We start from the raw sequence: 55,288 nt of genomic DNA on the forward strand, positions 1-55,288 counted from the left end.
ATCCCACCTTGCAGATGCTCGACGCCTTTTATCGCGCCGGGGCCCTGGTGATCGGCGGCGGGCACGTGCTGCTGCCCCTGCTGGAGGGCGAGGTGGTGGCGCGCGGTTTCATCGATCGCGACACCTTTCTGGCCGGCTATGGCGCGGCCCAGGCCCTGCCCGGTCCCCTGTTCGCCTTTGCGGCCTATGTCGGTGCCCTGTCGCAGGTCGGGCCGGGAGGCGTCCTTGGCGGACTGCTGGCCCTGGGGGCGGTGTTCCTGCCCGGAGCGCTGCTGATGTCCGCCGCCGCGCCCTTTCTCGATCACGCCATGGCCGCGCCGAGGCTGGCGCGGGCGGTGAGGGCGGGCAGCGCAGCCGCCGTGGGGCTGGTGATCGCGGTGATCGTGGGCACGCTGATGCCCGCACTGGGGGGCTCTGTCGGGGCCTGGCTGATCGCGGGCGCTACCCTGGCGGGCCTGATGAGCGGGCGCGTGCCGGTGCTGGTGCTGCTGGCCCTGGCGGTGGGTGCAGGTCTGGTCGCACTCTAGTCGGGACCGCGTGCAATCGGGGGGTTCACAGATGGGACAGGTCCGCTAAACCGCATCCATGAGCACTGCCCCCGAAGCCCAGTCCGTGTCAGCCGCCGCCGTCGATCCGGTCGCCGAGGTGCTCGCGCTCGGCCAGCAGACCATCAGCCTCGATGCCGCCCTCCTGATGCGTCTGACCCAGATGCTGACGGATCTGTCGGTCAATCTTGCCATCGCATCGCTGATCCTGCTGGCGACGATCTTCATCTCGCGCTGGGCGGCGGCCGCGACGCGCCGCGCGCTGGGGCGGATCAAGGCCACGCGCGAGGACAGCACCGTGCAGGGCTTCCTCGTTCAGGTGGTGCGCATCGCCATCATCGTCATCGGCGGCATTGCCATACTGCGCAGGCTGGGTGTCGAGACGACCTCGATCATCGCCATTCTGGGCGCGGCGTCCCTGGCCATCGGCCTGGCATTGCAGGGCGCGCTGTCGAACGTGGCGGCGGGCGTTCTGCTGCTGATGCTGCGGCCCTATCGCGTGGGCGATGTGATCGAGGTCGGCGGCATCGCGGGCGTGGTGCAGAAGCTCGACCTGTTCACCACCCAGCTCTCCAACGCCAACAACGTCAAGATCGTGGTGCCCAATGCCAAGGTGCTGGGCGATGTGATCCAGAACATCTCGGGCCAGAAGACCCGCCGCATCGAGATGGATTTCACCGTCAGCTACTCGGCGGACCTGAACGAGGCGCGCGGCGTCATCGCCGGTGTTGCCGCCTCCCACGACAAGGTGCTGGGCGATCCCGTGCCGTGGACCGGCGTGACCGGCCTGCTCGACAGCGCGGTCCAGATCACCCTGCACGCCTGGGTCAAGGCGCCGGACTGGTGGCAAACGCGCGCGGACCTGTTCCAGGGCGTCAAGGAGGCGCTGGACGACGCCGGGATCGAGATTCCCTTCCCTCAGGCGGTGGAATATTTCGGCGGCAATGTGGGACAGGCGGCCCTTGCTCCGCCCGAGCCGGACGCACCCGATGCCATGCCGGCGCACAAGGCCTCGAGGCGCGCGGGCGGCAAGGGCGATCAGCCCGGCGGCGCGGCGAAAGAGGAAGGCTGAGCCGTGCGCTACGATTTCGCATCCGACAATGTGGCGGGCATGGCGCCCGAGGCGCTTCAGGCTCTCAACGACGCCAATGCAGGGCTGATGCGCGCCTATGGCGGTGACGAGATCACCGCGCGCGCGGCCGATGCCGTGCGGGCCCTGCTCGATGCGGACGCCGAGGTGCGCTTCGTCTTTTCGGGCACGGCGGCCAATGCCATCGCCTGCTCGATGCTGGCCTGGCCCCACGAGGCGGTGATCGCGCACCATGCGGCGCACGTCTGCACCGACGAGACCGGCGCGCCGGGCTTTTTCGGTCAGGGCGTGGGCCTGATCGGCCTGCCGGGCTTTTCGGGCAAGATCGACCCTGCGGCGCTGGAGGCGGCCCTGGCGGAGCCCGAGGTCGGCCATCGCCAGCCGCCCGCTGCCCTGTCGGTGACGCAGGCCACCGAATATGGCGCGGTCTATGACGAGGAGGAGCTGTCGGCCCTGATCGCGCCTGCGCGCACGCGCGGCCTTGGCGTGCACATGGACGGCGCGCGCCTGGCCAATGCGGTGGCCTCGGGCTTTGATCCCACCGCCATCGCGCGCCTTGGCGTGGACGTGCTGGTGCTGGGCGGGGCCAAGGCCGGAGCCCTGTGCACCGAGGCGCTGGTGATGTTCGACCGCTCGCTGGCCCGGCGCATCGACAACCGCCTGAAACAGGCCGGTCAGATGGCGTCCAAGTCGCGCTTTCTGGCCGCGCCGCTGCTGGGCCTGCTGGAGAGCGGTGCCTGGGTGCGTCACGGCGTGCACGCCAATGCCATGGCTGCGCGCCTTGGCGAGGGTATCGCCTCGAGCACACCCTATGCGCTGGCTCACCCGCCCGAGGCCAATGCGGTGTTCGTGCGTATGCCTGCCGAGGCCCAGGCGGCCCTGAGCGCGCGGGGCTGGGCCTGCTATCGCTTCGATGACGGCTCGGTGCGCTTCGTGTGCTCGTGGGCCACCACGCCCGAGGCGGTGGATGCCCTGGTGGCCGACATCGCGGCGCTGGCGCGGGTGCACGGCTGAAGGCGCTACAGCCCGCGTGCTGGCGCGCGGAGCCTCGCGTGCCTAGATAGGCGCCATGGCTGCACGCGGGGAACGCTCAGGCCGGGGGCGCGGCGGCATGGAAACCCGCGCCGCCGAGGCCGACCATCTGAAAACCACGGGGGCGATGCCGCGCACCTTGCCGGCGCTGCGTGATCTGGTGCGCCTGGTGCTGCGCTCGGACGCGCCCCAGCTGAAATCCCGCCTGACGGCGGCGCTGATCCTGACGGTGCTGGGCAAGGCGCTGGGCGTGCTGGCCCCGCTGGCCCTTGGCGCGGCGGTCAACCGCATCGCCGCAGAACAGTCCGAGGCCGCAGGCTGGGCGCTGGGCTTTGCCGCCTTCGCCGTGGGCTGGGCCCTGATCCGCTTCGCCTCGACGGCCGCGCCCCAGGTGCGCGATGCCCTTTTCACCGCCGTGTCCCAGGCCGCCCAGCGCCGGGCGGCGACCGAAACCTTTGCCCACGCCCTGTCCCTGTCGCTGGACTTTCACCAGACCAAGCGATCAGGCGCCCTGTCGCGCACCGTGGAGCGCGGCTCGCGGGCGACGGACTTCCTGCTGCGCATCCTCGCCTTCAATCTGGTGCCCACGGCGCTGGAACTGCTGTTCGCGGCCGCCGTGCTGGCGACGGTCTATGACTGGCGCTATGCGGCCATCGCGGTGGTGACCATCATCATCTATGCCGCGATCACCTTTGCGGTGTCGGACTGGCGTATCGAGCACCGCAGGGCCATGGTCGCCGCCGACTCCGAGGCCGCGGGCCGGGCGGTGGACGCCCTGCTCAACTACGAGACCGTCAAGGCCTTCGGGGCCGAGGCGCGCGCGGTCGAGGGCTATGACCGCGCCCTGGCCGACTATGGCATGGCGGCGCGGCGGGCCAACACCTCGCTGGCACTGCTCAACATCTTCCAGTCCCTGATCATGAATGCGGGGCTGGCGGCCATGGCCCTGCTGGCAGGGATGGAGGCCATGGCCGGGCGCATGGGGCCGGGCGATGTCACGGCCACAGTGCTGATCCTGATCTCGCTCTATGCGCCGCTCAACATCCTGGGGTTCGCCTATCGCGAGATCCGCCAGTCCTTCGTGGACATGGAGGCCATGCTGGCCCTTCAGCGTCAGAGCCCGGAGGTGGCGGACCGCCCCGGTGCCGCCCCGCTGGCGCCCTCGCCCGACCCGCGCGGGGCCGAGCTTTGTTTCGAGGCCGTCGGCTATCGGCACAGCGCGCGTGCCAGCGGGCTGGAGGGCATCGACTTTCGCGCGGAGCCCGGCACGACCACGGCCATCGTCGGGGCCTCGGGGGCGGGCAAGTCCACCATCGTCAAGCTGGCCCTGCGCCTGATCGATCCCCAGCAGGGGCGGGTTCTGATTGACGGCACGGACCTGCGGGACGTGGCGCAGGGCTCGATCCGCGCACGCGTGGCGCTGGTGCCCCAGGACGTGGCCCTGTTCAACGACAGCCTGCGCGTCAACATCGGCTTTGGCCGCCCCGATGCCGACGAGGCCGCGATTCTCGAGGCCGCCAGGGCCGCCGAACTGGGTGACTTCATCGCCCAGCTTCCCGAGGGTCTGGACACGCGCGTGGGCGAGCGCGGGCTCAAGCTGTCGGGCGGCGAGCGCCAGCGGGTGGGCATCGCGCGCGCCCTGCTGGCCGGGCCGCGCCTGCTGATCCTCGACGAGGCCACCAGCGCGCTGGACAGCCGCACCGAGGCCGCCATTCAACAGACCCTGAAGCGCGCCATGGCCGGGCGCACGACCCTGATCGTGGCGCACAGGCTCTCGACCATCGCGGGCGCGGACCAGATCATCGTGCTGAAGGCCGGGCGCGTCATGGAGCGCGGCACCCATGCGGACCTGCTGGCGCAGGGGGGCGAATACGCCCAGCTCTGGGCCCGTCAGACCCGTCAGGGCGAAGGCTAGGGCTGCATCCGCCCGATGGCGTAGAACCTCTCGGCGCGCTGTGCACGCAGGGCGTCGGCATCGAGGCCCTCCAGCGCGCGCAGTTCCTCTTCGAGGACATCGCCCACCGCAGCCATGGCGGCGGCGGGATCGGCATGGGCGCCGCCCACCGGTTCCTCGATCAGGCGGTCGACGATGCGCAGCTCGATCAGGTCGCGCCCGGTGATCTTCATGGCGGCGGCCGCATCCCTGGCCCGCGCGCCATCGCGCCACAGGATCGAGGCGGCCCCCTCGGGCGAGATCACCGAATAGATGGAGTGCTCCAGCATCAGCACACGGTTGGCCGCAGCCAGGGCAATGGCGCCGCCCGATCCGCCCTCACCGGTGATGGTGGCGATCATGGGCACGCCCAGCGTCAGGCCCTTTTCGGTCGAGCGCGCGATGGCCTCGGCCTGACCGCGCTCCTCGGCGCCGAGGCCGGGATAGGCACCGGCGGTGTCCACGAAGGTCAGGACCGGCAGGTTGAAGCGCTCGGCCAGGTCCATCAGGCGCACCGCCTTGCGATAGCCTTCTGGCCGGGCCATGCCGAAATTGTGGGTCAGGCGCGTGGCGGTATCGAAACCCTTCTCGTGGCCCATGACCACCACGGCGCGGCCGCGAAAGCGTCCCAGACCGCCCAGAATCGCCTGATCGTCGCCGAACTGGCGGTCGCCGCGCAGCTCGACGAAGTCCGAGATCAGGCTGGCCACATAGTCCACGAAGTGCGGGCGGGCGGGATGGCGGGCCACCTGGGTCTTCTTCCACGGATCGAGGCGCGCATAGGTCTGGCGGCGCAGATCCTCGGCCCGGTCCTTGAGGGCGGCGATCTCGGCCTCGAAAGGCCCCGCGGTCTCGGCGAGCGCCTTCAGCTCCTCGATCTTGGCCTCGAGGTCGGCAATGGGCTTTTCAAAATCGAGATAGTGACGCAGCGGCGATGCCATCAACTCATCCGGTGGCTTTTACAACGGCGGCGGAAACTAGGGCGTCTTGTGCGGGCGCACAAGCATGGCGTTCCCCCCTCAGCAGGGCTCAGGTGTCAGGCTTGGACGCGCGGCGCGTGCGCGCGAGGGGGTGGCGGCTCTGCACCAGGGCCTCGAGCTGGCTGGTGGCGACGTGGGTATAGATCTGGGTGGTGGCGATGTCGGCATGGCCGAGCAGGGTCTGCACCACGCGCAGGTCCGCGCCTCCGTTCAACAGGGCGGTGGCAAAGGCATGGCGCAGCACATGGGGGCTGACGCGGGCCGGATCGATGCCTGCGCGCACGGCGGCGGCGTCCAGAAGCTGCGAGAAGCGCCGCGCGCTCAGGGCCCGCTGGGGCCTCGTGGAGGGAAACAGCCACGGCGAGGGCGCTTTCAGCCCCTCGGCCCGCACGGCCAGCCAGGCGCGGATGGCGGCGCGGGCGCTGTCCCCCAGCGGTGCGAGGCGCTCGCGCCCGCCCTTGCCGCGCACGATCACGAAGGCCGGATCGCGCGCCACGGCATCCAGTTTCAGCGACAAAAGCTCGGAGACGCGCAGGCCCGAGGCAAAGGCGATCTCGATCAGGCACCGCAGCCGAAGCCCCGCGCGCTCGCCTTTTGATGCGCCCCCGGACGCACCGAGGGCGTCACTGGCGGCGATCAGAGCCTCGACCTCCTCGGGCGAGAGCACGCGCGGCAGCGGGCGTCCGGCCCGGGGGGCATCGAGCTTTCGCGACGGATCGCTGCGCACCCAGCCTTCGGCCAGGGCAAAGCGGTAGAACTGGCGGATGCTGGCGCGCTTGCGCGACTGGGTGGCAGGCGACAGCCCCTCGCGCGCCAGGGATTCGAACCACTGCGACAGGGCCGCCTCGTCGGCACCGGTCAGCCCGCCATGGGGCGCGAGCGCGCGCGCGGCGGCCTCGAGGTCGCGGCCATAGGCGCGCAGGGTGTGGGCAGAGGCGTCACGCTCGACCGCCATCATCTCGATGAAGGCCTCGATACGCGCGCCATCCTCGCGGATCATGGGCGCGCGGCGCCCCGCTGGATGGCGATCAGTCCCTCGATGGCCACGTCGCGGGCGTGATCGGTCAGTCCCGCTTCGGCCAGGGTCCGCACGATGAGGGCACGCTCGGAGATGCCCGGCGGCCCCTCCAGCGCCAGATCGAGGGCGATCAGGGCCGCCTCGCCCGCGCGATCTTCACCGGCGGCGCGGCTCAGCCCCAGCAGTTGCCCTGCCCCCGCACGCGGCGCAGGGAACTCGAAGCCGAGCAGGCGTGCGCGCGCATCGGGCGTGGCCTCGGCCCCGAGCGCAAACAGCAGCAGGGCCGCCTGACGCGCACGCGGGCGCGCAGCCGGATCGCCTGCCTCGCCGCGCTCGATCAGACGGTCGAGCGAGGCGGCGATGGAGCCCACGCCGCTGGCCGTCACGAGGGCGTCGGCCATGGCCAGATCGAAGGGCGAGCCCTCCAGAGTGGTGGCCAGCAGGGCCTGGGCGGCGGCGGGTTCTCCGGCCAGTACCAGAGCCGTGACGATGCGCAGCGGCTGCTGAAAGGGCGTGCCGCGCGAGATCAGCTCGCCCATCCCCTGACGGTTGGCGCGCGCGGTGCGGCGCAGAAGGTCGGTGTCGCCCGAGGCTGCCTCCAGCGCCGTCTCGATGGCCGCTGCCCACTGGCGGTGCTGTTCGTCGCGGCGCGCATTGTCGTCAAGCGGTGTGGGCAGGTCATCGGGGCTGGGGGCGGCGGCACCGCTGGCGGGCGCGGGCGCAGGCGCAGGCGCAGGAAGGGGCGGGCGCGGCACGGCGGCAATGGCGGCGGCACGGGCGCGCAGGGGGTGGCCTTCGGGCAGGTCGGACGGCACCTCCAGCCCCAGATGGCGCGACAGGGCATGGTTGAGGGCGCTGTCGGCGGCACCCGCCCCGCGCCCCTCGGTGGTGCCTGCGAGCACCTGACCCATCAGGCGCACATAGTTCGCATCGCTCTCGCCGCTGGCCTGCCACAGCCCGTAGGTCACCTCGGCCTGCATGGTCTCGCCCGCAATGGCATGACAGAAGGCGCGCAGGCGAAGCTGGAAGGGGGCCTCGCGGTCACGGGTGAGCGCGCGCGCGCTCTGGCAGGCACGTTCGGTGTCGCCCTGCCACAGCCACGCCTCGGCCCGCGCCCGGCTCAGGGTCTCGCTGGCCTCGACGCCCGGCGTGCGCGCCAGCAGTGACAGGGCCGCCTCGCTCTCGCCCAGACGGATCAGGGCCGCGATGCGCTCGGCCGCGAGGCTCTCGTCGTTGCCGCCGCCGTCAGGTGCGCGCGCGCCCGTTGCCAGCAGGTCGGCGGCCAGACGGTGCATGGCGGGCGAGAGGGGGCGGGTGCCGATGCGTGCCAGCATGGCCCGCGCCTGCCGCGCCGAGGTGCCCTGCCACAGATCGGCAGGCAGGGCCGTGGCGCGGCCCGGTGCCGACCACAGGTCCAGCGCGCCGATGGCCCCGCTCTCGATGGGCGTGCGCGCCACCGTGGGCAGGTCACTGGTTTCCTCGGCAGGGGGACTCTCCTGAGCCATGGCAGGGCCACAGGCGAGGGCCGCCGCCAGCGCCAGCCGTCCCAGGTTTCGCCGAACCGTGATCGCGGCTGTGGCAGAGCGGGCCCGGTTTCGTGTAAACACCTGATCGAACATGCGCGCCCTAGCCCTTTTTCAATCCCAGTTGGCTCCATGAGCCGTGCCAAAAACAGGGGCACCGGCACCCGTGCGGGCACCCGTGCATCGCCAAGCGTGCGAACAGACCCTCTGCTCGCCGCTCATACCATAGCCCTTATCGGATTGATGGGGGTGGGAAAGTCAACCGTGGGCCGTCGTCTCGCGCGCAGGATCGGCCTGCCGTTCTTCGATGCCGACAGCGAGATCGAGGCGGCGGCGGGCCTGTCGGTCGCCGACATCTTCGCGGCCTATGGCGAGGCCGAGTTCCGCGCGGGCGAGGCGCGGGTGATCCGGCGGCTGGTGGAGGGCCCGCCCCATGTGCTGGCCACGGGCGGCGGGGCGGTGCTCAATCCCGAGACCCTGGCCCTGCTGCGGGAGCGCACCATCATGGTCTGGCTGAAGGCCGATCTGGAGGTGGTCAGCGGGCGCGTGGCGCGCCGCGACACCCGCCCCCTGCTGCGCGGGCGCGATCCTCTGGAGACGCTGCGCCAGATGGCGCAGGCGCGCTATCCCATCTATGAGCAGGCCCATGTGACGGTCGAGACCGGCCAAGGCACCCATCAGGAGGCGGTCGAGGCCATCATCGAGGCCGTGCTCGCCCACCTGAACGACAGGACCGATAAGGACAGGCCCGAGAAGAACAGGCCAACACGCCCATGAGCCAGGTTCACGCCTCCATCCGCGTCGAGGGCGCAGGCTTTGCGCCCTATGATGTCGTCATCGGCACGGGGCTCGCGCGCGAGCCCGGGCCATGGCTCGGGCCCCTGCTGGGGGCAGGGCGCACCCTCATCATCACCGACGACACGGTCAGGGCCCTGCATGGCGGGCACCTGGCCGGGGCGCTGGGTGAGGGGGGCATCGCGGCGCATATCGTCAGCGTGCCGCCGGGCGAGGGCTCAAAGTCCTTCGGTCAGCTCGAGCGCGTGCTGGGCGAGATGGCCGGGGCCGGGCTGGACCGGCACGACACGGTGATTGCGCTGGGCGGTGGGGTCGTCGGCGATCTGGCGGGGCTGGCGGCGGCGCTCTACATGCGCGGGATCGCCTTTGTCCAGGTGCCGAGCACCCTGCTGGCCCAGGTGGATTCGTCGGTCGGCGGCAAGACGGCCATCGATCTTGGCGGGCTGAAGAACATGGTCGGCGCCTTTCACCAGCCTGCGCTGGTGCTGGCGGACGTGGACCTGCTGCAAAGCCTGCCGCCGCGCGAGCGCCGGGCGGGCTGGGCCGAGGTCATCAAGCACGGCCTGATCGAGGGCGGCGAGCATCTGGACTTCATCGAGAGCGTGGGCGCGCGCGGCATCGAGGGCGATGGTGACGTGCTGGCCGAGGCGGTCGCCCGCTCGGTACGGCTCAAGGCGCAGATCGTCTCGCAGGATGCCCGCGAGGGCTCGGTGCGCGCCCTGCTGAACCTTGGGCATACCTTCGGGCACGCGCTGGAGAGCCTGGCACTGGAGAGTCTGGCGCTGGAGGGCGGCATGCTCAACCACGGCGAGGCGGTGGCGCTGGGCTGTGCCATGGCCGCGCGCTTCTCGGCGGCGCAGGGCCTGTGCGACGACGAGTTGCCTGCGCGTCTTGAAGCCCTGCTCAGGGTCTGTGCCCTGCCCGCACGCCTGTCCGATGCGGGTCAGGATTTCGGTGCCGACGACCTGCTGGCGCTGATGCAGGCCGACAAGAAGAATGCGTCCGGTCACCTGACCCTGATCCTGCTGGAAGGGCCGGGCCGCGCGGTGATCCGCAGGCAGATCGATCAGGCGGCCCTGAAGGCGTTTCTCGTCAGCGAGGGCGCGCGGGCCTGAGTCTCGGGCCTAATCGACCGCCCGGCAGGTGGTGCGCTCGCGCCCGTCTGTGCTCCATTCGGCCACAACGCCCTCGCCGCGAAGCTCCTGGCTGGAGCTGCGATACCACAGGCCCGAGGTGGAGCGCTCCTCGCGCAGGTCATAGGCAAGGCCGTTGGAGGTGCGCACCGTCGCCATGCGGCGCGGATTGTCGAAATCCACGGTCAGGCGCTCGCCGTTGACGCACACATAGACCGCACGGATCACGCGGTTGAGCGCGCGGTCCTGCACCTCGGCCCCGGTGCGCTGGCGCGTGGTGCGGGCCTCGACGGCGCGGGCCTGAACGGCTTCGGCATCGGTGGGGCCGTCCGGCTCCTGCCCGCAGGCACCCAGGGCTGTCAGGGCGCAGGCCATGGCGAAGGTGGCGGGCGCAGGGCTGGTCTTGAAGCGGGGCAAGGGACGTTTCCTTACGCTGTGACCGGGGCTTAACGCCGCGCGTGAGTGTGCGTTCCTCTAGCGGCTAGCTGCGCCGGGCGCGGAAGAAGTCGCGCAGCATATGTCCGCAGGCGTCGGCCATCAGCCCGTGCTCGACCTCGGGCCGCCAGTGGCAGGTGGGCTGTTCGAAGAAGCGCGGACCGCTGATGACCGCCCCGCCCTTGGGATCGCCGGCCCCGAACACGAGGCGGCGGATGCGCGCATGGCTGATGGCGCCTGCGCACATGGCGCACGGCTCGAGCGTGACATAGAGCGTCAGGTCGTGAAGGCGGTAGTTGCCGCGCGCCAGGGCGGCGGCGCGCAGGGCCACGATCTCGGCGTGGGCGGTGGGATCGTGGCTGCCGATGGGTCCGTTGCGGCCCTCGGCGATGACCTCGAGGCGCGCCTCGTCGACGATCACGGCACCGATGGGAACCTCGCCCGCATCGGCCGCCGCTTGCGCTTGGGCCACAGCCATGCGCATGAACCGCTCATCATGGATCGCCATAACTCCGACAGACCCGCGCCCAAGCGCCCGCGTCAAGAAAAATCAGGCCGGAAGCCTTCCGCAAAGCCCGCTTCCGGCACCCGCAAGGCCGACAAGCCCGCCGAGCCGGTGCGTCAGGAGCGTATCGCCAAGGCTCTGGCGCGCGCAGGCATCGCGTCTCGCCGCGAGGTCGAGCGCCTGATCGGTCTGGGCAAGGTCGCGGTCAATGGACGCATCATCGACACGCCCGCCACCCTGGTCGGACGCGACGACGTGCTCACCGTCGACGGCAAGCCTGCCGGGCGGGTCGAGGCCACGCGGGTGTGGCGCTATCACAAGCCGGTCGGCCTGATGACCACGCACAAGGATCCTCTGGGCCGTCCCACGGTCTTCGATGCCCTGCCGCCGGGCCTGCCGCGGGTGATCTCGGTCGGGCGGCTCGATCTCAACTCCGAGGGCCTTCTGCTGCTCACCAACGATGGCGAGCTGGCCCGCGCGCTGGAACTGCCCCAGAGCGGGCTGATGCGCCACTATCGGGCCCGGGCACGCGGTCGCACCAGCCAGGACGCGCTCGACCGGCTGAAGGACGGCATCACGGTCGAGGGCGTGCGCTATGGCCCCATCGAGGCGCGGCTCGACAAGGCCGACGAGGGCAAGGCCAATGTCTGGATCAGCGTCAGCCTGTCCGAGGGCAAGAACCGCGAGGTGCGCAAGGTGCTCGAGGCGCTGGGCCTCAAGGTCAACCGCCTGATCCGCCTGTCCTATGGCCCGCTGCAGCTGGGGACGCTGGCGCGCGGCGACGTCGAGGAGGTCGGCCCGCGCGTGATCCGCGAGATGCTGGGCGAATACATCCGCCCCGAGAACCTGCCCCAGGGCTCGGCCGTGGCCACGCCCGCGCCTGAGCCGGGCCGTCGCGGGACGAAAGAGGCGGCGAACCCCGCGCTCAAGGCCCTCAGCGATCCGTCGCGCAAGCCATCGCGCGTGCGCAGGGCCGCCGCCGCCGTCGAGGCGGCCGAGGCGGCGCCGCGGCCGTCGGATCGCCCCTCCGGTCGCCCCTCCGGTCGCCCCTCTGGCCGTTCTGCACCGCCCTCGCGCGGGCCGCGCCGCGATGGCTCCGCATACGGTTCTGGCCGCAGTTCAGATCGCGGTTCTGACCGCAGTTCTGATCGCGGTTCCGGGCGCACGGATGGAGACAGGCCCGCGCGCACCTATGGCCCCAGAGCGGATGCGGATGGCGAGCGTTCCGGTCCCCGCTCTGGCCCGCGTTCTGGTCCCCGCTCAGATGGGCCGCGTTCTGGCCCCCGTTCCGGGCCTCGCAGCGATGGCCCACGTTCTGGCCCCCGCTCAGGTGGCCCGCGTTCCGGGCCTCGCAGCGAAGGCCCCGGCGGGGGCGCGCGCCGGACCCCGGACGCTCAGGAGCGCAAGTCCCGGGAGGCGCGCCCCTCCGATGGCAAACCGGCCGGTCGCGGGGGCGGGAGAACATCGGACAGGCCATCTGGCAAGCCGGAAGGAAAACCCGGTGGCAAGTCCTATGCGGGCAAGCCCTCTGGTGCACGCCCTGCGGGCTCATCGTCCCGTTCTGGGCCCCGCTCTGGGCCCCGCTCAGGCCCCCGCCCTTCTGGCCCCCGTTCTGGTCCCCGCCCGCCGGGCCGCAAGGGCTAGGGCTTCATGAGGATCGTCGGCGGAGAGTTTCGCGGGCGCGCCCTGATCGCGCCGGGCGGGCGTGACACGCGCCCGACATCGGATCGGGCCCGCGAGGCCATCTTCAATGTGATCGCGCACGCAAGCTTCGGAACGCAGATCGAGGGCGCGCGGGTGATCGACCTGTTCGCGGGCTCGGGCGCACTGGGCTTCGAGGCCCTGTCGCGCGGCGCAGGCCAGGCCCTGTTCGTCGAGACCGACGAGCAGGCACGCGGCGCGATCCGCGACAATGCCGAGGCTCTGGGCCTGTTCGGGCGGGCGCGCGTGCACCGTCGCAGCGCCACGGACCTCGGCCCCCGGCCCGGCCCCATCGGTGATGCCTTCGATCTGGCCTTTCTCGACCCGCCCTATGGCCGCAGCCTCGGCGCGCCTGCGCTGGTGGCCCTTCGTGACGGCCTGTGGCTGAAGCCCGGTGCCCTTGTGGTTCTGGAGGAGGGGCGCGATGATCCGCTCACCGAGGTGCCCGGCTTCGAGCCTCTCGATGTGCGAAGCTGGGGCGCGGCGCGCGTCAGCTTCATGAGCCGCACCGGGGACGACAGCGCGCCCTGATCACGAGGAGATGCGACCATGACCGAGCGAGCACCGATGCCCCGGCGGCGATCTGTCGTCGGCGGCCTGCTGGCGGGCTTCGCCACAGTCGTGGGCGCAGCGCCCGCCCTCGCCAGCGGCCGGGGCCTTGCAGAGCACATCGGCGGCGAGGTCGAACCGGAGTGGTCCGCACGCAGCCCCCTGCCGTGGGCGGTGCAGGAGATCTATGCCACCGTGGCCCGAGGGCTGCTCTATACCGCCGGGGGCCTGCGCGCCGGGCCCCGCGGCTTCGAGATCGAGGACCGCACGGGCATCTATGACCCCGCAGCCGACCTGTGGCGCGAGGGCCCGCGCCTGCCCGTGGCCCTGCACCATCCGATGCTGGTCAGCGATGGGCAGGGGCGGGTGCACCTGTTCGGCGGCTTTGAGCGCAGCGCGCGCGGCGACTGGACCAGCACGGCCACGCACCTGATCCTTGACGAGGCGCGCGGCTGGCTGGAGGCGCCCTCCGGCCCCATGCCCCAGGCCCTGGCCGAGACGGTGGGGGTGCGGCTGGGCGAGCACATCCATCTGGTCAGCGGGCGGCGCGCCGATGGCGGCAACGGCCAGTGGAATGATCATGCCGATGTCGATACCCATCTTGTCTTCGATGCGCGTGAGGGGCGCTGGCGCGAGGGCGCGCCGTGCCCCATGGCCCGCAACAGCGCCTGCGGGGCGCAGATCGACGGGCAGCTCTATCTGGCTGGCGGGCGCACGGTCAGCGGCGGCGGTACGGGGCGGCTCGACCGCTATGACCCGGCGTCAGAGCGCTGGGAGACCCTGGCGCCCATTCCGTTTTCGGCGCGATCAGGCCAGCAGGTCGGTGGCGGCCTCGCCTGCGGCGTGCTGGACGGGCGTCTGGTGGTGTTCGGCGGCGAATGGTTCGGGCCAAACCGCACGGGCGGGGTGTTCGCCGAGACCTTCATCTATGATCCCGCCAGCGATCGCTGGGAGCCCGGCCCCGACATGATGACGCCCCGTCACGGGCTGGCGGCAGGCACCGTGGATGGCGTGATCCTGGCCGTGGCGGGCGCGGCCAGCGTTGGTGCCGGTCTGGTGACGGGTGCCGTGGAGGCGTTTGCGCTCTAGCGGCGGCCGAACAGGCGCTCCAGATCCTCGCGCTTCAGCTCGACATAGGTGGGCCGCCCGTGGTTGCACTGACCCGAGTGGGGCGTGGCCTCCATCTCGCGCAGCAGGGCGTTCATCTCGGCCAGGTTCAGCTGGCGACCGGCGCGCACGCTGCCGTGGCAGGCCATGGTCGAGCAGACATGGGAAAGGCGCTCCTCGAGGCTGAGGGGGCTGTCGCTCTCGGCCAGATCGTCGGCCAGATCGCGCACCAGGGCCTCGGCATCCACGGTGCCGAGCAGGGCGGGCGTCTCGCGCACCAGCACCGAGGACGGGCCAAAGCGCTCCACCACCAGCCCCAGCGCCTCAAGCTCGGCCGCACGCGCGCTGACGCGCTCGGCCTCGCTCTCGGAAAGATCGACCACCACGGGCGAGAGCAGGCCCTGACGGCGGATGCCGCCCTCGCGCATCTGGACCTTCATGCGCTCATAGACGAGGCGCTCATGGGCCGCGTGCTGATCGACCAGCACCATGCCAGCCTTGGTCTGGGCCACGATATAGGTGCCGTGCAGCTGGGCGCGCGCGCTGCCCAGCGGATAGTCGCCCCCCGCTTCGCTCGCCGCATCGGCCACGGCGGCACGCACGCTGGGCTCTGACAGGCCGGGCAGGTGAGGGGCGAGGGCCGCAGCCGCCTGCGGCCCGGCATCGCGCGCGCCATGCAGCGGCGTACCGGACAGGGCCGGTTCTGCCTCGCGCCAGCCGTTCCATCCGCTGTGGCCCGCCGCAGCGCCAGGCAGGGGTTCGGAGCCGGGGCGAAAGCGGGACAGGGCCTCGCTCGCCACGGTGGTCGAGGCGCGGTGGGCGGCGCCTTCCAGGCTGTGGCGCAGGCCGCCCACGATTAGTCCGCGCACCAGGGCCGGATCGCGAAAGCGCACCTCGGTCTTGGCCGGATGCACGTTCACATCGACGCCGAGCGGGTCGATGTCGATGAACAGGACCGCGACAGGGTGGCGGTCGCGGGCCAGATAGTCGCTGTACGCCCCGCGCAGGGCGCCCTGCAGCAGGCGGTCGCGCACCGGCCGGCCGTTCACGAACAGGAACTGGTGCGCCCCGTTGCCGCGCGAAAAGGTGGGCAGGCCCGCATAGCCCGACAGCCGCACGCCATCGCGCTCATGATCGATCAGCAAGGCATTGGCGCGAAAGTCCGGTCCCAGAATCTGGCCGAGGCGCGCGAGCCGCCCTTCCGGTCCCGGCGGCTGGGCGGGCAGGGAGAAGATACGCCGGCCGTCTGCCTCCAGGGTGAAGCCCACACCCTCGTGCGCCATGGCGTGACGGCGCAGCTCCTCGGTGATGGCCATGGTCTCGGCGCGCTCGGACTTCATGAACTTGAGCCTTGCAGGCGTGGCATGGAACAGGTCGCGCACCTCGACGCGCGTGCCGTGAGGGCCGGAAAAGGCCGCCGGGCGCACGTCTGCGACGCGACCGGCCTCGACCGACAGGGCCCAGGCCTCGCCCGCGCCCGTGCGGCGCGATGAAAGGGTCAGGCGCGAGACCGAGCCGATCGAAGGCAGGGCCTCGCCGCGAAAGCCGAGGGTGTGGATGCGCAGAAGATCGACATCGCCCGCGTCGTCCGGTTCCAGCTTGGAGGTGGCGTGGCGCTCCACCGCCAGGGCCAGCTCGTCCGGGCTCATGCCATGGCCGTCGTCGGTGATGACCAGCCGCGCGAGCCCGCCGCCCTCGATCTGGACGCCGATGTGGCGCGCGCCCGCATCGATGGCGTTCTCGACCAGCTCCTTCATGGCGCTGGCGGGGCGCTCCACCACCTCGCCCGCGGCGATGCGGTTGACGATCTCGGGCGAGAGGCGGCGGATGGGCATACGTTCAATCTAGGGCGGACGCTGCCGAATGGTAAGCGCCCAGCGATCAGGCCGGGGCTGCGGCTGTGGACGGCGCGGGGGCGCCGCGCTAGAGGCGGGGATCTGTCACATTCGCGGATGAGAGCCTTCGAGGAGCCCGTCATGGCCGAGACCTATGAGACCCTGCTGATCGAGCGGCACGAAGATGGCTATGCCCTCGTCACCCTGAACCGGCCCAAGGCGCTCAATGCCCTGAACAGCCAGGTGTTCGACGAACTGGTGGATTTTCTCGATGCGGTCGAGGGCGATGATCAGGTGCGCTGCCTGATCCTGACCGGTTCGGAAAAGGCGTTTGCCGCCGGGGCCGACATCAAGGAGATGTCCGATCGCTCCTACGCCCAGATGTTCACCGGAAACTTCTTCGCCAAGGGCCATGACCGCATCGTGCGCTTTCGCAAGCCGATCATCGCGGCGGTGTCGGGCTATGCCCTGGGTGGGGGCTGCGAGCTGGCCATGCTGTGCGACTTCATCATCGCGTCCGAGACCGCCAGGTTCGGCCAGCCCGAGATCAACCTGGGCGTGGCGCCGGGCATCGGCGGCTCCCAGCGCCTGACGCGGCTGGTGGGCAAGTCCAGGGCCATGGACATGATCCTGACCGGGCGGATGATGGATGCGGCCGAGGCCGAGCGCGCCGGTCTGGTCAGCCGCGTGCTGGCACCCGAGGCCCTGCTGGACGAGGCGCGCCAGATCGCCGCCAAGATCGCCGCCCAGTCGCCTCTGGCGGTCATGGCCAACAAGGAGATGGTCAATGTGGCCCTTGAGGTCGGACTTGCCGAGGGGGTGCGCTTCGAGCGCCGCCTGTTCCACTCGCTGTTCGCCTTCGAGGACCAGAAGGAAGGCATGAGCGCCTTCGTCGACAAGCGCAAACCCGACTTCAAGGGGCGCTAGGTCTTGGGACGAGCCGGGGCCATGGGACGGGGCGGGGCCATGGGCACGCTTGTCTCGCGCCGCGCGGCGCTGCTGGGCGCGGCAGCGCTGGGCGGATGCGCGACGACCTCGCCTGCCGGGGGGCCGCTGTCGGCACCGTTGCAGCGCGAAGGCCCGCTGCGGCTCGCGCCCGTCATCGTGCAGCGCGAGCGGGTGATCCGCACCATTGCGGGCCTGCGCCCCTATCGTCCCGCGGGCTTCGTGGTCCGCACCGAGAGCTTCGGCGACAAGTCCATCACGCACAACTATGGCCATGGCGGCGGGGGCATCACCCTGTCGTGGGGATCGTCCGCCCTGGCGGTGAGGGAGGGCTTCGACAGCGCCGTGCGCGACTATGCCGTGCTGGGGGCCGGGGTCATGGGCCTGTCGTGCGCGCGGCTGTTGCAGCAGCGCGGCGCGCGCGTGACTATCTATGCCCGCGACCTGCCTCCCGATACCACCTCGAACGTGGCCGGTGCCCAGTGGTGGCCTACCTCGGTCTATAGTCGCGCCGAGGCCTCGGCAGAGTTCCTGGCCCAGTTCGCCGAGGCTGCCCGCCTGTCCTATCACCGCTTTCAGCTGATGGTCGGCTCTCGCTACGGCGTGCGGTGGACGCGCAACTATATCGTCTCGGACGATCCCATCTCGCCCGATGATCCCATACGCCGGGGCGGGCCGCTGGAGGGACTGGCCCCCGAGGTCGAGACGCTGGCGCCGGGGGAGCACCCCTTCGGCCACGCCCACGTCAAGCGCTACACCACCATGATGATCGAGCCGTCGATCTATCTGGACGCCCTGCTGGCGGACTTCCTGCACGCGGGCGGGCGCATACAGGTGGCCGAGCTGCGGGACCGTGCCGATGTCCTGGCCCTGCCCGAGGCGCGCATCTTCAACTGCACCGGCCTTGGCGCGCGGGCCCTGTTCGGGGACGAGGCGCTCATCCCGGCCAAGGGCCAGCTCGTGTTCCTGCTGCCCCAGCCCGAAGTGACCTATAATGTGCTGGGGCCGGGCACGACCTATATGTTCCCGCGCCGCGACGGCATCCTGCTGGGCGGCAGCTTCGAGCGCAACAACTGGGATCTTGCGCCCGACCCGGCGGTGACGGAGGCCATACTGGCGCGCCATCAGGCCCTGTTCGCGCGGATGCGTTCGCCTGATCGCTAGGGGCGGGGACAGAGGCGGACGCAGACTCGCGTTGACCCGCCATTGCCTTTCCGCTATAGCCGCGCGCTCTTGAGATTTGAACGCCCCCGCCGTCAGCGGACCGCGCGGGGCCATACCGTTTGAGGTTTGACGACACATGGCCAACAACCCCGGCGCCAAGAAAGCGATCCGCAAGATCGAGGCCCGCACCCAGGTGAACAAGGCGCGCCGCACGCGCGTGCGCACCTATCTGCGCCGCTTCCAGGAAGCGGTCGCCTCGGGCGACGTGAAGGCCGCCACGGCCGCTTTCGGCGAGGCGCAGTCCGAGCTGATGCGCGCGGTGTCCAAGGGCGTGGTTCACAAGAATACCGGCTCGCGCAAGGTGTCGCGTCTGGCCGCCCAGCTGCGCAAGCTGGCCGCAGCCTGAGGGCTGATGCGGACGGCCCTGTCACAGGGCTGACACACGAAAACTGAAGCATTTCAACGACGAGGCAGGATCACCTGTCTCGTCGTTTTGCCGTGCGCGGATAAATGCGCGCGCGATTTTCTGTCGCCCCGGCTGATGCCGAACACCGGTTTCCCGTGCCACGCGAAGGCCTTATGGGAGTCAACGAAAATATCCGCATCAGGCGAAACGAATCAGCGTTGACGGTGCCTCCCGTCGCGCTAGTTTCGAGGTCCGAACGCACTTCCATCCCAATACGGATGAAGACGGCGCGGAAGCCATTTCCGCGTTGGCGGGAGGAGTCTGTCTGGTGAAGCGAAGCGCGCTGCGGGGTGTCAGTCCCGCGGCACAGGAAAATGCGCCTCACGCAGACGGGCTGGAGGACGGTGACAGTATCACGGCTTGGCCGAGATGCCGCTGCCGGTGGCCGGGAGAAGGGACCAACCTTTCCGAGGGGCGCCAGGGCGGTGCGCATTAAGGTTATCAGGGTCGGGGGCGTTTCGAGGCGAGCGTATCGCCGGGCGTGAAGGGGCGGGACCGGTGCGGGCCAGAAGGCTCGGGGCCGGACTCGGGGCCGGAAGGCTTCCTCATCGCACAACCCCCTTCGAGGCGTGGCCCGCACAGGCGGGCGCGCCGCGAGCACGACCCGGGCCGAGAGCTGCATCCGATGCCGATCAAGAGCGACAAAACAAGAAGACGGCGGGTTTGCGGTGATGAACAAGGTGGCTGAAGTGGCGATGATGACGGACCCGGACCGGATCTGGACCGAGGTGACGCGCATGGTGCGTGCCGAGCTGGGCGAAGGCCCCTTCTCGTCCTATCTGGCGCCGTCCGCGGTGCGCGTGGATGCCCACGGCCGCCTGTTCATCGTGACGCCTACGGCCTATGCGCGCGACTGGATCCGCAAGAATGCGCTGCGCCGCCTGAACGACCTGTGGGCCGGGCTGGATGGCCAGTCGCGGATGCTGGAGGTGCGCTGCCGCGCCGAGTTCGTCTCGACCCCGCCGCAGGTGACGCCGCTCAGCCGCAGCGAGCATCCCCAGACCGCCGCCACGCGCGGGCTGGAGCCGTCCGAGCCGCGCCGCGCCACGGTCGCGCCCGTCACCGATGGCCCCCGCGCTGTGCGTGCCGCGGGCCTTCAGGAGCGCCTGACCTTCGACACCCTGGTGGAGGGCAAGGGCAACGCCTTTGCCATCGCCATCGCGCGCCAGACGGCGAGCTGGGCCGACGGGCACTTCAACCCGATCTTCTTCTGCGGTCCCTATGGCCACGGCAAGACCCACATGCTCAACGCCATCGCCTGGGAGGCCCAGCGCCTGCGCCCCGAGGCCAAGGTGGTTTACCTGAGCGCCGAGCGCTTCGTGTCGGCCTTCGTGAACGCGGTGCGCGACCGCACCACGGCGGCCTTCAAGGACCAGCTTCGCACTGCCGATATCCTTCTGATCGACGATGTGCAGTTCCTGGCCAACAAGGCCAGCACTCAGGAGGAGCTGCTCTCGACCCTGACCGCCCTGATGGAGGACGGGCGCCGCATCGTGCTGGCCGCCGACCGTCCGCCCGCCGCCCTGACCGACATCGAGCCGCGCCTGCGCTCGCACCTGGCTGCCGGCCTGACCTGCCCGGTCGAGCCTGCCGACCGCGAGCTGAAGCTGAAGGTGGTGGCGCGCAAGCTGGCCAGCCTGGCTGCCATCGGCCTGGTCGAGGGCGAGGCCCGCCCCGAGGTCGTGGCCCATCTGGTCGACAGCACCCAGGGTTCGATCCGCGAGCTTGAGGGCGCCATCAACACCCTGGCCGCCGTGGCCGGAAAGCGCCTCTCCCAGCTTGGCGTCGAAGAGGCGCGCGCCGTGATCGGCTCGGCCATGCGCGGCGGACCGGAGCGGCGCATCACGGTGGACGAGATCCAGAAGCTGACCGCCGATCACTTCGGCCTCAAGCAGGCGGATCTTCTGTCGGGGCGGCGCACGCGCTCGGTGGCCCGCCCGCGCCAGATCGCCATGTATCTGTGCAAGAACTACACCTCGCGCAGCTACCCGGACATCGGGCGGCGCTTTGGCGGGCGCGACCACACCACCGTGCTGCACGGGGTGCGCCGCATCGAGGAGCTGGCCGCCAAGGACGAGCAGATCGCGCGCGATCTGGAGGCCCTGACGCGCAAGCTGCGCCCCTGATCTCTCGCCTTGGGCGGGCCGGGCGGGCTGGGCGGGCTGGGCGCTGACGCCCGCAGGCGCGCGCAGCCGAAGGATATCCCCCGCGAAGTTGAAAGCGGCCCGTCCGGCGCGCGGGCCAGGCGCTTCCCTGTGGCGCATTCACGCTCTAGTGTCTCAAGTCATTTCATTGGGGTCCGGGTGATTCCCTCAAGCGGGCGGCCCCGCCCTGGCGGACGAGTGACATGAAGCTGACCATCGAGCGCGCGGCGCTTCTCAAGGCCCTTGGCCACGTCCAGAGCGTCGTCGAGCGGCGCAACACCATCCCGATCCTGTCCAATGTGCTGCTGAGCGCGGGGCGCGACCGGCTGTCGCTGGCGGCGACCGATCTCGACATGGAAATGGTCGACGAGGCCGAGGCCCAGGTCGATGTGGAAGGCCAGATCACCGCGCCGGCCCATACGCTGTACGAGATCGCGCGCAAGCTGCCCGAGGGCTCGGAGGTCTCGCTCAGCTATTCGGGCGATGATCCGCGCCTGATCGTTCAGGCGGGCCGCTCGCGCTTCAACCTGCCGGTCCTGCCCGCAGGCGATTTCCCGGTCATGTCCAACGAGAGCGCGGGGGTGCGCTTCACCCTGCTCAAGGAGGATCTGGCGCGCCTGATCGACAAGACGCGCTTTGCCATCTCCACCGAGGAGACGCGCTATTATCTGAACGGGCTTTATCTGCACACGGTCTCGGAGGCCGGTCAGATGCTGCTGCGGGCCGTGGCCACCGACGGCCATCGCCTTGCCCTCGCCGAGACGCCCGCGCCCGAGGGCGCTGCGGGCGGGCCGGGCGTGATCGTGCCGCGCAAGACCGTCGATCAGGTGCGCCGCCTGCTCGACGACGGCTCCGGCCCCGTCGAGGTGCAGGTCTCGGCCCAGAAGGTGCGCTTCGAGTTCGCCCAGGCCTCCCTGACCTCCAAGGTGATCGACGGCGCCTTCCCCGACTATGTGCGCGTCATTCCCCGCAACAACGAGCGGCGCGCCGACATCGACAACAGTGTCTTTGCCCAGGCGGTGGACCGCGTCTCGACCATCTCGGCCGAGAAGTCGCGCTCGGTGAAGCTGGCCTTCGACACCGACCGCGTGACCCTGACGGTGCGCAACATGGAAGCTGGCCAGGGCGTCGAGGAGGTCGAGATCGGCTATTCCGATGAGCCCTTCGAGATCGGCTTCAATGCGCGCTACATCCTCGATGTGGCCGGGCAGATATCGGGCGATACGGCCGCTTTCCTGTTCGCCGATCCGGCCAGCCCGACCCTGGTGCTCGATCCGGCCGATCCCGGTGTGCAGTACGTGCTGATGCCGCTGCGGGTATAGCCGTGGCGCTGCTCGCCCCCGCGCTGATTCTGGCAGGCCTTGTGTCCGGGGCTCTCGCTGTCCTGTCCGGGCAGGACGCGGCGAGGGGCGGGGATGCCCCTGCCGCCGATGCCATGATGGCCGATGTCATGATGATCGACGGCCAGTGCCTGACCATGCGGGTGCAGGGCGATGACCTGACCGCGACGTGCCGGCCGGTCATGGACATCACCACCCACGCGGACGGGACCACCGAGGTGGGTTTCGAGGCGCAGGGTGTGCGCATGGTCTTCATCGGCGGCGGTCGCACCGCCAATCTCGATGCGGTCAGCTATCTGGTCATCGACAGCCTGCGTATCGAGCGCGAGGGCAGCGAGGTTCAGGTCGTGGCCCAGGACGGTCATTGCGCGCGTGCGCCAAACGGCGGCGGGCGGGCCGGCCTTCACGTGCGCTGCACGGCGGCGCAGGGCGCAGTGGCGGAGTTCTCGACCCAGGGCACGCCCGTGCGCCGTCCGGCCCCTTGAGCGGGGCGCCGGGGCCACAGATGTGCGATGTTCGCCGGGCGTGATCACCTCTCTGACCCTGACCGATTTCCGCTCCTACGAGCGCGCCGGCCTCGATCCGGGGGCCGGTCCCGTGGTGCTGTACGGAGCCAATGGCGCGGGCAAGACGAACTTGCTGGAGGCCGTCAGCCTGCTGAGCCCCGGCCGCGGCCTGCGCGCCGCTGCCTTTGCCGAACTGGGCCGCCGCCATGCCGGTGAGGCGGAGGGGCGCAGCTGGGCGGTCTCGGCCCTGGTCGAGACGGGCGACGGGCTGTTGCGTCTCGGCACCGGAGCCAGCGGGCCGTCGCGGCGCATCGTGCGTATCGACGGACAGAGCGCCACGCCGGGGCAGCTGCTTGAGCATCTGCGCCCGGTCTGGGCCACGCCCGAGCACGACCGGCTGTTCTCTGACGCGCGCGCGGCGAGGCTGAGGTTCCTCGACCGGCTGGTGTTCGCTTCCAGCCCCGAGCACGCCGCCCATGTGAGCGCCTATGAAAAGGCCCTGCGCGAGCGCATCCGCGTGCTGGGCGCGGACGAGATGCCCGATCCCCTGTGGCTGGATGCCATCGAGGCCCAGATGGCCGTGAGCGGGGCGCGGGCGGCCCTGCTGCGGCGCGCGGCCCTGGCGGCCCTGCAAGGCGAGATCGACGCGCGCTCCGATCGCCCGTTTCCCCAGGCGGACCTGCGCCTCGATGGCGCGTTCGAGACCGAGAGCGCGGGCCTGCAAGACGCCGGCGAGATCGCAGGCCGGCTCGCGGCGGGCCTGAAGGCTTCGCGCGGGCGCGACCGTGCATCGGGGCGCTCGCTTTTCGGTCCGCACCGTGCGGATTTGCGGGCCGTCCATCGCGCCAAGCGCCGCGACGCCGCAGAAGGCTCGACCGGCGAGCAGAAGGCCTTGATGCTGAACCTCATTCTGGCGCAGGCCGCCCGGCTGTCGCGGGGCGTGCCGGGCGCAGAAAACCCCTCCAATTGGCTGGCCAAATCAGGGGCAAAACCTGTAGTGTTGCTGGACGAAGCGCCCGCCCATCTCGATGGTCACAGGCGCGCCGCCCTGTTCGAGGAAATCGTCGCGCTCGGCCTTCAGGCCTTTCTGACCGGCACCGACGATACGCTGTTCTCGAGCCTGAAGGGCCGCGCCGCCTTTGTCCGGGTCGAGCCGGGCGCGCTGATCGCCCCTTAAGTCCGTAGGGCCATGACCTGCGCCGAATGTCAGACACACGCATGACCGAAGACAACGCGACCGGCCCGGCCGAATACGGCGCCGATTCCATCAAGGTGCTCAAGGGCCTCGACGCGGTGCGCAAGCGGCCGGGCATGTACATCGGCGACACCGATGACGGCTCGGGCCTGCATCACATGGTCTATGAGGTGGTGGACAACGCCATCGACGAGGCCCTGGCCGGGCACGCCGACCTGGTCGAGGTGATCCTGAACGCCGACGGCTCGGCCACCGTCACCGACAACGGCCGCGGCATTCCGACCGACATCCACGAGGGCGAGGGCGTCTCGGCGGCCGAGGTCATCATGACCCAGCTGCACGCGGGCGGAAAGTTCGACCAGAACAGCTACAAGGTCTCGGGCGGGCTGCACGGCGTGGGCGTCTCGGTGGTGAACGCCCTGTCGGACTGGCTGGTGCTGACCATCCATCGCGGCGGCATGACCCACGAGATGCGCTTCGAGCGCGGCGACGCGGTCACGCCTCTGGCCATCACGGGCACGGCGCCCAAGGTGATGCGACGGGGCAGCGAGGACTTCGCCACGGGCACGAAGGTGACCTTCATGCCCTCGGCCTCGACCTTTTCCAGCATCGAGTTCGACCGGCGCACCCTGGAGCATCGCCTGCGCGAGCTGGCGTTCCTGAACTCGGGCGTGACGATCCGCTTTGCCGACCTGCGCGGGGCCGAACCCTATGAGGAGGTCATGCACTATGACGGCGGGGTCGAGGCCTTCGTGCGCCATCTCGACAAGTCCAAGCACCCGCTGCTGAAGGACGTGATCGTGATCCGGGGGCGGCGCGACAATGTCGAGGTGGACCTCGCCCTGTGGTGGAACGACAGCTACCACGAGACCATGCTGTGTTTCACCAACAACATCCCCCAGCGCGACGGGGGCACGCACCTCAGCGCTTTCCGGGCAGCGCTGACGCGGGTGATGGGCAGCTATATCGAACAGGCCGGGGCGGCCAAGAAGGAGAAGGTCTCGGTCTCGGGCGAGGACGCGCGCGAGGGCCTGACCTGCGTGCTGTCGGTCAAGGTGCCCGATCCCAAATTCAGCTCCCAGACCAAGGACAAGCTGGTCTCGTCCGAGGTGCGCCCCGCCGTCGAGGGCCTGTGCGCCGAGGGGCTCTCGCAGTGGTTCGAGGAGCATCCCGCCGAGGCCAAGCTGATCGTCGGCAAGATCATCGAGGCGGCCGCAGCGCGCGAGGCGGCCCGCAAGGCGCGCGAGCTGACAAGGCGCAAGTCCGCGCTCGACATCACCTCCCTGCCGGGCAAGCTGGCCGACTGTCAGGAGCGCGATCCGGCCAAGGCCGAGCTGTTCATCGTCGAGGGGGACTCGGCCGGCGGCTCTGCCAAGCAGGGGCGCAACCGCGAGAACCAGGCCGTGCTGCCGCTGCGGGGCAAGGTGCTGAACGTCGAGCGCGCGCGCTTCGACAAGATGCTGTCGTCCGACCAGATCGGCACCCTGATCACGGCGCTGGGCGCAGGCATCGGGCGCGACGAGTTCAACATCGAGAAGCTGCGCTACCACAAGATCGTCATCATGACCGACGCCGATGTGGACGGGGCGCACATCCGCACCCTGCTGCTGACCTTCTTCTATCGCCAGATGCCCGAGCTGATCGAGCGCGGCTATCTCTATATCGCCCAGCCGCCGCTCTATAAGGTCTCCAAGGGGCGCCAGTCGCGCTATCTCAAGGACGATGCCGAGATGAACGCCTTTCTCATCGAAGAGGGCGTCGACGGGGCCGAGCTGGACACCCATCAGGGCGAGCGGCGCACGGGCCGCGATCTGGAGGCTCTGGTGCGCACCGGCATGAACGCGCGCGCCCTGATCGAGCGCCTCGCCCTTCGCGCCCCTGCCTTCGCCATCGAGCAGGCGGCCCTGGCGGGCCTGTTCGCGCCCGATGCCGACATCGCTGAGGCCGGTGCGCGCGCCGCATCCCTGATGGATCGCTATGGCGAGGAGGGCGACGGGCCGTGGGCGGCAGCGCCCAGCGCCACGGGGGGCGTGGCCTTCACCCGCGTGCGCCGCAGCGTCAGCGAGACCATCGTGCTGGAAGACAGCCTGATCCAGTCGCTCGATGCGCGCCGCCTGCACGCGCGCCTGGCCGAGATGGAAGGCGTGTTCGATCACACCGCAACCTTCCGCCGCAAGGAGCGCAGCGGGCAGGTGCGCGGGCCGCTGGACCTGACCGGCCATGTGCTCGATGCCGGTCGCAAGGGCCTGAGCGTGCAGCGCTACAAGGGTCTGGGCGAGATGAATCCCGATCAGCTGTGGGAGACCACTCTGGATGCCAATGCACGCATGCTGCTGCGCGTGCAGGTCGATCACGCCGACGATGCCGACGACCTGTTCTCCAAGCTGATGGGCGATGTGGTCGAGCCGCGCCGCGAGTTCATCCAGGAGAACGCGCTTGATGCCGAGGTGGACGTCTGAGCGCCCATCTCGTCTACGGTCAGCTTCCTCCCGCGCTCGGCCCGTTCGCGCCGGGCCGGCAGGTCTCGCCGCTGGTGCCCGGCTCGGATGCCTTCGAGGATCACGCCGACGCCACGCTTGAGCGCGTGAGCGTGCTGGCCCCGCCCGGCGCGCTGGAGCGGCTTCATGTGCTGGCCCATGCCTTGCGCGTGCTGAAGCCGGGAGGGGTGCTCGATGTCATGGCACCCAAGGCGCGCGGCGGCGCGCGGCTGGCCAAGGAACTGGCGGGCTTCGGCGTCGGCGGCGAGAGCGAGGCACGCGCCCATCACCGGCGCATGATCGCTGTGCGCCCCGCCGAGGTTCAGGGCCTTGCCGGGACCATCGCCCGCACCGGTCCGCAGCGCGTGCCGGTCCTCGGCCTGATCAGCCAGCCGGGCGTGTTCAGCTGGGACCGGATCGATCCGGGATCGCTGATGCTGGCGCGGCATCTGGCCGGGCCGGGCGGGCAGGACGCCTTGGCGGGGCGGGGCGCGGACCTTGGCTGCGGCATCGGCCATCTGGCGATCGAGGCGCTGAGATCGCCGCAGATCGCCGCGCTGCGGCTGATCGACATTGACCGGCGCGCCATCGCCTGTGCCCGCGCCAACATCAAGGATGCGCGCGCGCTGATCGAGTGGGCCGATGTGCGAGCCCTGCCCGAAGCGGACCTCGATTTCGTGATCTCCAATCCGCCCTTTCACGCTGCGGGCGAACAGAGCCACGGGCTGGGCCAGATGTTTCTGGAGAAGGCGGCCCTGATGCTGCGGCGGGGCGGGCGCGCCCTGATCGTGGCCAACCGTCATCTGCCCTATGAGCGCACCTTAAGCGCGCATTTCTCGCGCGTGTCGACCCTGGAAGAAGGCGCGGGCTACAAGGTGATCGAGGCGGTGAAGTGAGCGGCACGGTGCGCCTCGACAAGCTTTTGTCCAACCTCGGCTATGGCACGCGCGCCGAGGTGGCGGCGCTGGCCCGCGCCGGAGAGGTGACCCTGGACGGATCGCCCGTGTGGGATGCGCGCGGGCGCATCGCGCTCGATCCCGATCTGCCCGCGCGGCTCAGCGTGATGGGCCAGCGGCTCGATCCCCTGCCCGGCCTGGTCATCGTGATGAACAAGCCCTGCGGCGTGACCTGCTCGCGCAAGGAGGACGGGCGGCTGGTCTATGATCTGCTGCCGCTGCGTTACCTGCGCCGCGATCCGGCGCTCTCGACGGTGGGGCGGCTCGACAAGGACACCTCGGGCCTGTTGCTGCTGACCGATGATGGCGCGCTGCTGCACCGGCTCATCAGCCCGAAGCATCATGTGGTGAAGGTCTATCGCGCCCGTCTGGCGCGCCCGCTTGAGGGACACGAAAGCGCGGCACTGGCCTCTGGCGCCATGATGCTGGAGGGCGATGACAAGCCGCTGCTGCCTGCGAGGCTCGAGGTGCTGGGCGAGCGCGAGGCCCGCATCCATGTGCATGAGGGGCGCTATCACATGGTGCGACGGATGTTCGCGGCGCTGGGCAATCACGTCGAGGCCCTGCACCGCGAGGCCATGGGCGGCTTTGCCCTGCCCGATGATCTGGCACCGGGCCGCTGGCGCGCCATGACACGCGCCGAGATCGACTCCCTGTTTGCCGCTGAAAGTCCTTGATCGCGGAGGGCTTCAGCGCCACCTGTCAGCGCGCGGGCGAGCACTGTTGCCGCCAGGAGGGTTGCGGGCCGTGAAGGTCAAGATCTGCGGGCTGACCAGACCAGAGCTGCTCACGGCGGCGGCCGAGGCCGGTGTCGATTTCATCGGTGTCGTGGCCTATCCGCGCAGTCACCGGCACGTAGCACCCATGCGCGCGGCGGCCCTGCTGGAGGAGGCGGGCATGATCACCCGGCGTCCGGTGCCCGTGGTGGCCGTGACGGTCGATGCCAGCGACGCCCTGCTGGACGCCATCATGACCGAATATGCCCCGCAGTTCATCCAGCTTCATGGCCAGGAGAGTCCCGGGCGCGCCGAGGCCGTGCGCCGCCTGACCGGGGCCGGAGTGATCAAGTGTGTGCCGGTCTCGACACGCGCGGACATCGAGGGCGCACACGATTTCGAGGGCGTGGCCGACTATCTTCTGTTCGATGCGCGCACGCCCGAAGGCTCGAGCCTGCCCGGCGGCATGGGGGTCAGCTTCGACTGGACCATGATGGCAGGGCGCAGCTTCTCCGTGCCGTGGTTCCTTGCCGGAGGGCTCGATGCGGCCAATGTGGCTGCGGCCGTGGCGGCATCGGGCGCGCGCATGGTCGATGTGTCCTCTGGCGTTGAAAGCGCCCCCGGTGTTAAGGACGCCGACCTGATCCGCGCCTTCATCGGCGCAGCCCGGGCCGCAGACCCGCAGGGGACTGGGCCTCAGAGAACGGACGGCGATCCTTCGTGAGTGCACCCAAGAGCAACCGATACGCCTGGCCCGACGACGAGGGGCGCTTTGGCCCCTTCGGTGGCCGCTTCGTGCCCGAGACGCTCATGCCGCTGGTGCTGGAACTGGGGCAGGCCTACAGCGCCGCGCGCGCCGATCCGGCCTTTCAGCAGGAGCTGTCGCACTTTCTGACCCATTATGTCGGGCGCCCGAGCCCGCTCTATTTCGCCGAGCGGCTGACGCAGCACTTTGCCGACCTGCACGGCGGGGCTGCCAACATCTGGTTCAAGCGCGACGAGCTGAATCACACCGGCGCGCACAAGATCAACAACTGCATGGGCCAGATCCTGCTGGCCCGGCGCATGGGCAAGACCCGCATCATCGCCGAGACCGGGGCCGGCCAGCATGGCGTGGCCACGGCGACGGTGTGCGCGCGCTTCGGCCTGCCGTGCACGGTCTATATGGGCGCCACCGATGTCGAGCGGCAGCAGCCCAACGTCTTTCGCATGAAGCTGCTCGGTGCCGAGGTCGTGCCCGTGACCAACGGCCGCGCCACGCTCAAGGACGCCATGAACGAGGCCATGCGCGACTGGGTGAGCAATGTGGCGGACACCTATTACATCATCGGCACGGCGGCGGGGCCTCATCCGTACCCCGAGATGGTGCGCGACTTTCAGGCCGTGATCGGACACGAGACGCGCGAGCAGATGCAGGCCGCGCGCGGCAAGCTGCCCGATGCTCTGGTCGCGGCCATCGGGGGCGGGTCCAATGCCATCGGCCTGTTTCATCCGTTCATCGATGACGAGGGCGTGGCGCTGTACGGGGTCGAGGCCGCCGGGCGCGGACTGGACGGCCCCGATCACGCGGCCAGCCTGAAGGGCGGCCGCCCCGGCGTGCTGCACGGCAACCGCACCTATCTGCTTCAGGACGACAACGGCCAGATCCTCGAGGGGCACTCCATCTCGGCGGGCCTCGACTATCCGGGCATCGGGCCCGAGCACGCATGGCTGCACGACAGCGGGCGGGCGCAATATCTGTCGGCCACCGACGACGAGGCATTGCAGGCGTTCCAGCTGTGCGCGCGGCTGGAGGGCATCATTCCGGCGCTGGAGCCCAGCCATGCCCTGGCGCGCGTGGGCGAGATCGCCCGTGATCTCGGTCCCGGTGCGGACGTCGTGATGAATCTGTGCGGGCGCGGCGACAAGGACATCTTTGCCGTGGCCGGGCATCTGGGAGTAATGCTGTGAGCCGGCTGGACAGACGCTTTGCCGCCCTGAAGGCCGAGGGCCGCGCGGGCTTCATTGCCTATGTCATGGGCGGCGATCCCGACTTCGAGACCAGTGCGGCGATACTGGACGCCCTGCCCGGCGCGGGTGCGGACATCATCGAGCTGGGCTTTGCCTTCTCCGATCCCATGGCCGAGGGGCCGAGCATCCAGCGCGCCGCCGAGCGGGCCCTGCGCGCAGGCATGAGCCTGTCGCGCACGCTGGAGCTGGCCGCAGGCTTTCGCAAGGGCGATGACGAGACGCCGCTGGTGCTGATGGGCTATCTCAATCCGGTCGAGAGCATGGGCTATGAGGCCTTTGCCGCGCGCGCGGCCCAAAGCGGCATCGACGGGCTGATCGTGGTGGACTGTCCGCCCGAGGAGGCCGGTGCCCTGCACGCGGCGCTTGAAGCCGAGGGCATCAGCCTGATCCGGCTGGCCACGCCGACCTCCGATGCGGGGCGTCTGAGGGTGGTGGTCAAGGGCACGTCCGGCTTTGTCTATTATGTTTCCGTGGCCGGTGTGACCGGCGTGAAGAGCGCCGATCCCGCCGCCATTGCCGCAGCGGTGCAGCAGGTGCGTGACGCCTCCGGCCTGCCGGTGGCGGTGGGCTTTGGCGTGCGCACGCCCGAGCAGGCCGCTGGCGTGGCCCGCATTGCTGATGCGGTGGTGGTGGGCTCTGCCCTGGTGGACGAAGTGGCCCGCGCCATCGCCGATCAGCACGCGGTGAAACCGGCCGTAGTGGATGCGGTGCGCGCACTGGGCGCTGCGGTGCGTGCTGCCTGAGGGCTCGCGCTTGCGCAAAAATCCTTCTAGGGAAACGCCATGATCGACAGGCAAGACGACAAGAAGCCCGCTCCGAAGGCCCAGCCCGAAAAACGCGGCGGCTGGTTCGCCCGCATCGCGCCGGGCGTGCGCAAGATCGTGGGGCGGCGCGACACGCCCGAGAATCTGTGGGTCAAGGATCCCGACACCGGCGAGATGATCTATCGCCCCGATCTGGAGAGCGCCCTGTGGGTGACGCCCTCGGGCCGGCACATGCGCATCAATGCGACCACGCGCCTGAAGTTCACCTTCGATGACGGCGAGTTCGAGAGCATCGAGACGCCCGAAGTGCCCGAAGACCCGCTGAAGTTCTCGGACGGGCGGCCCTATCGCGAGCGTCTGGCCGCAGCGCGCCGGGCGACGGGCTCGCGCGATGCCATGAGCATCGGATATGGCACGGTTCGCGAGGTGCCCTGTGTGGTGCTGGTGCAGGATTTCACCTTCATGGGCGGCTCGCTGGGCATGGCGGCGGGCGAGGGCTTCATCGCGGCGGCCCGCGCGGCGATCGAGCGGGGGTGCCCGCTGGTCTGCTTCACGGCGGCAGGCGGCGCGCGCATGCAGGAAGGCGCGCTGTCGCTGATGCAGATGGCGCGCACGACCCTCGCCATTCAGGAACTGAAGGCGGCGAAGCTGCCCTATCTGGTCGTGCTCACCGATCCGACCACGGGCGGGGTGACGGCGAGCTATGCCATGCTTGGCGATGTGCATCTGGCCGAGCCGGGCGCCCTGATCGGCTTTGCCGGGCCGCGCGTGATCGAACAGACCATCCGCGAAAAGCTGCCGCCGGGCTTCCAGCGCTCGGAGTATCTGGTCGAGAAGGGCATGGTCGACAAGGTGGTCGCGCGCGCCGATCTGCCCGAGGTGCTGGCGGCGCTGATGGCCATGCTGATGGACGGGCGTGAACGCGCGGCCTGAGCGGCTGCGCACCAAGGGGCGTTGATGGACCCGATCTCGCAGCGCCTGCTGGCCCGGCTTCCACAGAAGATCGACCTGTCGCTGGAGCGCATGCGCGCCCTGTGCGCGGCGCTGGGCCATCCGCAGGACCCGCTGGGGCGCTCGGTTCACATAGCGGGCACCAACGGCAAGGGCTCGACCCTGGCCATGCTGCGGGCCATGGCCGAGGCGCAGGGCTGGAGCGTCAACGCCTATACATCGCCGCATCTGGTGCGGTTCAACGAGCGCATCCGGCTGGGCGGCCGTCTGATCGAGGATGCCGAGATCGAGCGGCACCTTTCGCGGGTCGAGGCCGCCATCAGCCGCGCGGGCATCGGCGCGACCGTGTTCGAGGCGACGACGGCCATGGCCTTTCTGGCCATGAGCGAGCGCCCTGCAGACCTGAGCCTGATCGAGGTGGGGCTGGGCGGGCGGCTCGATGCCACCAATGTGCTGGGCGAGGTGGCCGTGAGCCTCATCACGCCGGTCGATCTCGACCACGCTGAATATCTTGGCCACGACATCGCCGGTATCGCCGCCGAAAAGGCCGGGATCATCCGCCCTCGCGTGCCGGTGATCTGTGCTCACCAGCGCGATGAGGCCAGGGACGTGATCGCCCGCGCCGCCGCGAGGGCCGGAAGCGCGCTGCGGATCGAGCACGAGGATTTTCATGCGCGCCTGGAGGGCGGGCGTCTCGTCTTTCAGGGCGAGGACCGGCTGCTCGACCTGCCGCTGCCCGCGCTGGCAGGTGCCCATCAGACCGGCAATGCCGCCGTGGCCATACAGGCAGCGGTGCAGCTGGGCCTTGACGACGAGGCCATCGCCGCAGGGCTGGAGCAGGTGCGCTGGCCAGCGCGGATGCAGCGCCTTCGCGCAGGCCCCGCGGCCGGGCTCGCGCCCGAGGTCTGGCTTGACGGCGGGCACAATCCGCACGCGGCCCGGGCGCTGGCGGCGACGCTGCAAGCCATGCCCGAGCGCCCGCTGGCTCTGGTGGTCGGGCTTCTGAACACCAAGGATGCGGCAGGCTATCTGGAGCCTCTGGCCACGCTGGCCTGTCCGATTTTCTTCACGCCGTTCGACGCAGGCGCGGCGAGCGCACCGGAGGCTCTGGCCGCAAAGGCCCGGGCGCTGGGCATCGAGGCTCACGTCGCCGGGCACTGGCTGGAGGCGGTGCGCCGCACCGCCGAAGCGGGCGCCGGGCGGGTGGTGATTGCAGGCTCGCTCTATCTGGCGGGCGAGGTGCTGGCGGCGGACCGGGCGACCTGGCCCGACTGATCAGAGCCGCGCTGCGAGCCGCTCGATGCGCACGGCGGCATCCTCGATGGCCAAGGCCGCGCGGCGCTCGAAATCGGTGCCCGGTGCGGGGGCCTCACCCTGACCGCCGTGGCGCGCCTCGTGCAGCTCGTCGGCGAGGATCAGGGCGGCCATCAGGAACAGGCGGATGTCGCCGACCTGTCCGACATCGCGGGCCACGGCGGCGACCTGCTGGTCGAACATCCGGGCCAGGGCGCGCACGCGCTCTTCCTGTCCGTCCGCGCAGCCGACCGCATAGGGCCTGCCGTTGACCTGAACCGTGACGGTGGCCATCAGCCGCCCTCCGCCGCGATCAGGGCGCGCAGGGTGTCGGAGGCACGCGACAGGGCCAGGGACGCCTCGCGCCCGGCCGCTTCCAGCTCGCTGATGCGCGCGGCGCTGGCATCGTCGGCGCGCAGCGGAGCGAACAGGTCGTCCTCGGCGGCCCGCTCGGCCCGGGCCTTCAGTGCGGCAGCCTTCTTTTCCAGGGTTCCGATGGCGCGCGACAGCCGCTCGGCGGCAGCGTTCAGGCTCGGGGCTGGGGCGGCGTCGGTCATGAAACCAGCGAGGCTCGAGGCTAGCGGCACCCGGCAGGGGCGTGCCGGGGCGGATTTGGTCCGGGACAGTCTCAAATACGTATAGAACCCGAAGTCGCCTCGGGGTAAAGCGGCGCATCCGCATTCTCGTCCCTTCCGGCCCCCATTTGATGAGGCTCGCCCGTGCCTGATTCCGTCGCAACACCCGCCCGGCCTTCCCTCTCGCGCATGGCCGACGTGATCCGGGTGCTGTCCATGGATGCGGTGCAGAAGGCCAACAGCGGCCATCCGGGCATGCCCATGGGCATGGCTGACGTGGCCACGGTGCTGTTCTCCAAGGTGCTGAAGTTCGATGCCTCGCGCCCCGACTGGCCCGATCGGGACCGCTTCGTGCTGTCGGCAGGGCACGGCTCGATGCTGCTCTATTCGCTGCTGCATCTGACCGGCTATCGCCAGGCGACGCGCGAGGCGCTGTCGCGCTTTCGCCAGCTCGGCTCGCCCACGGCGGGGCATCCCGAATACGGCCATCTGGACGGGGTCGAGACCACCACGGGACCGCTGGGGCAGGGGCTGGCGACGGCGGTGGGCATGGCCATGGCCGAGCGCCATCTTGCGGCACGCTTCGGCAGCGATCTGGTCGATCACCGAACCTGGGTCATCGCGGGCGACGGCTGCCTGATGGAGGGCATCAGCCACGAGGCCATCAGCCTGGCCGGGCGCCTGAAGCTGGACCGGCTGTGCGTGCTCTGGGACGACAACGAGATCACCATCGACGGTGCGGTCAGCCTGTCGGAGAGCGGCGACCAGCTGGCGCGCTTCAAGGCGGCGGGCTGGGCGGTCAGGGCCATCGACGGTCATGACCAGCGCCAGATTCTCTCGGCGATGAAGTGGGCCATGCGCCAGACGCGGCCCAGCCTGATCGCCTGTCGCACCGTGATCGGCAAGGGCGCAGCCAGCATGGCGGGCAGCCACAAGACCCATGGCGCGGCGCTGGGCGAGGCCGAGATCGCGGCCACGCGCGAGGCCATGGGCTGGACCCATGCGCCCTTCGATGTGCCCGAGGATCTGGCGCGGGCCTGGAAGGCGGTCGGGCGGCGCGGCGCGAAACACCGCAAGGCGTGGGAGGCGCGCCTGAAGGACAGCGCCCTGCGCGCGGACTTCGAGCAGGCCATGGGCGGCACCGTGCCGAAGGAAGCCTTTGCCGGGCTGGAGGCCGCGCGCGCCAGCGCGCTCGAAGCCGGTCCGGCGCAGGCCACGCGCGTCTCGTCGGGACAGGCGCTGGAGGCCCTGTTCGGGGCCGTGCCCGAGCTGGTCGGCGGCTCGGCGGACCTGACCGGATCGAACAACACCTTCGTCAAGGGCACGGCCATTTTCGACGCGCCGGACTATCATGGTCGCTATGTGAACTATGGGGTGCGCGAGCACGCCATGGCGGCGGCCATGAACGGCATGGCGCTGCACGGGGGCATCATTCCCTATGGCGGCACCTTTCTGGTGTTTGCAGACTATTCGCGCCCGGCGATCCGTCTGGCGGCCCTGATGGGCGTGCGGGTGATCCATGTGCTGACCCACGATTCCATCGGGCTTGGCGAGGACGGGCCGACGCACCAGCCGGTCGAGCATCTGGCCAGCCTGCGCGCCATTCCGAACCTCAATGTGTTGCGCCCCGCCGATCTGGTCGAGACGCTGGAGTGCTGGCAGATCGCGCTGGAAGCCAAAGGCACGCCCTCGGTGCTGGCCCTGTCGCGCCAGAAGACACCGGCGGTGCGCGAGCAGGCCGGGAACGGGGCGGGCGAGAACCTGTGCCGTCTGGGCGCCTATGAGCTGCGCGCGGCCAGCGATGAGGCGAAGGTCACGCTGTTCGCCTCGGGCACAGAGGTGGCCATCGCCATGGCCGCCCGCGAGCGCCTTGAGGCCGAGGGCATAGGGACGCGGGTGATCTCGGTGCCGAGCTTCGAGCTGTTTGCCGCCCAGAGCCCGGACTATCAGGCGCAGGTGATCGGCCGGGGCACGGTGCGCATCGCCATCGAGGCGGCCGTGGGCATGGGCTGGGAGCGCTTCATCGGCGAGGATGGCGCGTTTGTCGGCATGGACGGCTTCGGGGCCAGCGCGCCGTTCGAGGACCTGTTCGCCCACTTCGGCATCACGGCCGAGGCCGTGGTCGCGGCGGCAAGGGCGCGGCTTTAAGTCAGGGCCGAGGGGGCGGCTCGTCGTCCCCGTCTGCTGCCTCGTGCCAGTAGATGGCGCGCAGGTCCGCATCGGTGAGGCCCGCATCGGCGTCCGGGCCGAGCCGGTCGTGGCGGGCCTGCATACGCGCGATGATGTGGTGGATACGCGCCATCAGCACCTCGCGCTGGCGCACCTCGTCGTCATAGTCCCCGATCTCCGCCATGACCTCGGCCTGGGGCGGCTGGAGCGGATCGACGCCCGGCGGCGGGCGGATGCCGGTGGCGATCAGCGCCCTGGCGGCCGCGCGATACTCGCCTGCATCGGGCAGGGGCTCGCGCAGGCCCCCGCCGCATTCCAGCCAGTGCTGGCGAACGCGCAGCGCCCAGCGATCCTGATCGAGACGGGCAAAGGACTGTCGGCGGCTCATAAGCGGCTCTTTCCCGGTGTTTGTGCAGGTTGCGCTGCGCGTGCGGCCCCGCGGGCGCTGGCCAGCGGGGTGAAGGCGGGAGAGTCCGGCCGGACCGGTGCACGCGCCCGGATGTTGAGGCGAGGGACCGTTTCGGCGCGCGCCCTTGATCTGACCGCGGGAGGTTTTGCGGTGGCCAGGCGCGGCTCGCTCTTCACGAACTTGCGCTTTCGCTGCCGGCGGGCGCTCCGGCGGCCTTGACGCCAGAGCGGACACCCCTGCTTTCGACAGGGGCCAGAAAGTGCCCCGCACCTCTCGCGCCGCCCCCGGCACACAAGCTGCGAAGGCCTTGCGCGCTCTCCCATGCCGAAGGGGCACCCCAAGCGTGGCCCGCGCCCGCCCTGGTGCGCGAAGATTGCCGACCCGCAGTGTCAGGCGGCTGATTTCAGAAGTGATTTTCCAAGGGCCGGTGCCCGCTCACGGGCGTGGCCGCACGCATTACAGGCGCGAGCAGTCGGGCGCGAGAGTTGCGCGCCTAGCCGCTCATGGCCGAGGCGATGGCTTCCGCGGCGGTGTTGAACACATCGGTGGCGTGATTGCCAAACGCGGTGACCGCGCCCACGATGACCAGAAAGATCAGCGAGATGATCAGGCCGTATTCGATCGCCGTCGCGCCCGAGCGGTCGCGCGCGAAGCGTCGGACCAGTCGCGCGGCGCGATGGTGCAGGCGGGCGGCAGAACAGGGCAGGGGGTCGCGGCGCACGGGGCCTTGTTGCAGGGGCGCTTGTTGCACGGGGGCTTGCTGCACGGGGCCCTCTCTCTCGTCGCCTGTGGACCCGGCCCCGGCGAGCACACCTCGGCGAGGTCAGAGCAGATCCCGCAGCCAGGCGATCAGGGGGATGTCCGCAGGGGGCATCTCGTAGTTGCGCAGGTCAGACGGCCTGACCCACTTCAGCGCCGCATGGTGCCGGTTGGTGATGACACCTTCCCAGCGTCGGCACAGATAAAGTGGCATCAACAGATGAAAGGAATCGTAACCGTGACTGGTGAACACGAACGGCGCGAGGCAGGCGCGGGTGACGCTTATGCCCAGCTCCTCGTGCAGCTCGCGCACCAGGGCATCCTCGGGCCGCTCGCCCGGCTCCAGCTTGCCGCCGGGAAACTCCCACAGCCCCGCCATGGCCTTGCCCTCGGGGCGCCGGGCGATCAGCACGCGCCCGTCCGCATCGATCAGGGCGCAGGCCACGACCAGGACGAGCGGCAGTGTGGGCTCGGCGGCGGCCGCGGGGCCGGACTGTGTTTCGGACAGTGTTTCGGGCGGGGTCTCGGCAGGGGGCGTCATGACCGCGCAGATAGCATGGACGCGCCCGGCGAAGGACAGGTTTTGGGGACAGGTTTTGGGGACTGGATTGGGGGGCTGGATTCTGACGGGCCGAGCCCGCACATAGGGCCTGCATCATCGAGGGGCGGGCCCGAGCGGCCCTCCCGCAGACCCCGAGCCCGACGCCATGACGAAAGACACGCCGCCCGACCTGTTCGACGGGAACCGCCAGCACGCCGCTGCGGGCCTGCGCGCGCGCCTGGCCCGCCTGACCGGATCGCGCCGCACCGAGACGTTTATCACCCTGGTGATCGTGCTCAACGCCATCGTGCTGGGCCTGGAGACCAGCGAGAGGGTCATGGCCAGCGTCGGCCCGCTGCTGATGGGTGCCGACAAGGTGATGCTGGCCATCTTCGTGGCCGAGATCGCCGCGCGGCTCTATGTGCACCGGCTCAGGTTCTTCCGCGATCCGTGGAGCGTGTTCGACTTCGTGGTGGTGGGCGTGGCGCTGATCCCCGCCACGGGTGCCTTCTCGGTGCTGCGCGCGCTGAGGGTCTTGCGGGTGCTGAGGCTGATCACCGTGGCACCGTCGCTGAGGAAGGTGGTATCGGCCCTGATCTCGGCCATGCCGGGCATGGGCGCCATCGTCATGCTGCTGGGGCTGATCTTCTATGTGGCGTCGGTCATGGCGACCATGCTGTTCGGCGAGCAGTTCCCGCAGTGGTTCGGCAGCCTCGGGGCCTCGGCCTATTCGCTGTTCCAGATCATGACGCTGGAGAGCTGGTCCATGGGCATCGTGCGCCCGGTGATGGAGGTCTATCCTTACGCCTGGGCCTTCTTCGTGCCGTTCATTCTGGCGACCGCTTTCACCATGCTGAACCTGTTCATCGGCGTGGTGGTCAGCGCCATGCAGGAGGAGCACGACGCGCTGATCAAGGCCGAGCACGAGGAGGTCGAGGCCGAACTGCGCCGCGCAGCGGTCGAGCGCGAGGGCCTGCGGCAGGCCTCTGCGGACGAAACGGCGCGGGTGATCGAGGAGCTGCGCGCCCTGCGCGGCGAGATGGAGAGCCTGCGCGCACAGCTCGCGTCGCGCTGAGGCCTGGCTCTTGCCTGAAGCCAAGGATTGCCGTTGACTCAGGCCCCCGCTTCCGTATAGATCGCCGTCCTTCGCCCGCGGGTCCGCTCGCGGGCGCAAACTTTTTTGCTTAGACGCTGAGGCTTTCCATGTACGCGGTGATCAAGACCGGCGGCAAACAATACCGGGTCCAACCGGGTGACGTTATCGTCGTCGAAAAGCTGGACGGTGAACCCGGCGCGGACGTGTCGTTCGGTGAAGTCCTCATGCTGGGCGGTGACAAGGGCGTCAGTGTCGGCGCTCCCGTGGTGGACGGCGCCAGCGTCGCTGCGACCCTGATCGAAACCCGCAAGGGCGAGAAGGTCAAGATCTTCAAGAAGATCCGCCGCCAGGGCTATCGCCGCACCAAGGGTCATCGCCAGATGGAGAGCGTGCTGCGCATCACCGGCATCGAGGGTGCGGACGAGAGCGCCAAGTGGGACGGCGAGGTCAGCCTGATGACCAAGGCCGAAATGAACGCGCGTGCGCGCGGTCTGGCCCCTCGCGTCGAGGAAGCCGCCGGGACCAAGGCTGCGCCGAAAAAAGCTGCGCCCAAGAAGGCTGAAGCCAAGGCCGAAGTGAAGGCGCAGGAGGCTCCTGCCAGCGAGAAGCCCGCTGCCGAAAAGCCCGCTGCCAAGAAGGCTGCGCCCAAGAAGGCCGAGGCCAAGGCCGAAGCGGCCACCGAAAAGAAGGCTGCACCCAAGAAGGCTGCGCCCAAGAAGGCCGATCCCAAGGCCGACCCCAAGGCCGACAAGGAATGATCCGCCCGGGTGGCGCTCTCGTCGCCCGGACACTATTATTGAGACACGCGCTCAAGCAGCGAGGCTCCGCGAGCCGAGCGATGGCGCACTAGGAAAGACGGAGCGCACCCATGGCTCACAAGAAATCCGGCGGCTCTTCGCGTAACGGCCGCGATTCAGAATCCAAGCGCCTTGGCGTGAAGAAGTTCGGCGGCGAGCGCGTGCTGGCCGGCAACATCATCGTGCGCCAGCGCGGCACCAAGTTCCATCCGGGTGACAACGTCGGCATCGGCCGCGATCACACCCTGTTTGCGCTCGAGAACGGCTCGGTGGGCTTTACCACCAAGCGTGGCGGCCGCTGTTACGTGTCGGTCATGCCGGCACCGAAAGCCGCCGAATAGCGCGAGGGTAGCTGCCAACTCCCCGGATCGCGCGCCCAAAAGCAGCGATCCGGACAGGGAAAAGAAATTTTCTGCGGGGAGTCCGGATCGCCGGGCTCCCCTTTCTTGTTCCCCGCCCTGAACGTCGGCCCGGGCATCGGCCGACAGCGAGGGTGAGTGTCATGTGCGTGATCGAAACCAGTCCCGTCATCGAGAGCCGGAGGCTGATCCTGAGGGCTCCCGAAGTGAGCGACGCGCCGCGTCTGTCCGCCCTGGGCAACGATGCGCAGATCGCCCGCATGACCTGCCGGATGCCCCATCCGTTCGACAGGCAGAAGGCCATGGCCTTCATCGACGATGTGGCCGCCTCGGACCCGCGCCGCGAGGCCACCTTCGTGATCGAGCACGAGGATCACGGCGCGGTCGGCGTGCTGTCGCTGTCGGGCGGCGAGGTGCCGGAGCTGGGCTACTGGATCGGCAGGCCGTTCTGGGGCCGGGGGCTGGCCACCGAAGCGTGCGAGGCGGCGCTGGCGTTCGTGCGCAGGCACTGGAAGCGGCGTGCGGTCACGGCGGGTCACTTCGTGGACAATCCCGCCTCGGGCCGCGTTCTGACCAAGGCGGGCTTTCTCTATACGGGTGCGCGGCAGATGCAGCACTCGCTGGCGCGCGGCGCCTCGGTGGAGAGCCGCTCCATGATCTGGCTGGCCTGAAAGGGCGGCCCGATCTGCCTGATCCGGCCATGAGCCTCAACGGTGCAGCCCGGCGGCAACGCCGGGCTCGCGCTTTTCGTCAGCCTTTGTCATAAGCCCAGCCATGAAGTTTCTCGACCAGGCCAAGATCTACATCCGCTCGGGCAACGGCGGCGGCGGGGCCGTGTCGTTCCGGCGCGAGAAATACATCGAGTACGGCGGCCCCGACGGGGGCGATGGCGGGCGCGGTGGCGATGTCTGGATCGAGGCGGTCGAGGGGCTGAACACCCTGATCGACTATCGCTATCAGCAGCACTTCAAGGCCCAGACCGGCCACCACGGCCAGGGCCGCCAGATGCACGGGGCCAAGGGCGAGGACGTGGTGCTGAAAGTGCCCGTGGGCACCCAGGTGCTGGACGAGGACAAGGAAACCCTGATCGCCGACATGGATGTGGCGGGCAAGCGGCTGCGGCTTCTCAAGGGGGGCAACGGCGGCTGGGGCAATCTGCATTTCAAGGGCCCGGTCAATCAGGCACCGCGCCATGCCAATCCCGGCCAGGAGGGCGAGGAGCGCTGGATCTGGCTGCGGCTGAAACTGATCGCCGATGTCGGGCTGGCGGGCCTGCCCAATGCAGGCAAGTCCACATTCCTGGCCGCTGTCAGCGCAGCAAGGCCCAAGATCGCCGACTATCCCTTCACCACCCTTGCGCCCAATCTGGGCGTGGTCGACCTGTCGGCGGGCGAGCGCTTCGTGATCGCCGACATTCCCGGCCTGATCGAGGGCGCCAGCGAGGGTGCGGGGCTGGGCACGCGCTTTCTCGGCCATGTGGAGCGCACCGCAAGCCTGATCCATCTGATCGACGGCACCGCCGAGGACGTGGTGGCCTCCTGGCGCACCATCCGCACCGAGCTGGAGGCCTATGGCGAGGGCCTGGGCGAAAAGGTCGAGCTGATCGCGCTCAACAAGATCGACGCGCTTGACGATGCCGAGCGCACCGCGCGGCGCGAGGCGCTGGAGACGGCGTCGGGCAAGCGGGTGCACATGGTCTCGGGCGTGTCGGGCGAGGGGGTCACGGCCCTGCTGCGCGCCGCCTACAAGGAGGTGCGCCGCGCGCGCGGCGAGAGCGTGGGGGACCATGACGAGGACGCGGCGCCGCCCTCGCCCGAAGGCTGGAGCCCGTAAGGCGCGCGCCCTGACAGCGCCCTGACAGCGCCCCGAAAGCCCGCCCCGAAAGCGGCAGGCGACAGCGTCGGCGCGCCGTGTTAGGGCAGGCGTGAGCATAAGTCCCGCCCGGAGCCTCGCGTGCCCCTCTATCAAGCCGGTCCCAGCACGCGCGTGCCCAGACTGGGGCGCGTCTGCCTCCGCGATGGTCTGAACCTGAGCGCAGGCCAGCGGGTCGGTCTGTTCGGCGGCTCGTTCAATCCGGCCCACGAGGGGCACCTGCACGTGGCCGAGACCGCGCGGGTGCGCCTGCAGCTCGACCGGGTGGTCTGGCTGGTCTCGCCCCAGAATCCGCTGAAAAGCGACAAGGCGCCGAGCCTTGAGGCGCGCATGAAGGATGCGGCGCGCCTGGCGCGCGGGCCTTCCATGCAGGTCTCGGACGTGGAGAGCCGCCTTGGCACGCGCTTTACCATCGACACGCTCATGGCGCTGAAGGCCCGGCACCGGGGCGTGCACTTCGTCTGGATCATGGGCTCGGACAATCTGGCGGGCTTTCACCGCTGGCGCGGCTGGCGCGACATCATGCGGCTGATGCCCGTGGCGGTGGTGGCGCGGCCCGGATCGCTGATCGACGCTCGCCTGTCGCCCGCCGCCAGGGTTTTCGCCCGCGCCCGCGTGCCTTCCAGCCGTGCCGCCACTCTGGCCACAAGTTCGACACCGGCCTGGGTTTACCTGCGCGCCCCGCTGAACCCGGCCTCGAGCACGGCCCTGCGTGCGCGTGACGGCGCACCCAAGTCGTGATAGGCTGAAGGCCTGTCTGCCATCGTCTGGAGTAATCCGCTGTCCGCTCCCGCTGCGCCGTCCGCGCAACCCGTGAACCCTTCCGCCGCTGCGCCTGTTGCAGCCGCGCCCGACGCCAAGACCCTCGAGCGGCTGATCACCGCCCGCCTCGAGGACGACAAGGCCGAGGACATCGTCGTCATCGACCTGACCGGAAAGAGCCCCATGGCCGACACCATGATCGTGGCCTCGGGCCGCTCCCACCGACACGTGGGCGCGCTGGCCGATCACATCCTGCGCGCTCTGAAAGATGCGGGTCTGGGCAAGGCGCGCGTCGAGGGCCTGCCGCACTGCGACTGGGTGCTGATCGATGCGGGCGACGTGATCCTGCACCTGTTCCGCCCCGAGGTGCGCGCCTTCTACAATCTCGAAAAGATCTGGGCGGTGGATTCCGCCCACCGCACCGCCTCGGCCAGCTGACCTGAGGGGCGGCCCGTGCGTCTGGTGATCGCCGCCATCGGCAGGGCCGGGCGCGGGCCTGAAGCCCAGCTCGCCGACGACTATGCCCACCGCGCCACCCTGGCCGGGCGACCGCTGGCGCTGGGTCCGGTGGAACTGCTCGATCTCGATCCGCGAAAACCCGGGCGCGAGGCGGAAGGCGCGCTGATCCTCAAGGCGGCCGAGGGGGCCCATCTGATCGCCTGTGACGAGCACGGCCGAGACGAGCCCTCGCGCGCGCTGGCGGCCATGCTGGCCGCCCTTCGCGATCAGGGCGAGCGCAAGGTGGTGTTCGCCATCGGCGGGGCTGACGGCCACCCGCCCGAGGTGCTGGCCCGCGCCAGTGCAAGCCTGTCTCTGGGCCGCAAGACCTGGCCCCACGCCCTGGCGCGCGCCATGCTGGCCGAGCAGCTCTACCGGGCCGTCTCGATCCTGGCGGGCAGCCCCTATCACAGGGATTGAGCCGATGAGGACTGCCGTCGGCAGGCGCGCCCTGACCCTGATCGCATCGCTCCTCATGGCGTCCCTGGCCGGGGCGGCCGCCGGTCAGCGCACCGGGACGGACACGCTTCAGGCCCGCTATCTGGACGAGCGGGCGCGCGCCGCGAGCCTTCGCCACGATGCGCGCGAGGCGGCCGGCGAGCTGGAGAAGCTTCGCGAGGAACTGGCCCGCCTCGGCTCCGGGGACGGTGCGGGCGACGCCGTGCTGGCCGAACAGCGCGCGCGGCTGGCCCGGCTGAGCGCCGAGGAAGCCGAGCTGATGGTGGCGCTCAGCCGCGAGCGCGGGCGCCTGATGCGGGTGCTCTCCAGCCTGCAACAGCTTACCCTGGACCCCGTGCCCGTGCTGGTGGCGCCCTCGCAGACCACGCTGGATACCGCGCGCGCCGTGGCCCTGATGCAGGCCATGGTGCCCGAGCTGATGGAGCGCCACGGCGTGCTGAGCGAGCGCCATCAGGCCCTGCTGCGCACCCGCCGCCATGTGGCCCTGAACTCCGAGCAGCTCTTCCTTTCCGAGAGCACCCGGCTGGACCGGCGCGGCCGCCTCGAGGCGCTGATCTCCGAGACGGCGGCGCTGGAGGCGGTGCTGGAGGCCGAGATCACGCGCGTGGAGCGCCAGGCCGAGGCCCTGGCCGGACAGCTTCGCGCCCGCAACATGGCCGTGCCCGCCCTGCGCCAGGGCGAGGCGGAGCGGGTCTCGCGCCATGCCCTGCCCGGCGGGCGCAGGCACCTGAGCGCGCCGGTGCGCGGCGAGGTGATCGCGCGCTATGGCGGCACGGGTTCGGGCTGGCGCTGGCGCACCGGGGCGGCAGCGGAGGTGACGGCACCTGCGGACGGCATCATCGACCATGCCGGACCGCTGCGGGGCTGGGGCGAAGTGGTGATCGTGCGCCTCGGGGCGGGTTGGCGCATCGTGCTGACCGGCCTTGCCGCCAGCGAGGTGCGCGCCGGCCAGAGCGTGCGCGAGGGCGAGCGTCTGGGCGTCATGGCGGGCGAGGGCGGGGAGCTTTATCTGGAGCTGCGGCGCGAGGACGCCACGGTCGATCCATCACGATGGCTTGAGGCGCGCGCGGAACGCTGATTTTATGCGTATCTGCACGGGCGAGCGGCCTTGTTTTGGTCTTTTGTTCAACCTTCTATGAGGGCATAGCCAGCCTTCACCCTCTCCAGCGCCATGAAAGTTCCCAATATGCGCAAACTGCTCCTGATCGGTGCCGCGGTCCTGGCCCTCGGCGGAAGTGCCGCCGCTGTCGCCAGCCAGACGGCGCGCTCCGAGACCTTCCGCATGCTGGAGCTGTTCGGGGACGTGCTGTCGCTGGTCGAGCGCGCCTATGTGGTCGAGGTCGACAACCGCAAGCTGATCGAGGCGGCGCTCAAGGGCATGATGGGCGCGCTGGATCCCCATTCTTCCTACATGAGCCCGGACGACTTCTCGGACCTGCGTGAGCGCACCGAGGGCCAGTACTCGGGCGTGGGCCTCGAGATCACCAGCGAGAACGGTCTGGTGCGCGTGGTCTCGCCCATGGACGAGGCTCCGGCTGCGCGCGCGGGCGTGCAGGCGGGCGACATCATCTCGGCCATCGAGGGCCAGAGCGCGGCGGGCCTGTCGGTCTCGGAGGTCTCCGAGCGCCTGCGCGGGGCGGCGGGCACCGAGGTGCGCGTGACCTTCCTGCGCGAGGGCGAGGAGCCGCGCGAGGTGGTGCTGACGCGCGAGGTGATCCGGGTGCTGTCGGTGCGCGGCAATGTCGAGGGCAACTTCGGTTATATCCGCATCGCCACCTTCAACGAGAACACCGGGCGCGAGCTGAACGAGACGCTGGCACGCCTGCGCCGCGAGAACCCGAACCTGCGCGGCTATGTGCTCGATCTTCGCAACAACGGCGGCGGGCTGCTGAGCGCGGCCATCGCCGTGACCGACGCCTTCCTCGATCGCGGCGAGATCGTCAGTCAGCGCGGGCGCTCGGCCTCGCAGATCGAGCGCTATTCGGCCACGCGCGGCGACATGATCAACGGCGCGCCGCTGGTGGTGCTCATCAACTATGGCTCGGCCTCGGCTTCCGAGATCGTGGCCGGTGCCCTTCAGGACCACCAGCGCGCCACCGTGGTGGGCCTGACCAGCTTCGGCAAGGGCTCTGTCCAGACCGTGCTGCCGCTGAGCGGAGGCCGCGACGGTGCCCTGTCGATCACCACGGCGCGCTATTTCACCCCGTCGGGCCGCTCGATCCAGAAGATCGGCATCGAGCCCGACCTGGAGGTGGCCCGCTCGGTGGCCGAGGCGCGCCTCGTCTCGCGCTCGACCTTCATCTACAGCGAGGCCGCCTTCTCGACGGCGCTCGATTCCGCCATCGGACAGGAGCGGCGCGGCCCGCACGTGCCGCGCGAGGTGCCCGCCGACGACTTCCCGGCGGACGAGGACTTCCAGCTGCGCCGCGCGCTCGACCTGCTGGAGGTGGGCGGCAATCTGGCGCGCCTGACCCCGGTGCCCGAGCGCACCGCCGAGAGCCTGACGGTCGCGGCCAATGCGGGCGAACAGCCCTAATGGCGCGTTAGGCTTTCTTAACCGACTGGCTTCAAGGATCGGCTGGAGTTCTTCTGCCTGCCACCAGCCGATCTTTGCGGTCCATGTTCGCCAAGCGCCAGTCCACCCTCGCTGCCACTGCCGGTCTGCCCCCGCCCGAGCGCGGGTTCAGGACCATGGCCGCGCGCCTGATGCGCCAGATCTCGCGCCCGCCCGTGGCAGCAGCGCTGGCTTCGCTGGTGCTGATCGGCTCGGCGGCCACCTTCATCGCCGTGCTGGGCGACCCCTTTGCCGGCGCACCGAGCGCGCGCGTCGGCCTGCAACGCCAGAGCCCCGAGGCCGCGAGCGCACCCACCGGAGCCGAGGCCTTCGGCTTTGATACCTACGGGCTCTATTCGGACCTGATGAGCGGCGACTATGACCCCGATGCCCTTGGTGCAGGGGGCGAGGCCCTGATCACCCTGCCCGAAGGGGGCTATGCGGCGGTGTCGGGCACGGTGCGCCATCGCGCCGAGCCACTGACGCCCGCGCCCATCAGCGGCCTGTCCCAGCCGGGACCGAGCGGGCCGCTGCCGGTGATCTCCAGCGACGGGCGCGCCCCGGCCCAGGCCTATGCACGGCCCTTCACGCCCAATGGCCAGCCGCGCGTGGCCCTGGTGGTGGGCGGGCTGGGCCTGAATGCGGCCACCACCCGCGCCGCCATCGAGCGCCTGCCGCCAGAAGTGACGCTGTCGTTCGTGCCCTATGCCGACGGCCTTCAGGCCTGGATCGATCTGGCGCGCGCCAACGGCCACGAGGTGCTGATCGAGATTCCGATGGAGCCCCAGGGCTATCCCGACAATGATCCCGGCCCCTATACCCTGCTGGCCCAGGCCTCGGGCGAGGACATCCAGCGGCGCATGGAATGGCTGATGGGCCGGGCCAGCGGCTATTTCGGCGTGATCAACTATCTGGGCGACGCCTTCGTCACCTCGGATCAGGGCATGAACAGCTTCATGGGCATCCTGCGCCAGCGCGGCCTCGCCTTCATCGACGACGGCACGGCGCGCAGGCGCACCGGCGCCTTCTCGCGCGCCAGCGCCACGCGCATCATCGACGAGGTGCAGAGCCCCGAGGCCATCCTCGCCCAGCTGGGTGCGCTGGAGGCTGCGGCGCGCGAGAGCGGCGAGGCGCTGGGCACGGGCTTTTCCTATCCGGTGACGGTCGAGGCGGCCGCGCGCTGGATCGAGGGGCTGCAGGGGCGCGGCATCCAGCTGGCCCCGGCCTCTGCCCTGGCACGCAGGCCCGGCCGCACCAGCGCATGAGGGACCTGACGCGCTATCGGCCCAATGTGGGCTGTGTGCTGTTCAACGATCAGGGTCAGGTCTGGCTGGGACGGCGCGCGGGCGCGCCCGAGCCGTGGTGCTGGCAGTTTCCGCAAGGGGGCATGGACGAGGGCGAGAGCCCCATCGAGGCCGCCGTGCGCGAACTTTACGAGGAGACCGGCGCACGCGCGCCGCTGATTGAGCCGCTGGGCGCCATCGACGACTGGCTGGCCTATGACTTTCCGCCCGACATCGCCGATCGCCCCGATCAGGCGGGCCGGGGCTGGATCGGCCAGAAGCAGAAGTGGTTCGCCTTCCGCTGGCTGGGAAACGACGCGGACTTCGACCTCGATGCCGTGCCCCCGCGCGAGTTCGAGACCTTCCGCTGGGAGGCGCTGGCGGCGACGCCCGCCCTGATCATTCCGTGGAAACGCGCGGTCTATGAGGCGGTGGCAGAGGCCTTCGGGCCGCTAGCGGGTCGCTAGGTTTGGCTGTTCCGTATAACGTATTGCCGCCAACGTGAACGATTACTGCCCCCGCGACCAAACAGTCTACTTTCAAAACAGTCAGCACGCTCGGCTTCGCTTTGGTGTTTGCGGAGGCATTTCTGACGATGATAAAGACAGGTTAATTGTTTCATTCTTTCGCAAAACAAGACGTAATCACCTGCGGTATTATTGTCGGACAGGTACTTTCCGATGTACTTAAAATTTATACGACGATTTTTGCGGGACAAAACATTTATTGCCTTTGATGTCCACTGATCCATGATGTATGGATTGAGATCTGGCCGCATAAATGTTATTATCTTGGTAGCATAGGCGGCGCGTATTCCTTTGATGGATTCTATATTTCTTTCATTGATGAAGCTATTATAGATATCCTCCAGGCTATTGCTACGCCTTAACGTTCTCCTGAATTGACTCCAATTCGCCCATTGTTGCATTGCTGAGTGATAGTTTCCATTAATAATACCGCCCCAAGCGCAGATGGAAGTAAACTGTTTCCATGTCATGCTTCTAATGTTGCCGGACTTGCAAATGTTTCGGAGCTCCTGCCGATTGATTCTCTTTTTTATGGGGTGGCATAGGATCAGGCAGCTCGGTTTTTTCCCAACGGCGCCCTGATCAAATTTGCGTTCGTCACGACGGAGGAAAGCTTGCCACTGATGGGGATCGAGCCAATCCGGCCGAGGGCGGCATTTGCTCCGCTTTCCGCACTTGTAAGACATCCCTCAGGCCCCCCGTTGAGCCGACAACGAACAATGTTTTCGGAGTCGAAATCAACCCTGAACATTGCTTTTTGCACGCGGGGCGTTAGTCCAGAGCCAGCACCGCTACGCCGGCCGAGGGGCAGGGCGGGGCCTCGGTCGCGCTGATCACGATGCCTGCCTGACCGATGCGCTCGCGCAGGGCCTCGTCCGACAGCTCGCCCTCGCTGCCCGAGGGACAGTGGCGCAGGGCGATACGCGCCTGCCAGCGCTGGAGCGCCCACAGGGTGTCGGACAAGGTGGCGGCGTCGGACAGCGCAAGGGTGCCGGGCGGGCGCAGCGGCGGGATCAGGCGCACGGTGAGGTCGGGAAAGCGCTCGGCAAGCGCCCGCTCCAGCGCCCGGCTGGCGGCCAGATCGAGGCCTGCATCGGCGCGCAGGCGCACCACGGCGAGACGGTCATCGGGGCTGAAGGTGACGAACTCGGTGGCGAAGGGCACCGCATCGACAAGGCGCTGGCGCAGCAGGCTCTGGGCGATCTGGGCGGCGCGCACCGCGCCGGGGTCGGAGACCACGAGCTGATCGAGGCGCACCTCGACGCTGTCGGAGGTGAGGCGGCCCAGGCGCTCGGCCAGGCTGGCCTCGGCATCGGGAATGACCTGGCGCGTGCTGATGAGGGCGCGAACGCTGAGCGCCCGGCCATCGGCGCGTACGTCGAGCGAGTTGAGCTGGCCCCCGGCATCCGCGAACAGGGCATCGAGCGTGCGGCGCGTCTCGCCTGCCGCGCGGCTCTCCAGCCCGATGGAGGCCAGCGAGAAGATCAGCGGCACCGACAGCACCAGAAAGACGCTGATGACGCCCAGCGCACGCCAGGGGCGCGGGCGCTCGCGGTAGTGGGGGCGAAAGCCGTAGAAGCTGGCCGTCAGGGTCGCGGCAAAGGCGATGGCCAGCAGGTTGGTCATGAACAGGAAGAAGGCCCCGCCCGCTATGATCAGGCTGCCCGTGGCCAGACCAAAGCCCACGGTGGCGATGGGCGGCATCAGGGCCGTGGCGATGGCCACGCCGATGATGGTCTCGCCGCGCGCGCGGATCACGGCATAGCCGCCCGCCACCCCCGAAAAGACCGCCACCAGCAGGTCGAAGAAATTGGGCCGCGTGCGCGCCAGGATCTCGCTGGTCGGCTCCTTGAGCGGCGAGAGCAGGGTCAGGATGAAGGCCACCAGCAGCGCCGCGCCCAGCCCGATGGCCAGCGCCTTGATGGCGCGCTTCATCTCGTCCCAGTCCAGCAGGGCCAGCGAAAAGCCGAGCGCGATGATCGGCCCCATCAGGGGCGAGACCAGCATCGCCCCGATGACCACGGCGGGCGAGGACAGCATCAGGCCCAGCACGGCGATGCCGGCCGAGATGATGGTCATGACCATGTAGCGCCCCGACAGGGCACCCTCGCCATAGACGTGGGCCGAGACCGAGGCGTGATCGACACCCCGGCGGCCCTCGCGCACCAGATGGCGCAGCACGAGGCCTGCGGCCGTCAGCGGGCGGTTGCGGCGCGGGCTGTCGTTCATCGACGCCCCTGTACCAGAGCCAGCAGGCTTTTCCACTCCAGGCGGAAGGTGGACAGTGCGCCCGCCCGGAACGCCTTGCCCGCCAGCCACAGGACCAGGGCCGTGCTGACCAGCATCACCGCGATGGTGCCGATGATCTCGGGCAGGGGCGGCTGGGAGGGCGCGCGCGCGCTCATCAGGAAGGGGGTGAAGAAGGGCACCCAAGACAGGGTCTTGATCAGGGCGGCATCGGGATTGCGGATGGCCAGCTGCATGACGAACACGGGCACGAACAGCAGCAGCATCATCGGACCCATCAGGGTCTGGGCATCGCGCGGCGTCTCGCAGAAGGCGCCGATGGCCGTGAACATGGCCGCATACATCAGATAGCCGCCGACCAGATAGATGAGCAGATAGACCACCAGACCCTGCTGGCCCAGCACGGCCAGAACCTCGCTGGCGATCTCGGGCGCGCCGACGGATGCGACCGCGATGCCCAGCCCGCCCCACACGCCCAGAACCGTCAGTGTCAGGGCGGCCACGCCCAGCACCTTGCCGGCCAGAATCTCGGTGGCCGAGGCCGAAGACAGCAGCACTTCAAGCACGCGGTTGGCTTTTTCCTCCATCACCGAGTTGAGCAGCATGCTCGATCCGGTCAGGACCGAGGACCACAGCAGCATACCGATGACAAAGCCGAGAATGCCCGGCAGGCGGTCGCGCAGCGACACCTCGGCACCGGAGGCCGAGCGCGGCGAGAACACCTCGATCTCGGGCCTGAAGCCGTCCACGTCGGCGATGAGGGCCTCGGACACGCCCGCGCCCTGCAAGGTCTGGCGGCGGTGGACGTCGGTGAGCAGGGTGCGCATGGCCTGCTCGACCGAGCGGTCGGAGGCCGAGGCGGACCAGACGGTGGCGGTGGGCTGGCCGCTGTCGGTGCGGTCGAGCACCACCACGGCTTCCAGCTCGACATTGCCGGGCAGGCGCTGGTCGCCGTCCAGCCACGGGCGCGTGTCGCGGGCCAGATCGGGGCTGGCGGCCAGATCGGCGGGTGCCTCGACCAGATTGACCAGGGGGCGCGCCTCGATCAGCCCGCCGCTGCCGGCTGCGGCACGGGCGCGGCGCGCCTGCTCGCGGGTGATGGCGACGGTCACGGCCTCGCGCAGGCCCTCGGCCCGGTCGGTTTCGATGATGGCGATGGTGCGCACCGGCTCGGCGCGCTGCATGAAGCCGGGAAGCTGGCTGCCCAGCAGGGCAAAGAAGGGCAGGGCCAGCAGCGACAGCCAGAAGCCGAAGGTGCGCACATAGGCCATGAACTCGCGGCGGGCGATGAGCAGGGTGCGGATCATGCGGCGCTCTCCGGGCGGGCGGCGGTGTCGGCATCGGGCGAAATGCCCGTCAGGCCGATGAAGGCGTCGTGCAGACTGGGCTCGAGCAGCGAGAAGCGCTGGATGTCGAGCCCGCCGGAAAAGGCCTGGCGCAGGGCCTCCTGACCGGTGGCACCGGGGGCGAGGGCGGCGCGGAAGTGGGCATGGGGCTCGCCCGCGGGCGAGGGGATGGTGCTGACCGAGGCCACGCCCGGCAGGGCCGCCACATCGGCCTCGCTTAGCGCGCCGACCAGATCGAGATGGCGCGGGGCGGTGGCGCGCGCCTCGGCCACAGTGCCCTCGAACGCCTTGCGACCGTGGGCCAGCAGCACGACCTTGTCGCACAGACGCTCGGCGTGCTGCATGACATGGGTGGAGAACAGCACCGTGGCCCCGCGCGCGGCGATCTCGCGGATGGTGGCCTCAAGGCCCTGCTGGTTGACCGGATCGAGACCCGAGAAGGGCTCGTCGAGGATGACGAACTCGGGCTCGTGGGCGATGGCGGACAGAAGCTGGACCTTCTGGGCCATGCCCTTGGACAGGGCCTTCATCTTGCGGTTGGCGGCATGGCCGAGGCCCTGGGCTTCGAGCAGGGCACGCGCACGGCGGCGGCCCTCGCCCGAGGGTATGCCCTTCAGGCTGGCGAAGAAGGCGATGGCATCGACCGGGGTCATTTTCTTGTAGAGCCCGCGCTCCTCGGGAAGAAAGCCGATGCGCCTGCGCACGCGGCGCGCATCCGGCGCGCCCAGCACCGAGATGCGTCCCGAGCTTGGCTCGGTCAGGCCCAGGATCATGCGGATGCTGGTGGTCTTGCCCGCCCCGTTCGGCCCCAGAAAGCCGCAGATCGAGCCGCGCGGCACATCGAAGGAAAGATCACTGACGGCCGGCACGGTGCCGAAACGCTTGGTGAGGTTCATGAGGCTGAGGGCGGGTGTGTCTGTCATCAAACCTTGCCAGTGCGGGTCAGAGGGCCGGAACCCGGTCAGGCTTCCTGACTAGCGTGTGCGCCTGCGCGCTGCCAGTGAAGTTCGTGAAAGACAGGCGTGGTTGACGCGGCACCGCTGCGGGCGGAGATTGCGGCCTGACCGGACCCGGCAGCGTGTCGGAGGGGAGGGCAAGCATGGAATTGCGCCGCATCACAGGCTGCATTCTGGGCGTCATCGCCGCCTTTGTGGTGATGATGGCGTGGGAGCTGGTGGCCAACTACGTCTTTCCGCCGCCGCCGCAGTGGGGCGGGGACGATCACGCCATGGCCATGCAGGCGCCAGCGGGCGCGCTCGTGATCTTGCTGCTGGGCTATGTGGTCGGAGTGATGGCAGGTGCGCTGGTGGCGGTGCGCTTCGTGCGAGAGGGAAGCTGGCCCGCCTGGGTCGTGGCCGGGGTCATGATCGTGGGGGCCGTGGGCGTGCTGGTCCAGATGCCCCACCCGCTGTGGTTCATGGTGCTGGCGCCGCTGCTGATGGCGGGGGCAGGATGGCTGACCGGCGCGCTTTCCGGGCCGGGAAACCGTGCCCTGATCGCGGGCGATGCCGCTCCCTAGGTGACAGAGGCGTGGCCTAGCCGCGCTCGGCCTCGGGCAGGGGCGCGCGGATGGCGAACTCGCGGCCGATGTAGCGCGCCGGGTTCAGCTTGGTGGCGCCGCGCCGCACCTCGAAATGCAGGTGCGGGCCGGTCGAATAGCCGGTGTTGCCCACGCGCCCGATGGTATCGCCCGAGCTGACCTGATGGCCACGCCGCACCTCGATGCGCGACAGGTGGGCGTAGAAGGTGCGCAGCCCGTTGGGGTGCAGGATCTCGACATAGTTGCCATAGCCGCCGTCATAGCCCGTCGCGGTGACCACGCCCGAGGCCGAGGCCATCACCACCGTGCCGATGGGCGCGGCGATGTCGATGCCCTGATGCATACGCGCGCGCGCCTCGCCTTTCAGGTGGCGGTGCCCGAAGTGCGAGTTGATCGGGTAATAGGCCACCGGCTTGATGAAGGCGAGAATCTGCACCGGATCGCCCGCGGGCTCGGCCACGGCGAGATTGGGCGGGGTGATGGGCATGTCCGCCGCATGACCCGCAGGATCGGCCGCCGCGTGAATGGCCTGGGGAGCGGCAGCCATGGCCAGGCCCGCCGTGACGAGGACGGCGGCAAGCTGGCTGAAACGGATCAGATGATAGGGCAGAAAACGCAAAGGCTCGTCAGTATGTCTGGGCGCAAGGGCGCTGGCGGCGGTCATGGATCACGACTGGGGATCACGACCGGGCACCGGCGACAGCCTGGCCTGATGGCTGGGCTGGCCCTTGGCGATGGGGGCTAGGCGGCGTTCAGAACGCGGGTTTCTGACAGGGCGATGGGGCGAGAGTGGGGCAGGAATAAGAAAAAGCCCGCCCCGGCGGAACCAAGGCGGGCTTTTCACAAGCAACTGAAAGAAAAGGGTGTTCTAGAACTCCAGACGCAGGGCGAGGCCGCCCTGGTGGCTGTCGGCACCCCCGCCGACGCGCCCGCGATAGCCCGCCGAGAGCAGCAGGCCTGAGCCCAGATCGGTCTCGACGCCGAGATTCAGCACCCCCTGACCGCCCCACGGATCGCCGATGTCGATGGCCAGCGGGCGGGCCGGATTGTTGGCGATGCCGACCAGAACATCATCGGCATTGTAGTTGATCACGTCGCGATAGCCGCCTTCGGCAAAGAAGCGCGTGCCCGCGAACAGGTCGCCCTCGGCGCGCAGGGTGACCTCGGCGAAGGCCGCCGAGATGTCGCGGTCGAACACGCGGTGCTGGGCGGCGGCGCCCTGTTCGATGTAGCCGTCCACCGAGGTGCGCGCCCAGCCGAGCGTGGCGCGCGGCGAGAACGCCAGCCCGCCCGCGTCGAACCACATACCCGCCTGCACGCGCCAGCCATAGGACGTGCCCGAGGTGTCGGCGGTGTGCACGATGGGACCGATGCCGGTGGCGCGCTGGATGTTGTCATAGCTGTCGTGGCTGGCCCCGGCGGCGCCGGTGACGAACACATTGCCCGAGCGCCAGCCCGCCCACAGGTCGATGCCCACGGTCTCGGCGTCGAAGCGGGTCGGCCCGACCACGACATCGGCCACGGCAATCGAGCCGGTCACGCCGACGCGGACCTGATCGCCCATGCCGCCCTCGAAGCCGAAGCGCACGTCATAGCCCTCGATCTCGGTCTCGCCGACCACGCCGCGCGCGTCCCACGAGCCGGTCTCGATGCGGGCCTCGGCGGTCACGGCATTGCCCGTGCGCCACTCGCGCGCCGACAGCGAGCCGGAAGCCGCATCGAGGCTGTCCCAGCGGCGGCGCAGGCCCGTCTCGCCCTGCACGCCCGAGGCGGCACCGCGGTCACGGTAATAGAGATAGTCATTGGCGAGTGACGCCAGGAACTGATGGCCCGTGGCGGTCGGGTGCACCCCGTCGAAATAGAAATAGCTGTTGGGGTTCGAGCACACCGTCATGCCGTTGAAGCAGGGATCGGTGATGTTGGTGAAACCGAAGCGCAGCGGATTGGCCACCACCGCCTCGCCGGCCTTGTTCACGTCCATCAGGATGATGTTGGTGTTGGGGCTGGCCCCGGCCACGCCGAGCAGGCCCTGATAGAGCGCGCTGTTGAAGGTGCCCACGGCCAGGTCCGCCAGAGGCGCGGCGGGCGTGTTGCGGAACTGGGGCGTGGCCGACAGGCGCGGCAGGTTGGCGACCAGCACCGTGCCCGCGCCCGCACCGGCAACCTGGGTGACGAGCGTGCTGATGTCGGTGGCGGCGCTCAGGGCGACATTGTTGATGACGGCGGGCGGATTGGGATCGGCCCCGGCGACGGGCAGGCCCTGGAAGATGTTGTTGGCCCCGCCCCAGACGGCGACCAGATCGCTCTGGGCGAAGGTGCCGCCCGCGCCCAGATAGGCGGCGAGCTGGGCGCGCATCCCCGGCGGGAAGGCCGACAGATCGGTGCGC

The 55,288-nt window shown here is 69.7% G+C and carries 55 protein-coding genes (2 of these 55 only partly in view); 38 read left to right on the plus strand and 17 right to left on the minus strand.

All coding sequences use genetic code 11. The features are described 5' to 3' along the window. The 4 genes in view from chrA to ACK4E3_RS07885 are tightly spaced (at most 58 nt apart) and all read left to right on the plus strand, a layout consistent with a single transcriptional unit that may run on beyond the window. Positions 1 to 527: the final stretch of a chromate efflux transporter gene (gene chrA, locus ACK4E3_RS07870; protein WP_409698809.1), read on the plus strand. Its footprint begins 739 nt before the window's first position; the window shows 527 of its 1,266 coding nt (coding positions 740-1,266); the start codon falls outside the window, past its left edge; the stop codon is at positions 525 to 527. A gap of 58 nt (positions 528 to 585) precedes the next feature. Further along, on the plus strand, positions 586 to 1,617 hold the full coding sequence (locus ACK4E3_RS07875; RefSeq protein ID WP_409698812.1) for a mechanosensitive ion channel family protein: 1,032 nt from the start codon (positions 586 to 588) through the stop codon (positions 1,615 to 1,617). Between the two features lie 3 nt (positions 1,618 to 1,620). Continuing rightward, positions 1,621 to 2,649, plus strand: coding sequence for a threonine aldolase family protein (locus tag ACK4E3_RS07880; protein ID WP_409698815.1), 1,029 nt, complete (start codon positions 1,621 to 1,623; stop codon positions 2,647 to 2,649). A gap of 55 nt (positions 2,650 to 2,704) precedes the next feature. Then, entirely contained in the window at positions 2,705 to 4,582 is a 1,878-nt protein-coding gene (locus ACK4E3_RS07885; RefSeq protein WP_409698818.1) for an ABCB family ABC transporter ATP-binding protein/permease, read from the plus strand. On the opposite strand, the gene ACK4E3_RS07890 is transcribed toward ACK4E3_RS07885, so the two are convergent. The 3 genes from ACK4E3_RS07890 to ACK4E3_RS07900 form a co-directional block, all read right to left on the minus strand. Then, on the minus strand, positions 4,579 to 5,541 hold the full coding sequence (locus ACK4E3_RS07890) for an acetyl-CoA carboxylase carboxyltransferase subunit alpha (RefSeq protein WP_409698821.1): 963 nt from the start codon (positions 5,539 to 5,541) through the stop codon (positions 4,579 to 4,581). The two genes, ACK4E3_RS07885 and ACK4E3_RS07890, sit on opposite strands and share 4 nt — an antisense overlap. An 88-nt stretch (positions 5,542 to 5,629) precedes the next feature. After that, a complete protein-coding gene (locus ACK4E3_RS07895; protein WP_409701172.1) occupies positions 5,630 to 6,577 on the minus strand; it encodes a site-specific tyrosine recombinase XerD in 948 nt (315 codons plus the stop codon). Further along, entirely contained in the window at positions 6,577 to 8,103 is a 1,527-nt protein-coding gene (locus ACK4E3_RS07900) for a hypothetical protein (protein WP_409698824.1), read from the minus strand. Before ACK4E3_RS07900 ends, ACK4E3_RS07895 begins: the two co-directional genes overlap by 1 nt. Positions 8,104 to 8,253: 150 nt before the next feature. Between ACK4E3_RS07900 and ACK4E3_RS07905 the strand changes: the two genes are divergently transcribed. Next, on the plus strand, positions 8,254 to 8,898 hold the full coding sequence (locus tag ACK4E3_RS07905; protein WP_409698827.1) for a shikimate kinase: 645 nt from the start codon (positions 8,254 to 8,256) through the stop codon (positions 8,896 to 8,898). Beyond that, entirely contained in the window at positions 8,895 to 10,031 is a 1,137-nt protein-coding gene (gene aroB, locus ACK4E3_RS07910) for a 3-dehydroquinate synthase (RefSeq protein ID WP_409698830.1), read from the plus strand. Before ACK4E3_RS07905 ends, aroB begins: the two co-directional genes overlap by 4 nt. A gap of 9 nt (positions 10,032 to 10,040) precedes the next feature. Here the strand turns inward: aroB and ACK4E3_RS07915 are convergent, their stop codons facing one another. Both ACK4E3_RS07915 and tadA read right to left on the minus strand, forming a co-directional pair. Next, a complete protein-coding gene (locus ACK4E3_RS07915) occupies positions 10,041 to 10,466 on the minus strand; it encodes an MliC family protein (RefSeq protein ID WP_409698833.1) in 426 nt (141 codons plus the stop codon). A gap of 64 nt (positions 10,467 to 10,530) precedes the next feature. Further along, positions 10,531 to 10,968, minus strand: a complete 438-nt coding sequence (gene tadA / locus ACK4E3_RS07920; protein ID WP_409701175.1) for a tRNA adenosine(34) deaminase TadA — start codon at positions 10,966 to 10,968, stop codon at positions 10,531 to 10,533. A gap of 12 nt (positions 10,969 to 10,980) precedes the next feature. Here tadA and ACK4E3_RS07925 point away from each other — a divergent pair, with 12 nt between their 5' ends. Genes ACK4E3_RS07925 through ACK4E3_RS07935 form a run of 3 tightly spaced genes read left to right on the plus strand, consistent with a single transcriptional unit; the run spans position 10,981 to position 14,328 of the window. Continuing rightward, positions 10,981 to 12,633 carry a pseudouridine synthase gene (locus ACK4E3_RS07925; protein WP_409698836.1) on the plus strand — a complete coding sequence of 551 codons (1,653 nt, stop codon included), beginning with the start codon at positions 10,981 to 10,983 and terminating at the stop codon, positions 12,631 to 12,633. Positions 12,634 to 12,639: 6 nt separating this feature from the next. After that, entirely contained in the window at positions 12,640 to 13,221 is a 582-nt protein-coding gene (gene rsmD / locus ACK4E3_RS07930) for a 16S rRNA (guanine(966)-N(2))-methyltransferase RsmD (RefSeq protein ID WP_409698839.1), read from the plus strand. Positions 13,222 to 13,239: 18 nt separating this feature from the next. Further along, on the plus strand, positions 13,240 to 14,328 hold the full coding sequence (locus tag ACK4E3_RS07935) for a Kelch repeat-containing protein (RefSeq protein WP_409698842.1): 1,089 nt from the start codon (positions 13,240 to 13,242) through the stop codon (positions 14,326 to 14,328). On the opposite strand, the gene mutL is transcribed toward ACK4E3_RS07935, so the two are convergent. Further along, positions 14,325 to 16,181 carry a DNA mismatch repair endonuclease MutL gene (mutL, locus tag ACK4E3_RS07940; RefSeq protein ID WP_409698845.1) on the minus strand — a complete coding sequence of 619 codons (1,857 nt, stop codon included), beginning with the start codon at positions 16,179 to 16,181 and terminating at the stop codon, positions 14,325 to 14,327. The two genes, ACK4E3_RS07935 and mutL, sit on opposite strands and share 4 nt — an antisense overlap. A gap of 141 nt (positions 16,182 to 16,322) precedes the next feature. Between mutL and ACK4E3_RS07945 the strand changes: the two genes are divergently transcribed. The 15 genes from ACK4E3_RS07945 to ACK4E3_RS08015 all read left to right on the plus strand — a co-directional run bounded on the left by ACK4E3_RS07945 (position 16,323) and on the right by ACK4E3_RS08015 (position 33,090). Further along, on the plus strand, positions 16,323 to 17,108 hold the full coding sequence (locus tag ACK4E3_RS07945) for an enoyl-CoA hydratase (RefSeq protein ID WP_409698848.1): 786 nt from the start codon (positions 16,323 to 16,325) through the stop codon (positions 17,106 to 17,108). 21 nt (positions 17,109 to 17,129) lie between these two features. Then, on the plus strand, positions 17,130 to 18,290 hold the full coding sequence (locus tag ACK4E3_RS07950) for an FAD-dependent oxidoreductase (RefSeq protein ID WP_409698851.1): 1,161 nt from the start codon (positions 17,130 to 17,132) through the stop codon (positions 18,288 to 18,290). A 136-nt stretch (positions 18,291 to 18,426) separates the two neighbouring features. Further along, entirely contained in the window at positions 18,427 to 18,696 is a 270-nt protein-coding gene (rpsT, locus tag ACK4E3_RS07955) for a 30S ribosomal protein S20 (RefSeq protein WP_409698854.1), read from the plus strand. 731 nt (positions 18,697 to 19,427) lie between these two features. Continuing rightward, a complete protein-coding gene (dnaA, locus tag ACK4E3_RS07960; RefSeq protein ID WP_409698857.1) occupies positions 19,428 to 20,882 on the plus strand; it encodes a chromosomal replication initiator protein DnaA in 1,455 nt (484 codons plus the stop codon). A 221-nt stretch (positions 20,883 to 21,103) separates the two neighbouring features. Then, positions 21,104 to 22,222, plus strand: coding sequence for a DNA polymerase III subunit beta (gene dnaN / locus ACK4E3_RS07965; protein WP_409698860.1), 1,119 nt, complete (start codon positions 21,104 to 21,106; stop codon positions 22,220 to 22,222). A 2-nt stretch (positions 22,223 to 22,224) separates the two neighbouring features. Next, a complete protein-coding gene (locus ACK4E3_RS07970; protein ID WP_409698863.1) occupies positions 22,225 to 22,725 on the plus strand; it encodes a hypothetical protein in 501 nt (166 codons plus the stop codon). A 40-nt stretch (positions 22,726 to 22,765) separates the two neighbouring features. After that, positions 22,766 to 23,923 carry a DNA replication/repair protein RecF gene (gene recF, locus ACK4E3_RS07975; protein ID WP_409698866.1) on the plus strand — a complete coding sequence of 386 codons (1,158 nt, stop codon included), beginning with the start codon at positions 22,766 to 22,768 and terminating at the stop codon, positions 23,921 to 23,923. Positions 23,924 to 23,949: 26 nt separating this feature from the next. Next, entirely contained in the window at positions 23,950 to 26,400 is a 2,451-nt protein-coding gene (gyrB, locus tag ACK4E3_RS07980; RefSeq protein ID WP_409698869.1) for a DNA topoisomerase (ATP-hydrolyzing) subunit B, read from the plus strand. Positions 26,401 to 26,474: 74 nt separating this feature from the next. Beyond that, the gene (locus tag ACK4E3_RS07985) at positions 26,475 to 27,314 is read left to right on the plus strand and encodes a class I SAM-dependent methyltransferase (RefSeq protein WP_409698872.1); all 840 of its coding nucleotides are present in this window, start codon (positions 26,475 to 26,477) and stop codon (positions 27,312 to 27,314) included. Further along, positions 27,311 to 28,051, plus strand: coding sequence for a pseudouridine synthase (locus tag ACK4E3_RS07990; protein ID WP_409698875.1), 741 nt, complete (start codon positions 27,311 to 27,313; stop codon positions 28,049 to 28,051). The genes ACK4E3_RS07985 and ACK4E3_RS07990 overlap by 4 nt, the downstream gene beginning before the upstream one ends. Before the next feature lie 70 nt (positions 28,052 to 28,121). Beyond that, entirely contained in the window at positions 28,122 to 28,814 is a 693-nt protein-coding gene (locus ACK4E3_RS07995; RefSeq protein WP_409698878.1) for a phosphoribosylanthranilate isomerase, read from the plus strand. Continuing rightward, a complete protein-coding gene (gene trpB, locus ACK4E3_RS08000; protein WP_409698881.1) occupies positions 28,811 to 30,040 on the plus strand; it encodes a tryptophan synthase subunit beta in 1,230 nt (409 codons plus the stop codon). Before ACK4E3_RS07995 ends, trpB begins: the two co-directional genes overlap by 4 nt. Next, the gene (gene trpA / locus ACK4E3_RS08005; RefSeq protein WP_409698884.1) at positions 30,037 to 30,843 is read left to right on the plus strand and encodes a tryptophan synthase subunit alpha; all 807 of its coding nucleotides are present in this window, start codon (positions 30,037 to 30,039) and stop codon (positions 30,841 to 30,843) included. The genes trpB and trpA overlap by 4 nt, the downstream gene beginning before the upstream one ends. Positions 30,844 to 30,882: 39 nt before the next feature. Beyond that, positions 30,883 to 31,797, plus strand: a complete 915-nt coding sequence (gene accD / locus ACK4E3_RS08010) for an acetyl-CoA carboxylase, carboxyltransferase subunit beta (RefSeq protein ID WP_409698887.1) — start codon at positions 30,883 to 30,885, stop codon at positions 31,795 to 31,797. Positions 31,798 to 31,821: 24 nt separating this feature from the next. Then, positions 31,822 to 33,090 (plus strand): bifunctional folylpolyglutamate synthase/dihydrofolate synthase, encoded by a 1,269-nt coding sequence (locus ACK4E3_RS08015; protein WP_409698891.1) that lies wholly within the window; start codon positions 31,822 to 31,824, stop codon positions 33,088 to 33,090. Here ACK4E3_RS08015 and ACK4E3_RS08020 read toward each other — a convergent pair whose 3' ends face one another. Together ACK4E3_RS08020 and ACK4E3_RS08025 are read right to left on the minus strand one after the other, a co-directional pair. Further along, complete coding sequence (locus ACK4E3_RS08020) at positions 33,091 to 33,402, minus strand: cell division protein ZapA (protein ID WP_409698894.1); 312 nt, start codon at positions 33,400 to 33,402, stop codon at positions 33,091 to 33,093. After that, on the minus strand, positions 33,402 to 33,665 hold the full coding sequence (locus ACK4E3_RS08025; protein WP_409698897.1) for a hypothetical protein: 264 nt from the start codon (positions 33,663 to 33,665) through the stop codon (positions 33,402 to 33,404). Before ACK4E3_RS08025 ends, ACK4E3_RS08020 begins: the two co-directional genes overlap by 1 nt. Before the next feature lie 162 nt (positions 33,666 to 33,827). Here ACK4E3_RS08025 and tkt point away from each other — a divergent pair, with 162 nt between their 5' ends. After that, positions 33,828 to 35,831 carry a transketolase gene (gene tkt, locus ACK4E3_RS08030; protein WP_409698900.1) on the plus strand — a complete coding sequence of 668 codons (2,004 nt, stop codon included), beginning with the start codon at positions 33,828 to 33,830 and terminating at the stop codon, positions 35,829 to 35,831. Position 35,832: 1 nt separating this feature from the next. Here tkt and ACK4E3_RS08035 read toward each other — a convergent pair whose 3' ends face one another. The 3 genes from ACK4E3_RS08035 to ACK4E3_RS08045 all read right to left on the minus strand — a co-directional run bounded on the left by ACK4E3_RS08035 (position 35,833) and on the right by ACK4E3_RS08045 (position 37,483). Beyond that, positions 35,833 to 36,240, minus strand: coding sequence for a hypothetical protein (locus ACK4E3_RS08035; RefSeq protein WP_409698903.1), 408 nt, complete (start codon positions 36,238 to 36,240; stop codon positions 35,833 to 35,835). 514 nt (positions 36,241 to 36,754) lie between these two features. Beyond that, the gene (locus ACK4E3_RS08040) at positions 36,755 to 37,012 is read right to left on the minus strand and encodes a Flp family type IVb pilin (protein WP_409698907.1); all 258 of its coding nucleotides are present in this window, start codon (positions 37,010 to 37,012) and stop codon (positions 36,755 to 36,757) included. Between the two features lie 72 nt (positions 37,013 to 37,084). Continuing rightward, the gene (locus tag ACK4E3_RS08045) at positions 37,085 to 37,483 is read right to left on the minus strand and encodes a (deoxy)nucleoside triphosphate pyrophosphohydrolase (protein WP_409701178.1); all 399 of its coding nucleotides are present in this window, start codon (positions 37,481 to 37,483) and stop codon (positions 37,085 to 37,087) included. Positions 37,484 to 37,727: 244 nt separating this feature from the next. Here ACK4E3_RS08045 and ACK4E3_RS08050 point away from each other — a divergent pair, with 244 nt between their 5' ends. The 12 genes from ACK4E3_RS08050 (at position 37,728) to ACK4E3_RS08105 (ending at position 47,708) form a co-directional block, all read left to right on the plus strand. Beyond that, a complete protein-coding gene (locus ACK4E3_RS08050) occupies positions 37,728 to 38,636 on the plus strand; it encodes an ion transporter (RefSeq protein ID WP_409698910.1) in 909 nt (302 codons plus the stop codon). A 128-nt stretch (positions 38,637 to 38,764) separates the two neighbouring features. Beyond that, a complete protein-coding gene (gene rplU, locus ACK4E3_RS08055) occupies positions 38,765 to 39,415 on the plus strand; it encodes a 50S ribosomal protein L21 (protein WP_409698912.1) in 651 nt (216 codons plus the stop codon). A gap of 110 nt (positions 39,416 to 39,525) precedes the next feature. Then, positions 39,526 to 39,795, plus strand: a complete 270-nt coding sequence (gene rpmA / locus ACK4E3_RS08060; RefSeq protein ID WP_409698915.1) for a 50S ribosomal protein L27 — start codon at positions 39,526 to 39,528, stop codon at positions 39,793 to 39,795. 161 nt (positions 39,796 to 39,956) lie between these two features. Continuing rightward, positions 39,957 to 40,484 (plus strand): GNAT family N-acetyltransferase, encoded by a 528-nt coding sequence (locus ACK4E3_RS08065; protein WP_409698918.1) that lies wholly within the window; start codon positions 39,957 to 39,959, stop codon positions 40,482 to 40,484. Between the two features lie 103 nt (positions 40,485 to 40,587). Continuing rightward, on the plus strand, positions 40,588 to 41,646 hold the full coding sequence (gene obgE, locus ACK4E3_RS08070; RefSeq protein WP_409698921.1) for a GTPase ObgE: 1,059 nt from the start codon (positions 40,588 to 40,590) through the stop codon (positions 41,644 to 41,646). A 120-nt stretch (positions 41,647 to 41,766) separates the two neighbouring features. Next, positions 41,767 to 42,426, plus strand: a complete 660-nt coding sequence (locus ACK4E3_RS08075) for a nicotinate-nucleotide adenylyltransferase (protein WP_409698924.1) — start codon at positions 41,767 to 41,769, stop codon at positions 42,424 to 42,426. Positions 42,427 to 42,498: 72 nt separating this feature from the next. Beyond that, entirely contained in the window at positions 42,499 to 42,885 is a 387-nt protein-coding gene (gene rsfS / locus ACK4E3_RS08080; protein WP_409698927.1) for a ribosome silencing factor, read from the plus strand. A 15-nt stretch (positions 42,886 to 42,900) separates the two neighbouring features. Next, on the plus strand, positions 42,901 to 43,365 hold the full coding sequence (gene rlmH / locus ACK4E3_RS08085) for a 23S rRNA (pseudouridine(1915)-N(3))-methyltransferase RlmH (protein ID WP_409698930.1): 465 nt from the start codon (positions 42,901 to 42,903) through the stop codon (positions 43,363 to 43,365). Between the two features lie 4 nt (positions 43,366 to 43,369). Further along, positions 43,370 to 44,482: a murein hydrolase activator EnvC family protein gene (locus ACK4E3_RS08090; protein WP_409698933.1), complete on the plus strand. Its 1,113-nt coding sequence runs from the start codon at positions 43,370 to 43,372 to the stop codon at positions 44,480 to 44,482. A 108-nt stretch (positions 44,483 to 44,590) separates the two neighbouring features. Continuing rightward, on the plus strand, positions 44,591 to 45,940 hold the full coding sequence (locus ACK4E3_RS08095; RefSeq protein ID WP_409698936.1) for a S41 family peptidase: 1,350 nt from the start codon (positions 44,591 to 44,593) through the stop codon (positions 45,938 to 45,940). A gap of 83 nt (positions 45,941 to 46,023) precedes the next feature. Continuing rightward, positions 46,024 to 47,223 (plus strand): divergent polysaccharide deacetylase family protein, encoded by a 1,200-nt coding sequence (locus ACK4E3_RS08100; RefSeq protein WP_409698939.1) that lies wholly within the window; start codon positions 46,024 to 46,026, stop codon positions 47,221 to 47,223. Further along, positions 47,220 to 47,708 carry an RNA pyrophosphohydrolase gene (locus tag ACK4E3_RS08105; RefSeq protein WP_409698942.1) on the plus strand — a complete coding sequence of 163 codons (489 nt, stop codon included), beginning with the start codon at positions 47,220 to 47,222 and terminating at the stop codon, positions 47,706 to 47,708. Before ACK4E3_RS08100 ends, ACK4E3_RS08105 begins: the two co-directional genes overlap by 4 nt. Here ACK4E3_RS08105 and ACK4E3_RS08110 read toward each other — a convergent pair. The 4 genes from ACK4E3_RS08110 to ACK4E3_RS08125 all read right to left on the minus strand — a co-directional run bounded on the left by ACK4E3_RS08110 (position 47,705) and on the right by ACK4E3_RS08125 (position 52,284). Continuing rightward, entirely contained in the window at positions 47,705 to 48,454 is a 750-nt protein-coding gene (locus ACK4E3_RS08110) for a hypothetical protein (protein WP_409698945.1), read from the minus strand. The two genes, ACK4E3_RS08105 and ACK4E3_RS08110, sit on opposite strands and share 4 nt — an antisense overlap. Before the next feature lie 85 nt (positions 48,455 to 48,539). After that, positions 48,540 to 49,997 (minus strand): TIGR00341 family protein, encoded by a 1,458-nt coding sequence (locus ACK4E3_RS08115; protein ID WP_409698948.1) that lies wholly within the window; start codon positions 49,995 to 49,997, stop codon positions 48,540 to 48,542. After that, positions 49,994 to 51,322 carry an ABC transporter permease gene (locus ACK4E3_RS08120; protein WP_409698951.1) on the minus strand — a complete coding sequence of 443 codons (1,329 nt, stop codon included), beginning with the start codon at positions 51,320 to 51,322 and terminating at the stop codon, positions 49,994 to 49,996. Before ACK4E3_RS08120 ends, ACK4E3_RS08115 begins: the two co-directional genes overlap by 4 nt. After that, complete coding sequence (locus ACK4E3_RS08125; protein WP_409698954.1) at positions 51,319 to 52,284, minus strand: ABC transporter ATP-binding protein; 966 nt, start codon at positions 52,282 to 52,284, stop codon at positions 51,319 to 51,321. Before ACK4E3_RS08125 ends, ACK4E3_RS08120 begins: the two co-directional genes overlap by 4 nt. A 176-nt stretch (positions 52,285 to 52,460) precedes the next feature. Between ACK4E3_RS08125 and ACK4E3_RS08130 the strand changes: the two genes are divergently transcribed. Beyond that, complete coding sequence (locus tag ACK4E3_RS08130) at positions 52,461 to 52,880, plus strand: hypothetical protein (protein WP_409698957.1); 420 nt, start codon at positions 52,461 to 52,463, stop codon at positions 52,878 to 52,880. A gap of 16 nt (positions 52,881 to 52,896) precedes the next feature. On the opposite strand, the gene ACK4E3_RS08135 is transcribed toward ACK4E3_RS08130, so the two are convergent. Beyond that, positions 52,897 to 53,565 (minus strand): M23 family metallopeptidase, encoded by a 669-nt coding sequence (locus ACK4E3_RS08135; RefSeq protein ID WP_409698960.1) that lies wholly within the window; start codon positions 53,563 to 53,565, stop codon positions 52,897 to 52,899. Positions 53,566 to 53,769: 204 nt separating this feature from the next. Beyond that, positions 53,770 to 55,288: the 3' portion of an autotransporter domain-containing protein gene (locus tag ACK4E3_RS08140; RefSeq protein WP_409698963.1), read on the minus strand. The gene runs 290 nt beyond the window's last position; 1,519 of the gene's 1,809 nt are visible here — the last part of the coding sequence; the start codon falls outside the window, past its right edge; the stop codon is at positions 53,770 to 53,772.

It is taken from the genome of Brevundimonas sp. (genome assembly GCF_046299595.1).
Lineage (GTDB): Bacteria > Pseudomonadota > Alphaproteobacteria > Caulobacterales > Caulobacteraceae > Brevundimonas.

Excerpts from the sequence above, each read along its gene's own strand:
- ACK4E3_RS07875 (WP_409698812.1), top strand. The coding sequence starts at position 586 with ATGAGCACTGCCCCCGAAGCCCAGTCCGTGTCAGCCGCCGCCGTCGAT.
- ACK4E3_RS07885 (WP_409698818.1), top strand. The coding sequence starts at position 2,705 with ATGGCTGCACGCGGGGAACGCTCAGGCCGGGGGCGCGGCGGCATGGAA.
- ACK4E3_RS07890 (WP_409698821.1), bottom strand. The coding sequence starts at position 5,541 with ATGGCATCGCCGCTGCGTCACTATCTCGATTTTGAAAAGCCCATTGCC.
- ACK4E3_RS07900 (WP_409698824.1), bottom strand. The coding sequence starts at position 8,103 with ATGGCTCAGGAGAGTCCCCCTGCCGAGGAAACCAGTGACCTGCCCACG.
- ACK4E3_RS07905 (WP_409698827.1), top strand. The coding sequence starts at position 8,254 with ATGAGCCGTGCCAAAAACAGGGGCACCGGCACCCGTGCGGGCACCCGT.
- aroB (WP_409698830.1), top strand. The coding sequence starts at position 8,895 with ATGAGCCAGGTTCACGCCTCCATCCGCGTCGAGGGCGCAGGCTTTGCG.
- tadA (WP_409701175.1), bottom strand. The coding sequence starts at position 10,968 with ATGCGCATGGCTGTGGCCCAAGCGCAAGCGGCGGCCGATGCGGGCGAG.
- ACK4E3_RS07925 (WP_409698836.1), top strand. The coding sequence starts at position 10,981 with ATGGATCGCCATAACTCCGACAGACCCGCGCCCAAGCGCCCGCGTCAA.
- rsmD (WP_409698839.1), top strand. The coding sequence starts at position 12,640 with ATGAGGATCGTCGGCGGAGAGTTTCGCGGGCGCGCCCTGATCGCGCCG.
- ACK4E3_RS07935 (WP_409698842.1), top strand. The coding sequence starts at position 13,240 with ATGACCGAGCGAGCACCGATGCCCCGGCGGCGATCTGTCGTCGGCGGC.
- mutL (WP_409698845.1), bottom strand. The coding sequence starts at position 16,181 with ATGCCCATCCGCCGCCTCTCGCCCGAGATCGTCAACCGCATCGCCGCG.
- ACK4E3_RS07945 (WP_409698848.1), top strand. The coding sequence starts at position 16,323 with ATGGCCGAGACCTATGAGACCCTGCTGATCGAGCGGCACGAAGATGGC.
- ACK4E3_RS07950 (WP_409698851.1), top strand. The coding sequence starts at position 17,130 with ATGGGACGGGGCGGGGCCATGGGCACGCTTGTCTCGCGCCGCGCGGCG.
- rpsT (WP_409698854.1), top strand. The coding sequence starts at position 18,427 with ATGGCCAACAACCCCGGCGCCAAGAAAGCGATCCGCAAGATCGAGGCC.
- dnaA (WP_409698857.1), top strand. The coding sequence starts at position 19,428 with ATGAACAAGGTGGCTGAAGTGGCGATGATGACGGACCCGGACCGGATC.
- dnaN (WP_409698860.1), top strand. The coding sequence starts at position 21,104 with ATGAAGCTGACCATCGAGCGCGCGGCGCTTCTCAAGGCCCTTGGCCAC.
- gyrB (WP_409698869.1), top strand. The coding sequence starts at position 23,950 with ATGTCAGACACACGCATGACCGAAGACAACGCGACCGGCCCGGCCGAA.
- accD (WP_409698887.1), top strand. The coding sequence starts at position 30,883 with ATGATCGACAGGCAAGACGACAAGAAGCCCGCTCCGAAGGCCCAGCCC.
- ACK4E3_RS08015 (WP_409698891.1), top strand. The coding sequence starts at position 31,822 with ATGGACCCGATCTCGCAGCGCCTGCTGGCCCGGCTTCCACAGAAGATC.
- ACK4E3_RS08020 (WP_409698894.1), bottom strand. The coding sequence starts at position 33,402 with ATGGCCACCGTCACGGTTCAGGTCAACGGCAGGCCCTATGCGGTCGGC.
- ACK4E3_RS08025 (WP_409698897.1), bottom strand. The coding sequence starts at position 33,665 with ATGACCGACGCCGCCCCAGCCCCGAGCCTGAACGCTGCCGCCGAGCGG.
- ACK4E3_RS08035 (WP_409698903.1), bottom strand. The coding sequence starts at position 36,240 with ATGAGCCGCCGACAGTCCTTTGCCCGTCTCGATCAGGATCGCTGGGCG.
- ACK4E3_RS08050 (WP_409698910.1), top strand. The coding sequence starts at position 37,728 with ATGACGAAAGACACGCCGCCCGACCTGTTCGACGGGAACCGCCAGCAC.
- rplU (WP_409698912.1), top strand. The coding sequence starts at position 38,765 with ATGTACGCGGTGATCAAGACCGGCGGCAAACAATACCGGGTCCAACCG.
- rpmA (WP_409698915.1), top strand. The coding sequence starts at position 39,526 with ATGGCTCACAAGAAATCCGGCGGCTCTTCGCGTAACGGCCGCGATTCA.
- ACK4E3_RS08065 (WP_409698918.1), top strand. The coding sequence starts at position 39,957 with ATGTGCGTGATCGAAACCAGTCCCGTCATCGAGAGCCGGAGGCTGATC.
- obgE (WP_409698921.1), top strand. The coding sequence starts at position 40,588 with ATGAAGTTTCTCGACCAGGCCAAGATCTACATCCGCTCGGGCAACGGC.
- ACK4E3_RS08090 (WP_409698933.1), top strand. The coding sequence starts at position 43,370 with ATGAGGACTGCCGTCGGCAGGCGCGCCCTGACCCTGATCGCATCGCTC.
- ACK4E3_RS08095 (WP_409698936.1), top strand. The coding sequence starts at position 44,591 with ATGCGCAAACTGCTCCTGATCGGTGCCGCGGTCCTGGCCCTCGGCGGA.
- ACK4E3_RS08100 (WP_409698939.1), top strand. The coding sequence starts at position 46,024 with ATGTTCGCCAAGCGCCAGTCCACCCTCGCTGCCACTGCCGGTCTGCCC.
- ACK4E3_RS08105 (WP_409698942.1), top strand. The coding sequence starts at position 47,220 with ATGAGGGACCTGACGCGCTATCGGCCCAATGTGGGCTGTGTGCTGTTC.
- ACK4E3_RS08110 (WP_409698945.1), bottom strand. The coding sequence starts at position 48,454 with ATGTCTTACAAGTGCGGAAAGCGGAGCAAATGCCGCCCTCGGCCGGAT.
- ACK4E3_RS08115 (WP_409698948.1), bottom strand. The coding sequence starts at position 49,997 with ATGAACGACAGCCCGCGCCGCAACCGCCCGCTGACGGCCGCAGGCCTC.
- ACK4E3_RS08120 (WP_409698951.1), bottom strand. The coding sequence starts at position 51,322 with ATGATCCGCACCCTGCTCATCGCCCGCCGCGAGTTCATGGCCTATGTG.
- ACK4E3_RS08125 (WP_409698954.1), bottom strand. The coding sequence starts at position 52,284 with ATGACAGACACACCCGCCCTCAGCCTCATGAACCTCACCAAGCGTTTC.
- ACK4E3_RS08130 (WP_409698957.1), top strand. The coding sequence starts at position 52,461 with ATGGAATTGCGCCGCATCACAGGCTGCATTCTGGGCGTCATCGCCGCC.
- ACK4E3_RS08135 (WP_409698960.1), bottom strand. The coding sequence starts at position 53,565 with ATGACCGCCGCCAGCGCCCTTGCGCCCAGACATACTGACGAGCCTTTG.